The organism is Streptomonospora salina (genome assembly GCF_014204715.1).
In the GTDB taxonomy this organism is placed as follows: domain Bacteria; phylum Actinomycetota; class Actinomycetes; order Streptosporangiales; family Streptosporangiaceae; genus Streptomonospora; species Streptomonospora salina.
In genome coordinates, this window is sequence record NZ_JACHLY010000001.1 from 2,698,321 (window position 1) to 2,755,991 (window position 57,671).

The 57,671-nt window shown below is 68.7% G+C and carries 50 protein-coding genes (2 of these 50 only partly in view); 26 read left to right on the forward strand and 24 right to left on the reverse strand.

The window, feature by feature from the left end; all coding sequences use genetic code 11:
- Positions 1 to 1,057, forward strand: the end of a protein-coding gene (gene cas3g / locus HNR25_RS12330; protein WP_184635185.1) for a type I-G CRISPR-associated helicase/endonuclease Cas3g. 2,975 nt of this gene lie to the left of the window's left edge; the window shows 1,057 of its 4,032 coding nt (coding positions 2,976–4,032); its start codon lies beyond the left edge, outside the window; the stop codon is at positions 1,055 to 1,057.
- A gap of 1,188 nt (positions 1,058 to 2,245) precedes the next feature.
- On the opposite strand, the gene HNR25_RS12335 is transcribed toward cas3g, so the two are convergent.
- Positions 2,246 to 3,091: an NAD(P)-dependent oxidoreductase gene (locus tag HNR25_RS12335; protein ID WP_184635187.1), complete on the reverse strand. Its 846-nt coding sequence runs from the start codon at positions 3,089 to 3,091 to the stop codon at positions 2,246 to 2,248.
- Positions 3,092 to 3,565: 474 nt separating this feature from the next.
- On the opposite strand from HNR25_RS12335, the gene HNR25_RS12340 reads away from it, so the two are divergent.
- The gene (locus HNR25_RS12340; RefSeq protein ID WP_184635189.1) at positions 3,566 to 4,213 is read left to right on the forward strand and encodes an HAD family hydrolase; all 648 of its coding nucleotides are present in this window, start codon (positions 3,566 to 3,568) and stop codon (positions 4,211 to 4,213) included.
- Here the strand turns inward: HNR25_RS12340 and HNR25_RS12345 are convergent.
- Entirely contained in the window at positions 4,210 to 5,478 is a 1,269-nt protein-coding gene (locus tag HNR25_RS12345; RefSeq protein WP_184635191.1) for a hypothetical protein, read from the reverse strand. The genes HNR25_RS12340 and HNR25_RS12345 overlap by 4 nt on opposite strands.
- 287 nt (positions 5,479 to 5,765) lie before the next feature.
- On the opposite strand from HNR25_RS12345, the gene HNR25_RS12350 reads away from it, so the two are divergent.
- From HNR25_RS12350 to HNR25_RS12365, 4 genes are read left to right on the forward strand one after another with little or no spacing between them, the layout of a single operon-like run.
- Complete coding sequence (locus tag HNR25_RS12350; RefSeq protein WP_184635192.1) at positions 5,766 to 6,347, forward strand: hypothetical protein; 582 nt, start codon at positions 5,766 to 5,768, stop codon at positions 6,345 to 6,347.
- Between the two features lie 48 nt (positions 6,348 to 6,395).
- Positions 6,396 to 7,739, forward strand: a complete 1,344-nt coding sequence (locus HNR25_RS12355; protein WP_184635194.1) for a cytochrome P450 family protein — start codon at positions 6,396 to 6,398, stop codon at positions 7,737 to 7,739.
- On the forward strand, positions 7,631 to 8,842 hold the full coding sequence (locus HNR25_RS12360) for a cytochrome P450 (RefSeq protein WP_184635196.1): 1,212 nt from the start codon (positions 7,631 to 7,633) through the stop codon (positions 8,840 to 8,842). Before HNR25_RS12355 ends, HNR25_RS12360 begins: the two co-directional genes overlap by 109 nt.
- Before the next feature lie 52 nt (positions 8,843 to 8,894).
- The gene (locus tag HNR25_RS12365; protein WP_184635198.1) at positions 8,895 to 9,725 is read left to right on the forward strand and encodes an SAM-dependent methyltransferase; all 831 of its coding nucleotides are present in this window, start codon (positions 8,895 to 8,897) and stop codon (positions 9,723 to 9,725) included.
- Positions 9,726 to 10,302: 577 nt separating this feature from the next.
- Here HNR25_RS12365 and HNR25_RS12370 read toward each other — a convergent pair.
- The 10 genes from HNR25_RS12370 to HNR25_RS12415 form a co-directional block, all read right to left on the reverse strand.
- Entirely contained in the window at positions 10,303 to 11,187 is an 885-nt protein-coding gene (locus tag HNR25_RS12370; RefSeq protein ID WP_184635200.1) for a phosphotransferase family protein, read from the reverse strand.
- Positions 11,184 to 12,578, reverse strand: coding sequence for an NsdA family TPR-like regulatory protein (locus HNR25_RS12375; RefSeq protein WP_184635202.1), 1,395 nt, complete (start codon positions 12,576 to 12,578; stop codon positions 11,184 to 11,186). Before HNR25_RS12375 ends, HNR25_RS12370 begins: the two co-directional genes overlap by 4 nt.
- Positions 12,579 to 12,666: 88 nt before the next feature.
- Positions 12,667 to 13,908 carry a methyltransferase, FxLD system gene (fxlM, locus tag HNR25_RS12380; protein WP_184635204.1) on the reverse strand — a complete coding sequence of 414 codons (1,242 nt, stop codon included), beginning with the start codon at positions 13,906 to 13,908 and terminating at the stop codon, positions 12,667 to 12,669.
- Positions 13,877 to 15,022, reverse strand: coding sequence for a hypothetical protein (locus HNR25_RS12385; RefSeq protein WP_184635206.1), 1,146 nt, complete (start codon positions 15,020 to 15,022; stop codon positions 13,877 to 13,879). The genes fxlM (HNR25_RS12380) and HNR25_RS12385 overlap by 32 nt, the downstream gene beginning before the upstream one ends.
- Before the next feature lie 164 nt (positions 15,023 to 15,186).
- Entirely contained in the window at positions 15,187 to 16,398 is a 1,212-nt protein-coding gene (gene fxlM, locus HNR25_RS12390) for a methyltransferase, FxLD system (protein ID WP_184635208.1), read from the reverse strand.
- 5 nt (positions 16,399 to 16,403) lie between these two features.
- Positions 16,404 to 17,240, reverse strand: a complete 837-nt coding sequence (locus HNR25_RS25915; protein ID WP_184635210.1) for a thiopeptide-type bacteriocin biosynthesis protein — start codon at positions 17,238 to 17,240, stop codon at positions 16,404 to 16,406.
- On the reverse strand, positions 17,237 to 18,496 hold the full coding sequence (locus tag HNR25_RS12400) for a lanthionine synthetase C family protein (RefSeq protein WP_221457548.1): 1,260 nt from the start codon (positions 18,494 to 18,496) through the stop codon (positions 17,237 to 17,239). The genes HNR25_RS25915 and HNR25_RS12400 overlap by 4 nt, the downstream gene beginning before the upstream one ends.
- A gap of 29 nt (positions 18,497 to 18,525) precedes the next feature.
- Positions 18,526 to 21,549, reverse strand: coding sequence for a lantibiotic dehydratase (locus tag HNR25_RS12405; RefSeq protein ID WP_221457553.1), 3,024 nt, complete (start codon positions 21,547 to 21,549; stop codon positions 18,526 to 18,528).
- A 173-nt stretch (positions 21,550 to 21,722) separates the two neighbouring features.
- Positions 21,723 to 21,860: a hypothetical protein gene (locus HNR25_RS12410; protein ID WP_184635216.1), complete on the reverse strand. Its 138-nt coding sequence runs from the start codon at positions 21,858 to 21,860 to the stop codon at positions 21,723 to 21,725.
- A gap of 859 nt (positions 21,861 to 22,719) precedes the next feature.
- Positions 22,720 to 23,418 (reverse strand): DUF8453 domain-containing protein, encoded by a 699-nt coding sequence (locus HNR25_RS12415; protein ID WP_184635218.1) that lies wholly within the window; start codon positions 23,416 to 23,418, stop codon positions 22,720 to 22,722.
- A 521-nt stretch (positions 23,419 to 23,939) separates the two neighbouring features.
- On the opposite strand from HNR25_RS12415, the gene HNR25_RS12420 reads away from it, so the two are divergent.
- Complete coding sequence (locus HNR25_RS12420; RefSeq protein ID WP_184635220.1) at positions 23,940 to 24,554, forward strand: DUF2637 domain-containing protein; 615 nt, start codon at positions 23,940 to 23,942, stop codon at positions 24,552 to 24,554.
- Between the two features lie 137 nt (positions 24,555 to 24,691).
- On the opposite strand, the gene HNR25_RS12425 is transcribed toward HNR25_RS12420, so the two are convergent.
- The 12 genes from HNR25_RS12425 to HNR25_RS12480 form a co-directional block, all read right to left on the reverse strand.
- Positions 24,692 to 27,802, reverse strand: coding sequence for an AfsR/SARP family transcriptional regulator (locus HNR25_RS12425; RefSeq protein WP_184635222.1), 3,111 nt, complete (start codon positions 27,800 to 27,802; stop codon positions 24,692 to 24,694).
- Positions 27,799 to 28,215: a TadE/TadG family type IV pilus assembly protein gene (locus HNR25_RS12430; protein ID WP_184635224.1), complete on the reverse strand. Its 417-nt coding sequence runs from the start codon at positions 28,213 to 28,215 to the stop codon at positions 27,799 to 27,801. The genes HNR25_RS12425 and HNR25_RS12430 overlap by 4 nt, the downstream gene beginning before the upstream one ends.
- Before the next feature lie 2 nt (positions 28,216 to 28,217).
- On the reverse strand, positions 28,218 to 28,640 hold the full coding sequence (locus HNR25_RS12435) for a TadE/TadG family type IV pilus assembly protein (RefSeq protein ID WP_184635226.1): 423 nt from the start codon (positions 28,638 to 28,640) through the stop codon (positions 28,218 to 28,220).
- A complete protein-coding gene (locus HNR25_RS12440; RefSeq protein ID WP_312862506.1) occupies positions 28,637 to 29,038 on the reverse strand; it encodes a TadE family protein in 402 nt (133 codons plus the stop codon). The genes HNR25_RS12435 and HNR25_RS12440 overlap by 4 nt, the downstream gene beginning before the upstream one ends.
- Positions 29,035 to 29,235, reverse strand: a complete 201-nt coding sequence (locus tag HNR25_RS12445; protein WP_184635228.1) for a hypothetical protein — start codon at positions 29,233 to 29,235, stop codon at positions 29,035 to 29,037. The genes HNR25_RS12440 and HNR25_RS12445 overlap by 4 nt, the downstream gene beginning before the upstream one ends.
- 8 nt (positions 29,236 to 29,243) lie before the next feature.
- A complete protein-coding gene (locus tag HNR25_RS12450; protein ID WP_184635230.1) occupies positions 29,244 to 30,128 on the reverse strand; it encodes a type II secretion system F family protein in 885 nt (294 codons plus the stop codon).
- Positions 30,125 to 30,982 carry a type II secretion system F family protein gene (locus HNR25_RS12455; protein WP_184635232.1) on the reverse strand — a complete coding sequence of 286 codons (858 nt, stop codon included), beginning with the start codon at positions 30,980 to 30,982 and terminating at the stop codon, positions 30,125 to 30,127. Before HNR25_RS12455 ends, HNR25_RS12450 begins: the two co-directional genes overlap by 4 nt.
- Positions 30,982 to 32,337, reverse strand: coding sequence for a TadA family conjugal transfer-associated ATPase (locus HNR25_RS12460; protein ID WP_184635234.1), 1,356 nt, complete (start codon positions 32,335 to 32,337; stop codon positions 30,982 to 30,984). The genes HNR25_RS12455 and HNR25_RS12460 overlap by 1 nt, the downstream gene beginning before the upstream one ends.
- Entirely contained in the window at positions 32,334 to 33,125 is a 792-nt protein-coding gene (locus HNR25_RS12465; RefSeq protein WP_184635236.1) for a CpaE/TadZ family protein, read from the reverse strand. Before HNR25_RS12465 ends, HNR25_RS12460 begins: the two co-directional genes overlap by 4 nt.
- The gene (locus tag HNR25_RS12470) at positions 33,125 to 33,694 is read right to left on the reverse strand and encodes an SAF domain-containing protein (RefSeq protein WP_184635238.1); all 570 of its coding nucleotides are present in this window, start codon (positions 33,692 to 33,694) and stop codon (positions 33,125 to 33,127) included. The genes HNR25_RS12465 and HNR25_RS12470 overlap by 1 nt, the downstream gene beginning before the upstream one ends.
- A gap of 152 nt (positions 33,695 to 33,846) precedes the next feature.
- On the reverse strand, positions 33,847 to 34,584 hold the full coding sequence (locus HNR25_RS12475) for a PKD domain-containing protein (RefSeq protein WP_184635240.1): 738 nt from the start codon (positions 34,582 to 34,584) through the stop codon (positions 33,847 to 33,849).
- Positions 34,578 to 35,114: a hypothetical protein gene (locus HNR25_RS12480; protein ID WP_184635242.1), complete on the reverse strand. Its 537-nt coding sequence runs from the start codon at positions 35,112 to 35,114 to the stop codon at positions 34,578 to 34,580. The genes HNR25_RS12475 and HNR25_RS12480 overlap by 7 nt, the downstream gene beginning before the upstream one ends.
- A gap of 370 nt (positions 35,115 to 35,484) precedes the next feature.
- Between HNR25_RS12480 and HNR25_RS12485 the strand changes: the two genes are divergently transcribed.
- From HNR25_RS12485 to HNR25_RS12575, 19 genes are all read left to right on the forward strand, one after another.
- Positions 35,485 to 36,270, forward strand: coding sequence for a hypothetical protein (locus HNR25_RS12485; protein ID WP_184635244.1), 786 nt, complete (start codon positions 35,485 to 35,487; stop codon positions 36,268 to 36,270).
- A gap of 69 nt (positions 36,271 to 36,339) precedes the next feature.
- Entirely contained in the window at positions 36,340 to 36,627 is a 288-nt protein-coding gene (locus HNR25_RS12490; protein WP_184635246.1) for a hypothetical protein, read from the forward strand.
- Positions 36,628 to 36,989: 362 nt separating this feature from the next.
- Positions 36,990 to 37,565, forward strand: a complete 576-nt coding sequence (locus HNR25_RS12495) for a conjugal transfer protein (RefSeq protein ID WP_184635248.1) — start codon at positions 36,990 to 36,992, stop codon at positions 37,563 to 37,565.
- 26 nt (positions 37,566 to 37,591) lie between these two features.
- Positions 37,592 to 37,867 (forward strand): hypothetical protein, encoded by a 276-nt coding sequence (locus tag HNR25_RS12500; RefSeq protein ID WP_184635250.1) that lies wholly within the window; start codon positions 37,592 to 37,594, stop codon positions 37,865 to 37,867.
- Positions 37,864 to 38,391 carry a hypothetical protein gene (locus HNR25_RS12505; protein WP_184635252.1) on the forward strand — a complete coding sequence of 176 codons (528 nt, stop codon included), beginning with the start codon at positions 37,864 to 37,866 and terminating at the stop codon, positions 38,389 to 38,391. Before HNR25_RS12500 ends, HNR25_RS12505 begins: the two co-directional genes overlap by 4 nt.
- A 1-nt stretch (position 38,392) precedes the next feature.
- Positions 38,393 to 40,921, forward strand: coding sequence for an ATP-binding protein (locus HNR25_RS12510; RefSeq protein ID WP_184635254.1), 2,529 nt, complete (start codon positions 38,393 to 38,395; stop codon positions 40,919 to 40,921).
- A gap of 4 nt (positions 40,922 to 40,925) precedes the next feature.
- Positions 40,926 to 42,917: a hypothetical protein gene (locus HNR25_RS12515; protein ID WP_184635256.1), complete on the forward strand. Its 1,992-nt coding sequence runs from the start codon at positions 40,926 to 40,928 to the stop codon at positions 42,915 to 42,917.
- Between the two features lie 10 nt (positions 42,918 to 42,927).
- Positions 42,928 to 44,022, forward strand: a complete 1,095-nt coding sequence (locus HNR25_RS12520) for a C40 family peptidase (protein WP_184635258.1) — start codon at positions 42,928 to 42,930, stop codon at positions 44,020 to 44,022.
- A 413-nt stretch (positions 44,023 to 44,435) separates the two neighbouring features.
- A complete protein-coding gene (locus HNR25_RS12525; RefSeq protein ID WP_184635260.1) occupies positions 44,436 to 44,705 on the forward strand; it encodes a hypothetical protein in 270 nt (89 codons plus the stop codon).
- A 123-nt stretch (positions 44,706 to 44,828) separates the two neighbouring features.
- A complete protein-coding gene (locus HNR25_RS12530; protein WP_184635262.1) occupies positions 44,829 to 45,341 on the forward strand; it encodes a hypothetical protein in 513 nt (170 codons plus the stop codon).
- A 237-nt stretch (positions 45,342 to 45,578) separates the two neighbouring features.
- Entirely contained in the window at positions 45,579 to 45,896 is a 318-nt protein-coding gene (locus HNR25_RS12535) for a hypothetical protein (protein ID WP_184635264.1), read from the forward strand.
- Positions 45,897 to 46,084: 188 nt separating this feature from the next.
- Positions 46,085 to 47,209: a methyltransferase domain-containing protein gene (locus tag HNR25_RS12540; protein WP_184635267.1), complete on the forward strand. Its 1,125-nt coding sequence runs from the start codon at positions 46,085 to 46,087 to the stop codon at positions 47,207 to 47,209.
- A gap of 241 nt (positions 47,210 to 47,450) precedes the next feature.
- Positions 47,451 to 49,673, forward strand: a complete 2,223-nt coding sequence (locus HNR25_RS12545) for a type IV secretory system conjugative DNA transfer family protein (RefSeq protein WP_184635269.1) — start codon at positions 47,451 to 47,453, stop codon at positions 49,671 to 49,673.
- Positions 49,674 to 49,726: 53 nt separating this feature from the next.
- Positions 49,727 to 50,650, forward strand: coding sequence for a replication-relaxation family protein (locus tag HNR25_RS12550; protein WP_184635271.1), 924 nt, complete (start codon positions 49,727 to 49,729; stop codon positions 50,648 to 50,650).
- A gap of 252 nt (positions 50,651 to 50,902) precedes the next feature.
- A complete protein-coding gene (locus tag HNR25_RS12555) occupies positions 50,903 to 52,168 on the forward strand; it encodes a ParB N-terminal domain-containing protein (protein ID WP_184635273.1) in 1,266 nt (421 codons plus the stop codon).
- Between the two features lie 248 nt (positions 52,169 to 52,416).
- Entirely contained in the window at positions 52,417 to 53,289 is an 873-nt protein-coding gene (locus HNR25_RS12560) for a DUF4417 domain-containing protein (protein WP_246463634.1), read from the forward strand.
- On the forward strand, positions 53,279 to 53,629 hold the full coding sequence (locus tag HNR25_RS12565) for a hypothetical protein (protein ID WP_184635277.1): 351 nt from the start codon (positions 53,279 to 53,281) through the stop codon (positions 53,627 to 53,629). The genes HNR25_RS12560 and HNR25_RS12565 overlap by 11 nt, the downstream gene beginning before the upstream one ends.
- On the forward strand, positions 53,630 to 56,098 hold the full coding sequence (locus HNR25_RS12570) for a hypothetical protein (protein ID WP_184635279.1): 2,469 nt from the start codon (positions 53,630 to 53,632) through the stop codon (positions 56,096 to 56,098). It begins immediately after the preceding gene.
- On the forward strand, positions 56,098 to 57,671 hold the 5' portion of the coding sequence (locus HNR25_RS12575; RefSeq protein WP_184635281.1) for a hypothetical protein. Its footprint extends 523 nt past the window's final position; only the first 1,574 of its 2,097 coding nucleotides appear in the window; it begins with the start codon at positions 56,098 to 56,100; its stop codon lies off the right edge, out of view. The genes HNR25_RS12570 and HNR25_RS12575 overlap by 1 nt, the downstream gene beginning before the upstream one ends.

Sequence of the window (57,671 nt, forward strand, 5' to 3'; positions counted from 1 at the left end):
CGGACACACCCTCACCACCCAAACCGCCCCCACCATCCCCCGAAGCCGGCCCCCCGCGCCCGCCCGGCCGCAGCCGGAACACACCGTGACCCTGCCCGCCCTGGACGGACGCGACCCCCTCGGGTTCCTCGCTGCCCTGGGGCTGCTGCGCCTGCTCACCGACCACACCGACCAAACGGCCGCGCTCGCCTTCGACCCCGCCACCGCCACCGCGCACCTCACCAGCCCGCTGCCGAGCCTGGAGGCCATTGCCCAGCAACTGCACACCCTCGTCACCGAGCTCGGCGTGGACCGGCTGCTGCCCGACGCCCCGCCCCACTGGCCACCCCAGCAGGCTTCAGACAGTGCCGCCGACCCCCTGCGGGTGCCTCACGATCGTGTGCCAGCCTTCATCGAAGACGCACTGGCAATGGCTGACGCGACCGTCGAGCAGGCGGCAGTGCGGCGATGGCTGCCGACCATCCTCACCGAGCTAGCCTCCGACACCCACAGGCCGCCTCGCGCCGCCCTAACTCCCTACATGGCGCCTGCAGGAAAGCAGACCGTTGTCACGTTCTTCAAAGCACCGCTCCTCGAGGTTCGCAACCGTCCCCGTCTGCTTGAGGAAGCGCTGCGGGCGTGGCGGCGTGTGGAGGGCACCACGGGGGAGTACCTCGACCACCGCGCCATTCGCATGGCCGGCGATACGCCCCTCGGCAAGGCGGCCCATGCCTCGGTGCCCGGCGCAACCTGGCTGGCCACCCACGCTCTACCCCTGCTGCGTCTGACCGGCGACGCGCGCGGCGCCTCCGCCACCTTGTGGCACCGCATCCGCCGTCGGCGCATCATGGCGTGGCCGATCTGGGAGCCGTCGCTCGATGCCCATGCCGTCCAGGCACTACTGGCCCACCCCCATCTGCGCCCCGACCTCGACCTGACCGGCACCGAACCTGTAGTGACCGCCAATCGCCACCGCATCGCGCCACTGGAGGTCATCACGCTAGGTGCGGCACAGCGTCGTCCAATCGGCGTCAAGAATGCCGGTGTCCTGGCCCCGATTCCGGTGCAACTGCGATGATCCGCGCCGCCAGACGATTGCCAGCGGCCACCGCGGCCGCGAACCGCAAGTGCCCACCAAATCCCCGGGAGGTTCCTAAGCAAAAATCGCCACAAATCACCCATCGAGACGGGCTCTCATACTCGCTCGCAACACCCGAATCCGTATCGGTCCAGGTCGAGTGCTGTGTCCACGTCTCCAGAGGGGACGTCCACGTTGAAGGAGCGCCTGGACGTCGTTGTTGGTGGCGGCGATCATCGTGTCCGCGGCCCCACCGGCGTCGTTCACGTTGAAGGGAGCCCGACCGGATCGGCGAGTGATGGCGCGATGTAACGTCCACGGCCCCAGAGGGGGCGTCCACGTTGAAGGACCCCCGGCTCCCCTGCCAAACAGCTCACCGACCAAGTGTCCACGGCCGCAGAGCGCCGTCCGCCCACGTCGAAGGTCGTGTACCCCGTTTGGCTCCGCGGCTTCCTGGAGCCCCCACAGCTCCCGAAGGGCTGTCCACATTGAAGACGCCAGATGCTGGGCGGCCGCGACGGCGTGTCCACGGCCCGAGAGGGGGGTCCCCGTTGAAGGTATGGCGATGAGCACCGGGACCAGCTCGATAGCTTCGTGTCCACCTCCCCAGAGAGGCCGTCCACGTTGAAGGGAGCCCTGCAACTGTCCCCGCAGCGCCGCCAACGAGCATCCATGGCCCCAGAGGGGCTGTCCACGTTGAAGGCGCCGCGACGGGGCCACAATCTTCGTCAGGGAGACGTATCCACGGCCCCAAAGGGGGCCGTGGACGTTGAAGGTATCGCCAGGTGGGTGAGGGGTTGCGGCGATGTCGCCATTGGTATGAACGTGCAGGTGTACCTTCGACTCCGAAGGAGCCGTCCTCGTTGAAGGTGGGTCGGGGGCGATACTGGGCTCAAGCAGACGATGTCGCCACAGCTCCAGAGAGGCCGTCCACGTTGAAGGTGCGTGACCTGCCTGTCGAAATCGACGATGTCCAGGGTGTCTACGGCCTCAGAGGGGGCATCCACGTTGAAGGTACTGCGAGGTTTGCGATACCCGATACAGGCCGGAGCCGACGGCCCCAGAAGGGGCCGTCCACGTTGAAGGGGCTGCTGGTACGTGGGGCACCTGATCGCTGACTAGTGTCCACGGCCCCGGCGAGGCCGTCCACATTGACGACAGACTGCATCGGAAGCCGGGCAGCACGCTTCAGGCGTCGCCTTCGGGCGGAGGCGGGCCGGCGCTCAGGAGGCCGAGCACCGTGTCCAGGTCGGCAGTGGGATCGTCCTTGAGCGGCGTCCACAGGCGCAGGATGTCGGCGATGTCGTCCAGGGCTTCGCCTGGCAGGCCGGCGTCGGTGAGGGCCCGCGCGGTGTCGTCCAGTTCGGGGTGCCAGCGCCATGCGCGCGCCGCGACGCCGGGGAGCTGTTCCGGGTTCGCGGCCGGGTGCGGCGCGGCGGCGGCGAGCGACGTCAGATGGTCGTCCACACCGTGCTGGGTGGCCATGGCGTGCGCCAGTGCCCCCAGCGTGCGTGTCGCCTTCTGCGCGACGGTGTGCGACAGCTTCAGCGCCGACGCCCGTCCCGGCACATCGTCGAGCTCGGTGATCTCCACGGCGGTGCCGAGGAGCTCGGCCGCCCTGTGGCGGGAGTCCGGTGGACCGGAGAGGAACATGCGTGTGCGAGCGCCGTCGCGGGGCGGAGGGCCGACGATGCAGGCGTCGATCATGTCGGCACCGACCTTGCCCACGTCGTCGGCCAGGGTCTGTGCCCGGTCGGGGCGTATCGCATTGGCGTCGATGTAGAGCCCGTCCCGGAAACCCGCTGTCATAAGCGCGGCGGCGACGTCCTCGGCGGCGGCCGGGTCGACGACGGACAGGATGACGTCGCATTCGGCCAGATCAGTGATCGACGCCGAGTGCAACCCGGCCTGATCGGCGCGTTCGCGGGTGCCGGCGCTGCGCCCGTCGGGGCACCACAGCACCTCGGTGTCGAGGCGGGTGGCGATGGCCGCTCCCATCTGGCCGGGGTGGAGTAGTCCGACGCGGGAACGCATCACTGCTCCACCGCCGCTGCAGCCGCCGGAAAGGAGACCAGCGTCTCGTGAACCTGCTCGTGTACAGCGCGTACCGGTGGTTGAGTGCTCAATCGGGGGCGCTCCAATAGCGTTTCGAACAGTGGAGAGCTTCTTCCGTTTCCCGGGTGCGGCCCATCACGGCCAGACGGCGGGCTTTGATCTTGGCAGCACGGATGCGTCCTATGCTGCTTCCTGTTACGGGATACTCATCGCTGGCAGTCACGGCGCGAGCGCAGACGCCCGGCCAGGTTGGTGGCGCGGTTCCCCATCTCCGCGCCAGCGTCGGCTGGTGTCAGCGGCAAGTACGGTGAACGCCGAGGGGACTGATAGAACCCTTTCGGGGATATCCGAGGAGCTGTTCTCACGCTCTCCGCCCTAAGCGGGGGTGCTGGGCCAGTTGCCCGCCCGGTTGCCGCTTAGTCCGATCGTCCCTTATCCACTGCTGGAAGTCGCATGATTCGTTCCGTCGTCTTCGACGTGGGAGAGACCCTTCTCGACGACACCGCCGAGTGGGGGCGGTGGGCCGATTGGATCGGCGTACCCCGCCATACCTTCTCCTCCGTTCTGGGGGCGGTAACCGCGGCCGGCAGGAACAACGCGGAGACCTTCGAGTACTTCCGCCCCGACTTCGACCTGGCCCGCGAACGTGAACGCCGAGAGCAGGCCGGACTGGGTGAGCACATCACCGAGTCTGACCTGTACGACGACGTCCGTCCCGCGCTCAAGGCACTGCGCGGTTGCGGCCTGTGGGTGGGGATCGCCGGCAACCAGACGGCACACGCAGCAGAGCTGCTGCGAGCCCTGGAGCTTCCCGCCGATGCCATCGCCACGTCAGGGCAATGGGGCATCGCCAAGCCCGACCCCGGTTTCTTCGCCAAGGTCCAGGAGTTCGCGCCCGGGGCCGCACACGAGATCCTCTATGTCGGTGACCACCGCGACAACGACCTTCGTCCCGCTCGGGAAGCCGGGTTGCAGGCCGCGCTGATTCGACGCGGGCCCTGGGGATACCTCTGGGGCCGCGAGCCGGACGTCCAGGCGGAGGCGACCTGGGTGATCGACTCGCTGCAGGAGCTTCCCGGCCTCGCCTCGACTGCTGGCTAGCCGGCCGGATCGATCAGTGCCGCATCCGCGAAGTCCTGTGCGGCGACCGCGGCCGGCCCGCCCTCCCGGGCAATCGTTCTGACCACCTGCCGAACGTGAGGATGCACCCGGATGTGTTCAGGTGCGATCTTCAGCGCTGTCCCCAACGAGTCGACGGCCAACTCCGAGCGGCCGCACTGAAACTGCGCACGAGCGATGTCCACGTACAAGTGGGAACGACGCTCCGCAGGAAGATCGGGCGGAGGAGTCCACCCCGCTGCAGCGGCCAAGGCGTCGTCCGGCTCCTCCATGTCCAGTGCCAACGTGACCCGATGGATACGCAGAGAGGCAGGCCCGAATGCGGTGCCGTCATAGACGCCTTCATGGACCCGCTGCGCGTGGGTTCTCGCTTCGGCGAGGTGTTCCGAGGCGCGGTCGCGATGCTTGGCGCGGGCCGACATGACCGCTGCGCGCATGTGCAACGCGCCGAATGCCGCTGCCGCTCGGAGGGACGTCGACGGGTTCACCTGCGTCGCGGCCTTCTCCAGCATGCGTCGTCCCGCCTCGAAGTGCTGACGTTCATTGACCGCGAAGAAGGTCTCGGCTCGTACATAGTCGGCGGCAGCGGACGTCGCCTCGTCGTGGGATTGGTCGGCGGCCCAGCGCAAGACTTGGATGAGGCGCCCTGAGAGGTCGTACATGCCGTACTTCGCGGCGATCGCGTCAGCAGAGCGGTAGGTCTGCGCCAGCATCCGCGCCGCTTCAGTGCGCTGCCGGCCACTCGACATGAGGAGCGCCCGTGTGAGTTCGGGAATCAGGGCAGGAAGTTCATCGAGAAGACGGGCGTATTGCGAATCGAGCCGCCACGTCACAACAGCGGACGCCGCGCTGCGAAGCTCGGCCATCGGTCGCACAGGTCCGTCCTCCGGCGTGTCGTAGACATCGACGAGCTTGCGGACCGGCGCGATCACTGATGGCGACAGGTACGGCGTGGCCGGACGGTCTTCCGCGTGCGCTTTGATCCCGTCGAGGACGATTCGTTTTTTATCAGGCCTGGTCAGCTGGCGATACCCCGAGACGACTTGGGAGACCATCGGCTGGGAAAGGCCGGTGATGCGCCCGATCTCCTCCTGTCGGAGTTCGGTGTGGCGAGCAAGCAGGATGACCAGCGCGCGTGCATCTTCCAGGTGCAGTGCGCGTGTGACCTCGGGATGTGACCAGAAGTCCTGGGGGATGCAATGGCAGGCGCGCACTGACACGTCGCGACCACAGTTTGCGCAGGTCACAGGCGCATTCTCCTTGGCCGATGAGTATTACGGGATATTGCAGATCCTATTGCGCGGTGCAATGGCTCGTGCGCCCTCGACTCTCGAAACTAGTGGGCATGACCTTGAGTTACTCCTTCCCACTGAGTTCAGTGACCAGCACGGAGCGGCACGCCCAATCGGGGTGCCCGGATTGTCAGGTTCGGACGAAGCACGAAGCTCATCAGCTTCGCCCTGATTGATCAATCGCGCATCGAGACGTGCGCATTACAGGTTTGTGCTTCCCAACCGGCCTGAGAGATGCGGATATGAACGCCGACGTACCCGAAGCCCTAGTGCGCTTGCGCGCGCGGTATCCGCAGTGGGACATCCGCTATCACCCCGCCGCCTGCGTCCCCGAGGAAGGCGTGTTCGTCGCCTGCCGCGTGCCCGCCCCGGACACCGCCCTGGGCCTGCTGGCTGTGGCCGCCACCGACGAGCGCGACATGTGCCGCCGCCTGGCGATCCACGACCGGCTCGCGCGCCGAATGGCCGACGTGGCGCCCGCCAGGTATCGGGCGGAGTTCACCGATCCGGAGGATGCCGTCGTCCGGATCCGCCGCCAACATCCCCGGTGGCGGATCCGCTACGAGAGTGCCCCCGGCGGCGGCCGGTTCGTGGCCACCCGGTCCCTTCCCCCTTGGCAGGTGGCCCTGGGGCTGCTGGAGACCGTGACCGCCGACAACGCCACCGATCTGGCCCACCGCCTGGCCTACCAGGACGCCCTCGCCGCCGGCGCGGACGCGGTGATCCAGGGCATCGACATCGATCCCGACGCCCTGGACGAGGACGCCGCCGACCTGGTCGCCGGCTGCGAAGACCTGCTGCGCCAGGCCGCCGAGAACTCCTGACCCCGGTCGGACCCTCTCCCCCCGTTTCCTGCGTGAAAGCAACCCCCCATGCCGCTGCCCCCTGACCCCCCGCCGCCGCTGTTGCGGCTGGACGATCCCGCCCTGGACCTGCCCACCGCCCTCGACACCCTGCCTGAGGAGCACTTCCAGCGCGGACTCATCCCCGTCGAGCTGGAAAAAGGCGTGCCCGCCTGGCTCATGATCACCCTGGACTGCCTCCAGCGCGTCCTCAAAGACGAACAGCGCTACGCCCGCGACCCCCGCGCCTGGCACGACCTCTGGAACGGCACCATCCCCGCCACCAGCCCGCTGCAGGCGCTGTATCCGCCCCGCAAAAACGCCCTGTCGGTCGACGGCACCGAACACACCCGGCTACGCGAGGCCGTGACCGGAGCACTGGAGGACGTCGCGCTGTCCCGCGTCCCCCACCAGGTCAGCGAGACCGCCGATGTCGTCATCGACGGGTTCTGTACCCGCGGCGAGGCCGACGTGGTCTCCGAATACGCCTCCGTGCTGCCGCTGCTGGTGCTGTGCCGCCTGTTCGGCATGGACCAGTCCGCGGGGCTGCGGGTGGGCATGGCCATGCAGCGCCTCTGGGACGGCCAAGCCGACGCCGGCCACGCCCACCACCAGCTCCAGGACCTCCTGATCGGCCACGCCGCCCACCGCCGCGCCCACCCGGGCCGCGACATCACCACCGGCATGATCACCCGCGGCCTCGACGACGAAGAGATCCGCGACCAGCTCGCGCTGATCATGGCCGCCGCCCACGACCCCATCGCCCACACCGTCACCAACACCCTCGCCGACCTGCTCCAGACGTCGCGGCTGCACATGGTCGGCTCCACCTGGCTGATCAGCGAAACCCTCAACCACGGGATCTGGCACCACCCGCCCCTGGAGACCCTCGTCGGCCGGTTCCCCACCGTCGACGGCCTCGAACTGGGCGGCTACCGGCTGCGCCGGGGCGACTGCCTGGTCATGGGCTTCGGCGCCGCCCAGCGCCACCAGCTGCGCACCACACCGCCCGGACCCTCCAACCGGGCCTACCCGGTGTTCGGCATGGGCCCGCACGGCTGCCCCCGGCTGGGCCGCGACATCGCCCTGTCCACCGCCCAGACCGGGGTCGAGCGCCTCCAGCAGCGCCTGCCCGACCTGCGCCTGAGCCAAGAACCCGCACAACGGCGCGCCTCCACGGTCATCGCCGGACGCCGCGCCCTACCCGTCACCTTCACCCCCGCCCGCCCCCTCACCGCACCCGCCGCTACACACCAGGAGAACCCGTGGAATCCCTCCCCCGCCCCACGTCGCGCATCCGCCTCGAACTCGACGACCCCGCCACCAACACGCAGCGTCTTCGCGAAGCTGGCCCGGTGGCTGCGGTCGAGCTAGCCGGCCTGCACCTGTGGGCCGCCAGCGGCGACGAGGCCCTGCGCACCGTCCAAGGCGACACCAGCGGCACGTTCCTGCGCGGCGCCGAGAACTGGCCCGCCCTCCAGCGTGGCGAGGTGGATCCCGCGCACCCGCTGGTGGCCCTGGTAGGCGACCTGCGCAGCCTCCTCGCCCTCAACGGCACCGACCACGAACGGATCCGCCGACTCCTGCGCCCGGCCTTCACCCCGGCCGCCGTGAAACACCGCCGGGGCCGGATCGAGGCCGTCACCGACCGCCTCCTGGACGGGATGGCCCAGGCCGGGCCGCGGGTGGACCTGCTGGACTTCGCCTGGCAACTGACCGTGGAGGTGTTCCTCGACCTGTTCGGACTCGGCCCCGAGCACGCCGAACGCTTGAGCGACATCACCACCCGCGCCTTCGCCCTGAGCGACCCCGGCGTGCACGCGGAGGCCCGCGCCTACATCGCCGACCTGCTCGACCACACGCCGCCCGAGGCCGCCGGCGGCGACCTGCTCTCCCTGCTCGCCACGTCCCACCGGGCGGGCGACGTGTCCCGGGCCGACGCCGTCGACACCTGCTACCTGCTGATCGTCGCCGGCTTCGACACCACCCTGGGCGCCCTACTCAACGCCGCCCAGGCCCTGGCCACCCACCCCGACCAGCGCGACCTCGTCCTGACCGGGCAGGTGGGCTGGTCGCCGGCGATCGAGGAGTGCCTGCGCCGCTACAGCTCCGTGGCCACCCTCCCGATCGTCTTCACCACCCGCGAGGTCGAGCTGTGCGGCACCGCACTGCCCGCCGGGGCCGGGGTGCTGCTGGGCATCGCCGCCGCCGGACTCGACCCCCACCGGTGGCACGACCCCGAGGCCTTCGACGTGACCCGCAACCCCAAGGGGCATCTGGCCTTCGGGCACGGCATCCACTACTGCCTGGGCGCCCACCTCGCCCGCATCGAACTCGAAACGGCCCTGTCGGGCCTCTTCGCCCGCTTCCCCCACCTCGCAGTGGCCGGCGAGGTGCCGCCGCTGCCCAGCTTCATGATCCGCCGACCCGCCAGCCTGCCCATAAACCTGAACCCCGACGCCACCCGCGCCGCCTAAGGCCCCTCCTGATTCAGGCCCGGCCGCCTCCTCAGCCCCGAAGCGAGACGTCATGGACACCAACTCCGGCCCTCCTCACCAGGGGTTCGGCCCGCCTACCGTGGCCAGCCCCGCCCGTTTGTACGACTACTACCTCGGTGGCAAGAACAATTACGCCGTCGACCGCGACTTGGCCGCGCAGATCGAGGCCAAGGTGCCCGAGATCAAACCGATGGCGCAGACGAACCGGCGGTTCCTCGCCCGCGCGGTGGACCACATGGCCGCCCGGGGCATCGACCAGTTCCTCGACATCGGCTCCGGGCTTCCCGCCCAGAACCCGGTGCACGAGGTCGCCCGCCGCCACCACCCCGGCGCCCGGGTCCTCTACGTCGACCACGATCCCGTTGTCCGCCTGCACGCCCAAGCACTGCTGGCTGATGCCCCCGACATCACCGGGGTTGTCGAAGCCGACATGCGTGAGCCCGAGACCATCTTCGCCCACTCCGAGCTGGGCGACCGCCTGGATCTCTCCCGCCCTGTCGGGTTGCTCCTGGTGGCGATGTTGCACTTCCTGTGCGACGACGAGGCCCCCGCCGGGCTGCTGCACCGCTACCTTGCGCATTTGCCAGCCGGCTCCTACGTCGCCATTAGCCACGTCGAGTCCGACACCGCCCCAGATCGCGCGGCCGCTCTGGAGCGGTTCTACGAATCCTCCACTTCGGCCCTGCGCGCCCGCTCCTCCCCCGAGATCGCCCGCTTCCTCGACGGCTTGGAACTGGTCGACCCGCCGGGCCTTGCCCCCATCGGCCACTGGCGCAGTCCCCTCGCCCCCATGTCCGACGACGAGCCCCCGATCCCTCCCGAGGAGGCGTGGGGGCTGGGCGGTCTCGCCCGTCTGCCCTGAGATTGACCACCCCCGCGCACCTGTTGCGCGGCCTGCCAGGTGTCCGCGCCGCCGCACTGATGCCCTTGTGCTCGGGCTCCTCTGCGCTGGGCGGCGGTGACGATGCTGCCGATCGCCACCACCGCGGCATGGACGGGGAGGTGGCCACGGTCACCCTCCATCGAGCATTGCCTCAGTTCGCTGCCGGGGTGCGGGTCGAGGCCGCACCGGCGGATCAGCCGAGATAGGGATGAACCCCGGCGAGGTAGCCGGGCCCCACCGCCTGCGGCCGGGCGGTGGGGCCGACGCATGACGACGCATCGCCGCTGCGCTACTCAGCTGCTCTCGGCCCGCGTCGCCAGTCCTCCAAATCTTCCTCGAATCGGGGGACGACGTCTCCGGCTGCCAGAGTGGGGTAGTCGAGTTCACGCAGGAGTGGGAAGTACTTGAGTTGCAACTCCAGAGGAAGCCTCACCAGCCCCTGCGGAGCGGTCGGCCACGGCTGGAACTCCTCGTCTACGCGCCTCATATCGATTATCTACCCGCGAAACTGCAGGTCACAACGCCTGGAACACTGGCAGCCCTCGCCTGCTTGCCCTCAAGTGGCGGGAGTCCACGGCCATGGCCGTGGACCACTGCGACCGCGGAGGCAGTCGAGGCGGAGACGGGCCTCGGTGTGCATGTTCGGATCAGTGGGGGCGTGCTGGGCGAAGTACAGGCACATCCGGAGTTCGCGTATGTCGCGCATGGTCGCGAACCCGGACCAGGTGGTGACGTCATGCCCGTAGACCTCGACGAAGTGGCGGTAGTCCTCGGCCGAGACCCATCCGAAGGACGTGTGTTTGATCGCGGTGGAAACGAGGTCCCATTCGGGCCGTCCGATCGAGCAGCGCTCCAGGTCAATCAGCCGAGCCGCGCCGTCCTCCGTGCGGGCGATGTTGCCGACCCACGCATCGCCGTGCACGACGCACTCCGGTAGGCCCTCAGGGAGTGCCTTCCACGATGCGCGGAGGTCGTCGAGGTGGCGGCGTAGCCAGTCCCGGTCGTCCGCTGGCAAGCTGGTGGCTTGCTCGATGCGCTGGTCGAGCCGGACGAACGGATCCAGCCGGCCCAGTGGCAGGTGCTCCGACGGGGAAAGTGCATGGAGGGCGCGGATCAGATGCGCGACATCGGCGACGGTGCCCGGCCCATGCGGGGGCAGTTCTTCCCACCAGGTCACGGCGTGGTCCTCGACCAGAGAAGGTTGGTCGAGGTCGATCGGACGTACCGCGGCGATCCCTTGCTCGGTGAGCCAGCGGGATACCGCGACCTCCCGGGCCGCGGCGGCGTGTTGTCCAGGCCGCGTGATGCGGGCCACGACGCCGGGGCGGGCGCGCAGGACGGCGTTCTCTCCGAGGCGGATGACGCCGGGGTCCTCAGTGGTGATCTCGGCGCGGTGTGCGGCGGCGCTCAGGATCCGGGCGTAGGGGGCGGGAATACTCATGAGGTAGCCACCAGGGTCGTGATGCGTTCTCGGAGTTCGCCGACGTCCCGGACGGGAGCGACGTGCCCGGCGGTGTCGTGGAGTTCGCGCAGGTCGTCTTCGGCACGCCGCGAGCGCACCCGTCCGACGTCGTCCAAGGCCCGGTCTGCGGCACTGACTCCGTGCTCGACCTCGCGGACGTGCAGCAGCAGCGAGGCGAGTTTGACGCCGGAGATGGCGCGGGATCGGGCATAGACGTCGCCGTGTCCGTCAACCGCTGCGCTCAGGCGATCGACCGCCGGACGGGCGGGGTGGGCTCCAGCCACGGCGAGGTCCCATAGTGCATGGCCGGTATCGCCAGCGTGTTGGGCCGCGTCGTAGTAGCTCATCCATGCAGGAGCCGGGGTCGGCGCCTCCGATACGAAGGCATCGTCGGCATTGCCCACCGCGGTGAGGGCCGCTGGGCAACGGCCCATCTTGGCGTAGGCGCGCGCCCGGGCCGTGTGCAGCATCGCCTGTTCGAGTGCGGAGAGTCGTTCGGTGCGCACCAGGCCGAGTTCGGCGTAAGTCAGCCCTTCATCGGGTCGACCGCACCAGATGGACTGTCGGGCCCGATGGGAACAGATCTTGGCGCGCAGATGCCAGTCGCCGGCTTCCTCGGCGCACTCGGTAGCGAAGGCGAACGCCCGCCGAGCGTCGTCGTGGGCGTAGGCGTCGAAGGCCATGAAGCCACCGACCATGAACAGCTGCGCCACCGCAGCGAACGCCTGTTCGCGCAAACTGGGCGGGCACGGAGCTTCCAGGAGTCGGGCGGCCCAGTGCAACTGGCCGATGACGGCGCCGCGCGTCGCCGTCCCGCCGTAGTTGTGGTCCCAACCCGTGAAAACGTGTGCGGCCTCGCGGATCTGGTCGAGGTCGGAGGAGTGGATCTGCACGGGGCGGGAGAGGTCCGTCAGGGAGGCGCTCAAGGTGAACAGGGGAGACGCCGCCAGTCCTGTTCCGGCCGTCTTGAGAAAGCCCCGGCGATCCACGTCTTCCAGGATGCTGTGCGTCGGCGCGTCGCCGCTATGATCCGCTTCACTCTTGGGCGTATCGACGGGGTCGGTGGGTACCTTCCGGCGCCCTGGAACACGCCCTGTTCCCCGTCGGGTGGGGCGGAAGCCGAGGGCGGCGTCGTTGTCGACGCCGAGGACGGCGCGCAGCCCTGCGCGGTAGGGGGAGGTCGGCCAGAGGACCTTGCCGCGTTCGTAGCGGGCGATGGTGTGGGCATCCATCTGGTAGCGCTTGCCGGTGGTGCGCCATAGGTAGGCGGTGACCGTCTCGGCAAGTTCCGCCCGGCTCATCGCCTCCCCCGGAGCCGAGGGCGACGCGCACGCCTCCCGTGCCTGACGAAGCAGGTGATTGGGTTCCACTCGCACTCCCCGGCCCCGACTGCCCCTCAGCGTAACGGTCCGGCCCCGCTCCCTTACGGGGCGACGCCTGTGCTCCTATCTCGGACGGTCAGCCCTCGCCCAGCGCTGGCGACCGGTGGTCGTAGGTGAGCACGAACCGGCTGTGGGCCTTGTCGATAACGGGGCCGGTGAGTTCGCTGGCCGGGGTGCCGGCGGGATAGACGCGGAGTGTGGGGGTGTCCTGCTCTCGCCCGGGCGCCCAGGCTCGGACCTGTTGGCACAGGTACTCGGTCAGCTCCGGGGCGGCGGGACCGTGGCCGATCGCGCCCAGTTCTGCGTGCACCTCGCCGCCGGAGTCGACTCGGCGGACGGTGAGGTAGGCCAGCGTGTCGCTGTCGGCCAGCGCCAGACGCCACCACCCGGGAACCGGGTCACACACCTCGGGGGGAACGTCGGGTAGGACTTTGAGCCGGCACACCCGCGTATCCGTAGTGGTCAGGCGAAGCCAGATCCCGTCGTGGGACTCGTTGCGGGCAAGGGTGACTCCGGACCAGGCGGTGACGCGCGGCTGGTCCAGGAGGCCGCGCAGAGCGGCGATGTCGATGTCCTGGTCGCGGTCTGAGTGCAGCGTGACCCGCTCGTCGTCGGTGATGGGGCCGGCGAGTTCACCGTCGTCCTCGCCGAGGAGGTAGACGAAGCCGCACAGGTGCAGAGAGTCGGAGACCAGCACGCCGTCACGGTCGGTCAAGGCGGCGCTGCGGCCTTGGCCGCGCCACCGCAGCGGGGCGACCAGCCGCCCGCCGGGGGCGAGCTGCTTCCGCCACGCGGGTGGGATGTCCCAGGGAGAGACGGTGACGATGATGCGGTCGTAGGGCGCGTGGTCGGGGTAGCCGAGGGCGCCGTCGCCGGTGATCACGTGCACGCCGCCGTAACCGGTGGCGCTCAGCGCCTCTGCGGCGTGGCGCGTCACGTCGGTGTCGATGTCGACCGTGGTCACCAGGTCTGCCCGACCGGTCAATTGAGCGAGGAGGCATGCGTTGTAGCCGGTGCCCGCGCCGATCTCCAGGATGCGCTGTCCCGGGCGGACGTCGAGCTGGTCCAGCATGGCCGCGACCAGCCATGGAGCTGAGGCGCACGACAGCGACCGACCGTCCTCGAACCGGTGGGTGACCACCGCCTGGTACGGGTCGTAGGCGTCAGCCGGCCCGGCGTTGGGCACGAACGCGTGGCGCGGGGTGTCGAGCAGAACCTGCTCGACCTCGTCCCGGTAGGCGTGTCCGGTCGCACGGATGCGTGCCACCATCTCCGCGCGCAGCGCTTCAGGCGACGCCGTGGCGGTGTGGGTGCTCATTGATTCCTTCCGGTCGTTCCCTCGGTGCTTCGGTCCCGGTGTCCGGGGCCACGCCTTGGCCGGTGGATGCGTCGGTGCGGGAAGATGGATTGAGTGCGTTCTTCAGCGCCTTTTCGCTGGTCCGGACGGATTCCATGAGGTCACGACGGGCTTCGGCGGGCAGGGTGCCTTGTCCCAGCCCTGAGGCGTCAATGCGTTCCTGAAGCGTCGCCGCCGTTGAGGGGGCGAGCCGGGCTCGGCAGGTGCGGTGGGTGAGGACGTCGTGGGCGAGGGAAGCGTCCTCAGCCTCCAGGGCGTCGTGCACTACGGCCTCGGTGATGTGGTGGGTGCCGGGAAGCCCCATGGCGAGGTCGATGACGCACAGGCCCTGGCGGACCCGGAAGGCGGAGTGCTCGCGGACGGTTTTCTCGGCCTGGGGGTAGCGCTCCACTATTTCCTCGATGTCCGGCGGCCGATCTCGGCCGGCGCGGGATCGGCAGAGCACGCGCAGCGTGGCGGCGACGGTGTGCTCCCACGGGGACTCGGTGTGGGAACTGTCGAGGAGTTGGAGCGCGTAGTCAGGGTCGCCGCATGCGCTGTGGGCGAGTACGGCGGTCTGCCGTCCGTCGAGCAGGCGGCGACCGATCGCGTTGTGGCGCTGGATGTGCTGGAGTGCCTGAGACCAGCGACCTGTCTGCGTCAGCGCGCGGGTGCCGTCGCTGAGCAGGATCGACCAGAGCCACTGGACGATCGTGCGGTGGTCTTCTTGCGTGGCGGTGAGCTCGGAAAAGCTGATCGGGATGCCGGCGATCACGGTGTCGGTGCGCGATTTCGCCGCGGTGAACAGGCGCTCGAAGTGGTGGTGGCCGGATTCGTCGCCGTCGCGGATCAACAGTCGGCCGAGGTTGATGAGCGGCTGGAGTGCGAGCTTCGCGGTGGCGGCGTCGTCGCCTCCGGCCCGGAGGAGTATGGCGGCTTGGCCTGCGCACAGGTCGCGCGCGAGTTGTGCCATCCCGCAGTCGCTGGCAGTCAGTGCGGCGAGATTGTGGGCCTGCGCGGCGCTCAACAGCGGCTGGTCGCTGCCCTGGGTGGCGTTGCGGGCGCGGGTGCGGATCTGGTCCAGGCGCTTGTCCAAGGGCGGGCAGGGAGGCTTGCCGCGCGGTAGGAGCGGATGGCGCCGGGCGACCTGCTCGCACACGTCGGGTGCCGCAGCACCGGCCGTACTGTGGGAGTCCGAGCTGTCCATAGTCTGCCTCCGATCCACCTACCCGACTCCTCCAGCACCGGAGATTCCGAACCTCACCAGGCGATGGTCACCGTGGTATCCGGCCGGGCGATGCGTGCTGCTTCTCGGGGCTGATCCTGAGGCGTGCCCGTCGGGCGGGCGGTGACGGCTGGCTGGGTGGGGTGTTCTTTGCGCCAGCGGCGCAGCAGCTCGACCGTGCTCGCGGTGAAGGCGGCGCTGTCAGGCCCGTGGGCGACGAGACCGATTTCGTCGGTGGTTTCGGTGACCGGGCGAAGAGTCAGGTAGGCGAGCGTGCCCGCGCCGTCGTGCAGCGTGGCGCCGCCCCAGCGCAGCGTGGGTGTCACCGTGGCGCTCTGGCGTGCCTGGGGCCCGACGGCGAGGCGGGCGAAGTGAGCCGCGGTGGTGGCCAGCCAGAGGTCGAGGTGTTCGACCTGCTCGGTGTCGTCGATAGTGATGCCGGTCCACTCCGCCTGCGCCGGGTAGCTCAGCGCCTGACCCACGGCGTGCGGGTCGTGGCCGTCGCCGGGGGCGACGTTGAGGGTGACGTCCTCGGCCAGCGCGACGGAGCCTCCGGAGGATTCCGCGGTGCCGCGCAGGGGGACGAAGCCGCACACCATGGCCGAGGCACTGACCATGTGATCGGGTGCGGTGCGGTCGAAGGCGATGCAGCGGGTCAGGCCGCTGTCGTGCAGACACAGAGGCACGACCACGTGTCCGGTCGGGGTGAGCTGGTGCCACCAAGCAGCGGGTATGTCCCAGGCTCCGGCGGTGACGATGATCCGGTCATAGGGAGCGCTGTCGGAGTGGCCGGCGGCACCGTCGGCGCAGGTCACCTGGACGTCGGGATAGCCGGCCGCCTGCAGCGCGGCACGGGCGCCGTCGGCGAGGTCCTCATCGATCTCGACGCTGGTGACACGGCCCTCCTCGCCCACGAGTTCGCGCAGCAAGGCGGCGTTGATGCCCGTGGCCGTCCCGACCTCAAGCACGCGGTGCCCAGGGCGTACGTCGAGCTGTTCCAGCATGGCGGCGACCATGTTCGGGTGCGAGGCCGAGGACAGCGCGCTGCCGTCCTCGGCGTACTTGGTCACCACGACCTGGGGGGCATAGGCGGTTTCGGGGGCCACGTCGGGAAGGAACACATGCCGTGGCACTCGGGCGAAGGCGTCTTCCACAGCCGGTGTTTGGAAGGTTCCGCGGTTGCGGATGGCGGCGACCAGTTCGGAACGGAGCCGCTGGGTCGTAGTGGTGTCGTGGGAGGTGCTCACTGCGCTCACCTTAGCGGGGTCGTGTTGGCCTGACGTGCTGATTCGCGCGAACGCCGTTGCGGAGGTCTTCGATGGAAGACGGCATCGGCGCCAGCCTGGGCCATAAGTGCTTGGCGATCGGCGGGGATCCCGGCCCGGTTCCAGGCGAACAGGACGTGGTGGGTCAGGGTGGCGCGCAGGCCACGGATCAGATCGCCTTCGTGGGCCAGTGCGGCTAAGGCGGCGCCCGCTTCCTGAAAGGCGACGGTCCAGGTTGAGGTGCCTTCGAGAGCAGGGCGGGCGGTGGCAAGCTGGTGGACGCGGGAGATCTCGGTGTCGGTGGGAGCCCTGGAGGCCTGACGGTGGGCCGCCACACGGGCCCAAACATCGCCGCGTTCGTAGAAGTCCTGGTCTGCGCCGCGCAGCAGCGCGCCTGCCACCAGGAGGCTCAGCTCGGTGCGATGACGGTCTCCGTTGTGGGCCAGGTGGTCGAGAAGGTGGCGGCTGTCGGCATGGAACAGGGTGTGGGCCACCCTCATGCCGCTCGGCCCGCCGAAGGCGTGGGTCTCAGGCTCGTAGAGGGTCCAGGCCCAGCGGCCCATGGCGCCCCGAGCGGCCAGGTCACCGAACAGCTCATCGAGATGGCCACGGGCTGTACCGCACAGGGGGCGGTAGCGCAGGTGCCAGCAGAGGTCCTTGCGGGTGAACCACCATCCGGTGATCAACCCTTCGGCTTCGGCTTGTCCAAGCGCGGGGCCGATGTGGGCGATGGCCGTCTGTTCGGCGACGTCCCAGGAGTCGAACCACAGGTTCGCCTGATGCCAGTCGTGTCCCGCGGGGGACGGTGTCGTCGTGGTGGTCATGCGTGGCTCGGCCCTTCTCCGGCGATGAGCAGGCAGGTCTCCCAGCCTCCTGCTCCGGTGGTCAGGCAGTGCAAGGTTGCGGCTATGCCGGCTCTGCCTTCGATCAGTCCGGGCCCGAGGGGCGCGGCGCCGTGGGTGGCCTCGTGCAGGAGCGTGTCCTGTAGGCGCGGCAGATGGTCGGCGAGGGGGGCGAAGCGGGCGTCGGCAGCGGCGTGCCAGGTGGTGGCCAGCACTCCGGCCCAGCCGTGGCACACCGCCGGATCGACCAGTTGCGCTCTCTGGGCAGGGTCGCTCAGGCAGCGGTGGAAGGCGGTCTCAGCTTGTTCCTGACGGACTCGGTCGCCGAGGGCGAGTCCGGCGAGCTGAAGGGCGCGGGCGATGCCGGGCGTGCCATAGCACCATGAGGGCCGCCGGGGGCCGGCTTGGTCCACGACGTCGGTCTGCAGTTCCCCGAAGGTGAGGTGTTCGGGCCACCAGGGCCCGGCGGGTCCGGTCCGGCGCCAGCGCTCCAGCCAGGCGGCGATCGTGTCGATCGCCTCCGCCTGGCCGTGAACGGTGACTCCGGCGCGCATGGTGTGCGAGAGCAGCGCCAGCGGGCCGGTGACTCCGTGGGCCATGCCGAGGTCGGCGTGTCCGTCCTCAACGCCGTTCGCGCGGTGCCCGGAGAGGGATTCACGGATCCACCAACCAGGAAGGGCGACTTCCGCCGACTCGGGTGCGGGCAGCGGGGCGGTCAGACGGACCAGGTAGCGCAAAACCGCGCGGAGTTCCGGGCTCTGGGGAGCGCGATGCAGCAGATACGCGCCCACGCCGGTCGCGCCGCGAACCAGGTCGAATTCGCTCGACGACGGGGGAAGCCCCGAATGCAGGCGCGCACGCGCCCCTTCAAGTCGGCTGGCCAGGAGCTGTTCCACAGCACGGTGGAGCCGCGTCTGGTGACGCGGATAGCGCTCCGGGGCGGCGTGGCTGAGGCTGAAGGCCAGGGCCGGAGCGCCATACCAGAGCCCCGCTCCCCCTGCGGCGGCCACGGGTTCGCGGCTGGCGGCTACCAGCCAGTCATGCACCCGGTCGGCAGAGGTGAGCCCGGCCTGGGCGCGTAGGCCGTGCAGCACGGCGACCCCGGCGGCGCCTTTGGACAAGGACTGGGCGTGCCAGCGCGGGCTCGTCGGGCCGCGGTCGCCACCGGAATCCGCCGGCGGAGGGGTGTCCAGGGTCTCGGCCAGCTGGCGGGAGACCGCCGCGGCGCGGGACGGCACCGTAGGCACCCTTGCCGCTGTTCTCGGGGTCATGGCCGCTCCTCCCTTGGGGCTGTCCTACGGGCCCTCCAGGCCAGGGCGACGGCGCGGGCGATGTGCTCGGTCTCCCGCTCGGAGTCGGGATCGATTCCCAGCGTGCGGACGTGGTGGAGGTGCAGCAGCGACCCCAGCACCCCCGCCGGAGCCGGCGCGGTGGGGTCCTGCTGCAGTCGGCGGCAGTAGGCCATCGCGGCCCGGCGTCGCTTCTCCCAGCTGTCGGCGATGTCCTCGCCGCCCGGCAGGGCGCGCAGCGCCGCATACTCCTGCGACGGGTCGAACAGCTCGACGGCCTGACGCACCTCCTCGCGCAGCGAAGCACCCCGGGACGGGACCGGGCGGCGCTCCAGCAGCCAGTGCATCGCCTCGGCCCGTTCCCCGGCCATGGCCGTGGCGAGATCGACCATGCTGGCGGCGGTCACGACCCGGGGGTGGAGATGGCGGGCGCTGATCTGGGCGCGGGCGGCGGTGGAGTCGGCCGCGAAGACCGATTCGGCGGCCTCCAACGCCGCCCCGGTGCCGTACCGGATGGTCTCAGGACGGTACGTCGTCACTGCCAGCTCCCCCAGCAGTCCGCGGCTACGGAGATCGTGAGCCCAATCGCCGAGAGCTTGCACCGTCGCTCCGTAACCCTCCGGGGAGGGGTGGAGACGGAGGCGCAGATGGGGGCTCGGGTGGCGGTAGCGCAGGAACCACCACATCGGCTGCGCTCGCCGGCAGCCCAGTTCCTCCAGCAGCCGCGGCAGGTAGTGGATCAAGATCGTGTCCGCATGGCCGGGATGGCCGTAGAGCTCGGCAGACACCACACGTTGGCCGGGCAGGGCCCCGTGGTCGCGGCCGATGCGGTGCGAGGCGTCCAGACGCAGCGCCGGCGCAGAAGCGGGCGGGGTGGTCGTGGCGAGGGGAACGACGATCTCGTGAGCACGCTCGCCCGTCCAGCCGAGATCCGTCGGGGTGGGTGCTTCGGAGACCGTCGCGGTTTCGCCCCGCTCGGCGACCTGGTCCAGGTGGGTGCGCAGCAGCGTGCGATCCATGGGTTGGTCGAGATTCAGCCGCAGCAGTCGGTCGGATTCGCCGACGCTGATCCAGTCCGGCAGATCCAGTTGCTCCCGCAAAGTTGCCAGCGCATACTCCCAGGCCTCCTGGGATGCGTCTCGGCCGGGAAGCGCTCCCGACGGCAGGCGCCACCGGGCCGGGCAGAGGATACTGCGTCGGTAGCGCAGGCGCGGCAGGTAGGGCAGGCAGGAGGCCGCGCCCCAGGCGAACGGTGAGACCGCAGCGGTCGTTGAGCGGGCGATCTCGGTGAGCAGCCGTGCCAGTGAGGGCCAGGCGTGGCGCGCGAGCGCATTGGCCACCACCGGTTCCACCACGCCTCCGTGGGAGCGTGAGACCACATACAGCCGCTGAGCGTCGGCGGCGACCGCCAGGTCATCGGCGAGCAGCTGCCCACGCTCCGCCTCGGTGTGCTCGCCCAAGGGCAGAACGCGGGGAAGGACGCGTGGAGCATGGGAGACGTTGGCTGAGCGCGGGTGGCCCGGGGTGAAGGACAACTGCGCTGCCACAGCGCCGTCGACCGCGGTCGGCAATTCGCGGTAGCGCTCGACCAGGCGTTCGCGCTCGGCTAGGGGAAGCAGGTCGATGAACCGTCCGGACAGGGCAAGCCCGCTGCGGCTGGTGCCGCGCACGGCCAAGGTGAAGTCGCCGCCGGCCACGGCTGCAGAGCTGGGGGCGTGGACTTCGGCACACAGCTCCGCATGGGGAGCCGGCCGCAACGGGCCCTGGGCCTCGGCAGCGAGGCCATCCAAGAAGCCCTCGTCCAGCTCGACCTCGCGTGCCCCGTCCAGCGCCGCCTGCTGTGCCAGCGCCAGCAATCGTTCTCCGCGCGAATCGACGCGCGGATCCGGAGCCGGATACGGCTGATCCGCCCCATAGTGCGGCGGGAATCCCAGGCCCGTCGTGGGATCGGTCAGCTCATCGAGCCCCACCCACGCGCCCACCCCGTAATGGCCGATGAACCGGGCGTGGAACTCCTGCATCGCGGGATCACCCGCCGGATGCGGGGTGGCCCGCACCAGCGCACTCGCCGCCGCAGCAGCTTCCTCAGCGATCTGCACAGGCAACTCCGCTGTGACATCGAATCGGCAGTCGCCCGTGATGGGTTGTTCCACCACGGCGGCCATTGCTCGCATACGGCGGCGAAGACTCTGCACGTCCCAAACATCGATCACGCCCAACCCGGCGTGCAGCTCATGCAGTTCCGCGACCAGCGACGCCACGTCGTCAATGCTCTCGGCGTCGATATCCCGCAAACAGGCATACACATGCGCAAGCCCGTCACCGGTCGTGGAAGGCGGACGCAGCCTGGTGACCAGCAGCCCGCAGCGCACCAGCTCGGCCAGCAGGTTCTCCAACCCCGCGGTAGAAAGGTGGGGCATGTCGGCGGCGAGCTTGGCGACGAGGTCGCCGCCGGGGATCGGCGACCGCGCGGCCGCCAGCACCCCTGCCACCACCCGGCTATGCCGCAGCGACACCTGCCCCGGCGCGCCCGTGGGCGAACGCGGGGCGCCCGACACCACCACCCGTTCGCCACGGACAGCGGCCAAGTCGTTGACCATGACAGGCACTCTCCGAAGAACCTCGGTACTCGCCTCCAGACGGGCGATCACCGTCGATAGCCACGCCGCGTCCGCGCGGGTGCGCACCAGAGGCTCCCCTGCACCGGCGGCGGTGACCTCAGCACCGAACCGCAAAGGAGCGATCCCGGCGAAGAGCCCGAACGGGGTGGACCGGCGTTGCATCCGCACCACGTAGCGGGCCACGGACAGCACCATCCGCCGCACCTGCGCCGGACGCGGCCGATGGCCGCCGCAGAGCGCCTCCAGCCGTTGCGCCAGCACCGGGCTGGCCAAACGCACGGCTTCGGCGACCGGCGGCCGCGCCCACACCTCGGTAAGCCAGCCGCACCACTGCTCAACCTGCGCCTCATCGCTCAGATCGGGCCAGGAAGGCAGGGCCATACCGTCCGTAGGAACGCTCGCCCGCATCAGGCCCATATCGAGCGCGCGATAGAAACGCGCGCCGGCCAGTGTTCGCATGACCCGTCCCGTCGCTCCGCGGTCGGTCGTTTCGCCAGGATCGATGTCTGAGGTGCGGTCCCGGCCCCGAGCCGCGGCCGGGACGGCACCGGGCTTCAGCAGTCGCCGTTCTTGCGGGTGTCGCACCCGTTGTCGGTGCTGCACAGCAGTGCCTCTACCGCCTCGCCTTCTTCGACGAGGGTGATGTCCAGATTCAGCTCGTCTTCGGTCGTCGGGTCAGCGACAGCATCCATTTCGGGGCTCCTTCTCACCTGGGGGGTTGCGAACCGGAGTCGCGGGGGTCCCGGGAGGCAGTCCGGCCCATGCCTCGGGCGCCTTAAGGCACCTGAGGTTCCGTGGCCGAGCGGCACTCTCGCCGGCGACGTCCACGACCCGGTCGTTCGCAGACACACAAGCCACCGTCGCAGCGCCATCCAGGGGCACGGCAGGGCATGTTGCGGGGCATCGAAGGGCAATCTGGATCGGTGCTCCTGTGTGCCCCGCTCTGTTGTCGCAGGCCTCGCTTGACACCATCGCCGCCCAGTCGCCTGTTCGGACCTTGGCTCACGGCACGCTGGCAAGCTCGCCATCGAGGCCACCGACGTCCGCGTCCGTGGCGGCGACGAGAGGGCGGTCCACCCGCGCAAGGATCCAGAACCCGCGACCAGAGTTCGCTGCAGATTCGTGAGGAGCAGAAACCGACATGGCTCGTGACGCACAATTGATCCGAGATAGACCGGTTCGCTCGCCGGGGGCGACCTCGCACTTGCCAGCTTACGTGTCCCTGCTTTCCGCGCATCCGGGAGCCGTGCAACGGGGGACGCTTCGACGCCCCGGCTTGTGATCCTCCCAGAGCCGCTCCATATCCAACTCTGTCATCGTCGTCCGCATGCGCTTCAACGCGTTGTCCAAACAACGCAGGTGCTCCTGGGTGCCCAGCCGGAAGGTGTAGACGTAATCGGGATCTTCATCGATGCCGAGATGTCGCCGTAGGGTCACGCATTGGGGCGAGTGAGTCCGAGCTTCCTAGACAGTCTCGTTTTCGGTCCCCGTGATTGGGCTTTAAGATGCTCCGTGGGGAGTTTTCATGCATTTCTATTATGGTAGCGCTGGCTACTCTACCTGTCTTCTGAATTTCCTTATTTCCTCTACTACATCCTTCAGTGTTCCAAGGTCGCGAGCTGCACTATCAAGTAATGGGCTTATATCTATTTCATATTTCAGTTCGTCTAGAGCTCCGTGGGGACCTTCGCCGTTGACCTTTATGAGATATCTCCATGGGAGATCCGATCGTTCGTTCAGGGAGAAGCTGCGATCGAGATAGTGGATGATGCGCCCACCGGGCGGAAGGGCAGATATTGGCTCATTGAATAGCCTTTTCTCTCCAACTTTTTTAAACGTTGCGGACTGGGGAAGTGGGTCGAACTCGACGCGGACGTTCCTGGCGACTGTGCGCCCTGTGTTCTCGACTACGATAACGAGCAATACAGCATAGCGTTCATCTGGCCGGATGTCTGCATATACATATGGTTGGGAAGAGTCGTGCCAGATTCGCCGCTCAAGCTCGAGAGATTCCTGCGCAGCTTCGGCTTGACGTTCTGCTGCATCTGCGTCCCGTTTTGCCTCGATAGCTTGCAAGCGAGATGATTCGGCTTGATTTTTTGCAGCTTGCACCTGTTTACTGGCTTCTGTTGCGCTGCGCCGTGCCTGAGTAGTCTGACGCCACCCCACGATGCCAATCACAATCGCAGTGATAATTGCAATACACGCTGACCCGACTGCTATCCAGTCATCGGGTTGGAATGTATCCATTTAATTCCCATCTCACTGACATTTGTATAGCGGTTTTTCTCTGGAATTCGGTGATGGCCTTTACTTGGGCTGTCACAGTCTTTCAGTGGCCTCCCGGTTTGTGTCAATAAACCCGATACGGCTGTCGATTCCGAATTTGTGTTACGTAACGTTCCATACGTGGTCGGTGTCGGAGACGGTGTTGTCGACGAATGCCTTACTACGGTTTCCGGTCTTCTGCGGGGTGCTGTACTTGGGCATACGATCACGGCTCCGCCCCCGGTGTTGGCCTGTGAGTGAAGTTCCATGTGAGGCAACTGCGGCGATGTCGTCGGGAGCCTGCATCTGACGTCATCCGCGCTGAACCCTCCTATCGAACCTTGGTTCGAATGCTCAGAATAAACGCGGAAAACCCTCGACGTGGACAGCAGCCGGTACGGCTTTGCTCGCGACTGTCTTGGAGCGCGACTCCGGAGTTCTTGTTCTATTGCTCCGTCACGGCTTATCGGTCTCGGACCTTCCTTACCTCAGGAAGGGGGAGTATGGGTGCCAAGAGCCTGGACAAGAACGGCGGGCGGCTTCGCGCCGACCGGCTGATCAGGGAATCAACGAAGCTCGTTGTGTGCGGTGTGTCGGCCGTGGCCGCGGTCGTGTCCTACCGGCACGCTTACGCGGTCGTCACCCAGTACGGCGAGAGCGGCCTCACGGCGTGGATGATCCCGTTGACGATCGACGGTCTGGTCTATGCGAGTTCGATGGTCATCCTGGATGCCGCGCGGCACAATCTCAGGGCTCCGGTCCTGGCCTGGTGTCTGCTGTGGGTGGGAATCCTGGCCACCCTGGCGGCCAATGTCGCCCACGGCATCCAGAACGGCGTGGTCGGCGCGGTGGTGGCGGCCTGGCCGGCGATCGCGCTCGTGGGGTGCTACGAGATGATGATGTGGCTGGTCAGAGCCCGAAGTGAAGGCAGCCCGGAGGCTCAAGCCAGTCTCGACGTCGACGAGCGTGCCGCTGAGGTGTATCGCACCAGCCTCGCGGATGGGCAACGCCTGTCGGAGCGGCGGCTCGCCGAGATGTTCTCGACGCCGCAGACGCCTCGGTCGCGGCGCTGGGCGCGCAAGATCATCAAGGAGGTAGACGCCGAGGATGGGGAGTAGGGGCGGTCCGGCTTCCCTGCCGCGTGGGGTACCCGGCGAACGGCAGAGGCGCCGGAAGGCCCGTTGCCGGCAGTCCAATCCCGGTGCGGCCCGGTCCGCGTTGATCAGCGCAGTTGGCATGAAGCCGCCTGCTCCGGTCACTGAATGCCGTGCTGCCGCAGGAGCTTCGTGGTTTCCTCCGTCATCTCGGCGTCGATGCGTTCCAGGGCGATCAGCAGGCGCTGGGTCCCACGGGTGATCGCCTCCGGGTTGTCGGCTGCGTGCTCTACGCGAACCAGGTCGCGGAAGAGCAGTTCGGCGGTGGGTTCGAACTCGAGGGCGTGGGTGAGCGCTTCGCGGGCGCGGTCGAGGTCGCCGTAGGGCTGGTCGAGGTGGCGCATCGCGATGGTGTGGGAGGTGTCGATAATCGCAGCGAGCATGGTGGGGCGCAGCGGTTCGGCCCAGGCGTAGCGGTCCAGCGGCGTTCCGCTCAGTGGTTCGCCGCGGACCAGGTCCAGAGCGGCATGCAGCGTGGCTGTGGCTTCCGCCGTCTCGGCGGCCAAGCCGCGGCGGGCGAAGTCCTGGAAGAGCTGCCAGTCGCTGCCCACACTCGGGTGCAGCTGGTACCGGCCCTGGCTGAGCGTCGGAAGGTGCAGTGCTCCGGAGGAGGAGCGGCCCAGCCAGGTGCGCAGCTTCGACAGGTTCGTCGAGCGGGTCTTGGAACTCCATGGTCCGCGCGGTCCACCCATGCTCCGTGCGAGGTCTTCCGGGGTCTGGGTGGGGCGCAGATGCAGGAGACAGGCCAGCTCCGTGAGGAGGTTCCGCTTGCCGGACTCCAGTGTTGCCGCGTCGGGCCCGATGATCTCCACCGTGCCGAGTAGGCGCAGGTAGACCTCGTGATCCTCCAGCCGCGGCAGGGAAGCGGTGGTCTGCTCGACGACGCTGGAGAAGTCCGTGGCCAGCGTGGGCAGCTCTTCGGTTCCGCCGCGCTGCGCCGCTGCAGGGGTTGATGCGCGGGTGCGCGGGCGGACCGGTTCGGGGGGCACTTGCTCCCATCCCGGCGCCGGCACGCTCACCGTGGCCTCCGAGGTGCGCAGCAGGCGGGCCCACTGGGCATAGTCCTCGGCGCTGATGCGCTGCAGACGTACGTGTTCCCCCAGTAGCGGAAGCTCTTGTTCGACGCCGTCGGCAGCATCCAGCTGCCAGGGACCGGGCAGGGGTTGGTCTTCTTCGGCGGCGGCGATGACGGCGATAGGGGGAGCCGCGGCGTGGCCGCTGATGGTGCGCAGCCGGCCCAGGTGCTCAGTGGTCAGCGGGTCCGCTGAGATCAGGATTTCGGGCGGGATGTCCTCGGGCGCCGTTTCCCCTGAGGCGTATTCCAGGGTCAGTAGCTCGAGCTCCCGCAGGCATTCGTGAGCGGTGCTGATCGACCGGACGTGGCCGGTCTTGGCGAGGTCGGCCAGGTCGGAGGCGATGCCCAGCCCGATGGCACTCACATTGACATGGGAGTTGAGCGCGCCGGTCGCCACCTCGGTGGCCATGGCCGACAGCACCTCGTCGCGCTCCCCCGGTCGGCCGGCGACTCCGACCATGCCGACCGACGGAAGGTCCAGCAGAACCTGGCTGTCCTTTTCGATACCGATGGTGGCCAGCCCCGGGTAGGGCGCGGCGATCTCGGCCGCCTGCTCGGACGACAGCAGTGCCGGCGAGTCGGCGTTCAGCACCCACCGACCGCCTTCGTCGGCACGGAACGGCGAGATGGCGACCTTGGCCCGCTTGCCCAGAATGAGCTCGCACGATTCGGGGGTGACCCGGGCACCCAGCAGTGCGGGCAGCGGGGTCTCGGACAACGCGGCCTTGGCGGCCATCGAGCGCAGCCCGCGATCCAGCAATTCCACGTCCACGGCGGCCGCCGTATGGTGCCCCCGTTCTTCGGCGGCGAGATCGCGTTCGTCCGTGGGCTGCACGATCTGATGCCCCGGCCGTCGACGGCGTAGTTGCGCCCTTCGGCGCGCCTTGAGTATCCCCAGCAGTCCCAGCGCGGCCGCCGCACCGTACCCCGCCAATGCCGCCGGGGATGATTCCTCCGCATCGTCCTTATCGCCGGCCAGCTCGACGTCGTCCAATTCGGGAGTGTCCTCTGCCGGCTGGGCGATGCCCAGGTCGTCCGCACCTGTCATGGGCGAATCGCTGGGCGTCCCGTCGTCGGCCGATGGCTCAGGAGAGGGAGCTGCCTCGTCGGTGTCGTCGGCTTGGGCGGTGGGTGACGGCGATGCGTCGGCGGAATCGGAACCCTCTTCTGCGGGTGCATCGGGCGCCGTCTCACCAGGCTGATCGGCCTGATCGGAGCCGTCCGATTCCGCATCAGGGATGACGATTCGCCAGCCCACATCGATGGCGTCGGGGTCGGCCGCAAGTCGCGGATTGGCTTTCACAATCTGTGGATAGTCGGCGGCTTCCCCCAGATGGTCCGCGGCGATGGTTGAGAGCGTCTCCCCGCGGGCGACGGTGTGGACCTCTCCCTCATCGGCCCCCGCGGAATCCTGCGCATCCTCATCTGTCGGTAGATGGAGTTCCCACCCGGTGGAGAGGAACTCGTCTCCGGACAGCACCGTGCCGTCGGGCATCTCGCGACCGATGTTGAGGGCGACGATCTCGGTGAAGCGCTCCGGATCGCCCAGGCGTTCGTCGGCGATGCTCCAGTAGGAATCGCCGGGTCGAACCGTGTAGGAGGTCGGGGCCTCGGAACCGGATCCGTTGTCACCCTGTTGCGCAGGCACGCTTTCGGTGCCCGGGGCGGCTTCGTCGGCGACTTGCTCGCCGTGCTCGCCATGGTCGGTGGCGTCGGCTCCGGGGACCTGGTAAGCGACGACGGAGACCTCTGCTTCGGCGGATGTCATCGACAGTCCCAGGAACGTGGTGGAGACCAGGCCGGCGGCGGCGACCTGGGCCCACGCCGTGCCGGGAATGCGCACCGGCGGCATGTCTCGCAGCTGTGCAACGACCTCAAGGGCGACGAGGGCGGTGAACAGCAGCCATGCCGCCCATGCGACCCAGGTGAGCGCTCCGAGGAACAGTCGCCCGTCGTCCGGGCGCGTCAACGCCGCCACGACCGCTGACCAGGAGATTTCGTCGGGGAGCGGGAATCCGGCGAAGGCGAGAAGCACGACCGGGATGCCGATGACGATGGCCAGCAGCAGGGCCGCGGCGGCCAGGGAACGGCCGAGTGCGAACCTCGGCGGGCCAGAGGGCTGGAGCTGGTGAGTCATTGTGGTTCCTCGGTGGCAAGGCGTGCGGTCGCGCTTCCTGTCGCGGACAGGGAGTCGATACCGATCAGGGAGAGCAGGACGGTGTCCACGTGTTCGTGCACCTCGACGGTGACGGTGTTCGCCGACGCGGCGCGTGCGTTGCCGTCGGCACCGGCCGCGTCCAGGTAGGCGTTCGCAGCGGAGACGGCGTCGGCGGTGTCCATGTGCACTTCGCCGGTCTGCAGGAGCTGGGCGATGTCGACCGCTTGGTTGCCTGCGCGGGCGGCTTCCTCGGCGGCGGAGGTGGCGCGCTGGGCTGCGCGCAGCTGGGCGCCGCCGTCGATGATCAGACCGCCCATCAGGAGCAGGGCGATCACAGCGACGGCGACGAAGACCGTGGTCTGCCCGTCGTCCTGAGGAAGGCGGCGGATCATCCTCACTCCCGGTATGTGTCGACAGGGCTGGTGAACGTGCGTTCGACGAGGCGCTGCCCGGGGATGCCGGGCAGCGCAGTCTGGGAAAGCGACAAGGAGCAGCGCACAGTCGCCGTAAGGTGGGCCGTCTCGCCCGGGGCTTTCGCCAGTGCGGAGGTATCCACAGCGACGTCCATACCGTCGCACTGCAAGCTCTGAGCGCTGAGTGTCTGCACCGCCGCCCCATGGGCCTGCTGTTGGGCCGCTTCGGCGGTGCGAGCGATGGAGGCCTGGCGAGCTGCGGACCGGGCGGCGTCCTCGACCGCGTGGCTGGCGATCTGGAATCGCCCAAGTGCTACCACCACGCTGACGACCGTGAGCAGACCGAGACTCAGCACGGCCAGCTCCAGCGTCGCGCTCCCGCCGTCCGACGGCCGTGGCCTCATCGGGCGCCGCCGGGGCCGGTCACACGCTCGACGGCACCCGAAGAGGTCTGCGAAACCCGGATCGGGAGTCCGGGGACGAGCGAGAGGACACGGCCGCTCACCGTCACCCGGACCTGATCGGCGCCCGACCCTGCTGTGGAGACCTCCGGATCGCGCAGGTGGCCACGGCTCTGGGCTGCGGCGAAGGCGTCGGCCGCCCGGACCGCGGCTTCCAACGACGCCCCTTCGGCACGGCCCGCGCGCACCCCTTCCTGCGCGGCACTCAACGCGACCGACCGGGCGTGATACCACAGCCCACCCTGGACGACTCCGACGATGATCAGCAGCAGGGCGGGAAAGAGAACCGTCATCTCCAACCCCGCGCTGCCCCGATCGTTGCGCCTGCGGACTGGGGTCACTGGATGCCTTCGAGCCGGCTCTCGACAGCCGCCGTGATCGCAGCGACCACCGCAGTGGCCGCCAGCAGCAGCCCCAGCGCGATGACGGCGATCTCCAGGGTCGACATGCCCGCGTCGTCACCGCGGTTCTCGCGCAGACGCTGCCGCACCACGTCGACGCGTGCCTTGACGTAGTTCCGGACAGCCGAGATGAGCATCAGTCCTCCTAAACAGTGGTGGTGAGTCGCATGACGACCGGGAAAAGCAGCAGTGCCACGAAGCACAGGCCGAGTACCGCGACGGGGACGACGAGGCGTTCGCTGACCTCGTTGGCCGCGCGCCGCTGGGCGTTGAGGGTCTCCACACGGAGAGACTTCGCTCGGGCGAGCAGGTTGTCGGCCACAGCGGTGCCTTCGGCGCTGGTGGCGATGATGTCGGCGCAGTCGGCGAGCTCCGGGACTCCCACATCTCGGGAGAGGTCGCGTAGGCCTTCCCAGGTCGGACGGCGCTGCAGCATGGCGTGGTCCAGCGCGTTCCGGATCCGTCGCCAGACCCAGGAGTCGGCGACTTCGGCGGCCTCCATGAGCGCTTGGTGCGGGCCGGCGCCTGCTCGACGCTCCAGCGCCACAAGCGTGAGGTAGGCGATCATCCCCTGGGTGAACTCGTCCTGGGCGCGCTGGGCGCGCGTGCGCACCGACGCATCGGGGAGGAGGAACCCGACGCCGGCCGCGACCAGCGACAAGCCGGCGGGCAACGCCAGTGGCAGCGGGGCGCCGACTACGGCTGCTGTGCCGGTCACCAGGATGGGCGCACAGGCGCCCGCGGCCGCCCCGAGCAGCTTGTGCGCGGTGAATCGCTCTCGGCTGAGCTCCAGCATTCGCAACGACTGCCCGGGGATTCGGACCAGGGACGACTCCGACAAGCTCCGCAGCGTGTTCCTGGCCCACACATGCCGGCGTCCGAAACGCTCCGACGTGAGGTCGTCGGCGTCGTCGTTGGCGAGGGTGAAGGCGGCACGCAAGGAAGGCGTTGTGGCCATGGTGCCGGCGATGATGAAGGTGAATCCTAGTCCGGCGGCGGCTCCGACCAGGATGTAGACGGCGATACTCATCGGCTCGCCTCCGTCGTCGACGGTCCCGTGAGGAATCGCGGTCCCGGCCGTGTGGCGGTCATGCGACGCATCCACAGCACGGCACCGGCGAATACGGTCCCCAGGAGTGCGAGGAACGCTTGGCCGGCCGGGCTGGCATAGGGCTCCATGAAGTCCCCGGACAGAGTCAAGCCCGCGGCCGCAACCACAGCGATGATCGTGACCAGGCGCGCGGTAAGGCGCGGTCGGGCGCGTTCGGCGTCGACCTGGCGGTGCATCGCCACTTCTTCGGCGACGAGCTCCGCCAGCAGCGTCAATGATTGCGAGACACCGGACCCGCGGCGGGTTGCAGCCAGGGTCAGTTCAGAGGTGACCAGGTCCCCCACGGGAGAGTCCAAGTCCTCGGCAAGCCCGTTCAGGGCGGTGGCGGTGCGCCATCCTTGTTGAAGGCGCGAGCCGAGCCGGGCCACATCCTGTCGGATGGCTGTCGGCGCCGTCTGCGCGCTTGAGACCAGGGCTTGCTCGACTACGATCCCGGCGCTCAGCCGTGAGGCGAGCTGCCTCACCCATTCCTCGACGGCCTCCAGCCGCTCGATCGCCCGAGCTGCTTCCTTCTCGCCGCCGACCAGGTGTGGCAGCCCCAGGACGGCCAGGGGAGCGAGAACGATGGCGACCACCCAGCCCGTGATCAGCCACAGCAGGGCGCCGGTGAGAAGTGCTGCGGCAAGCCGGATTCCCTGGCGTCGCGAGAGCGACTTCAACCTGCGGCGTCCCGGTTTCGGCGCCTCGGGCCCGACCGGGGCGAACCCGAGGACGGCGAAGAGGCAGCCGGCAGCGACGCCGGCACCGGCGATAGCGGCGATGACGTCGTACATCAGGCCCACGCCCTTTCGGCCCGGGCGAGCTCATGGTGGGGCGCTGCGACTGCGCTGTGCAGCCACCGGGGATCGAACCCTACGCGCTGCAGGTCAGGCATGCAGGTGGGCGGAACACCGCTCGGTTGGGCTCTGCCATCGGCGCCGGGGCGGTACACGTCGGTGATCGCCGGCCGACCGTTCTCCCCTACACCGGCGACTTCCACGACCCCGCCGACAATGCGCCCACGTGTACCTCCCCGCCAGGTGTCGTCCACGAGGTCGACATGTACGACCAGGTCCACCGCTCCGGCGATGACGCGGTATGCGATATCGGGATTGATGCCGTAGCGCCCGCACAGCACCACCAGGCGCTCCACGGCGTCGGTCGCCGATCGCGCGTGCAGGGTGCACAGCGAACCGCCGTCCCCGGTGGTCATCGCATCGAGCATCGGTACGACCTCCGGGCCGCGGACCTCCCCGACGACGATGCGCGAGAGGTTCATCCGGAGCGCGTCGCGGACGATGTCGACCAGCGCCACTTCACCGGCCGGGCGTCCGTCCGGGCCGTACTCCGAGCCGCCTTCGCGAGCCTGCATCGCCACGATGTGGGGATGGCGGTCGAGTCGGTCCAGGTGGAGCTCGTACTCCTGCTCCGCCGTCGCGAAACGCTCCGTTGCCGGGATTTCCGCCGCCAGCGCCCGGACCAGCGTCGTCTTCCCGGCGTTCTGCGCACCCGTGACGATGATGTTCCGGCGCGCGCGCACCGCACACACCAGGAAGGCGTGCAATGAGTCGGACAAGGTTCCGGACCGGGCGAGCTCGGACAGCGTGATGTCCTGTACGAGGTGTCGGCGGATCACCGCATGGGGGCGGCGGGTCGTCTCGATCACCGCCGCCAAGCGCGAACCGTCGGGCAGTTCCATGTGCAGGCGGGGGTGCGCGGTAGAAAGGCTGCGTCCCGCCTGGGAGGCGATGTAGCGCAACTCCTCGACGAGTTCCTGATCGGAGTCGGCGACCGGCTCGCCCCGAAGCAGATCACCGCCACGCGTGCGTAGCCAGACCTGGTCCGCACCGTTGATTTCGATGTTCTCCACCTCGGGCTGTTCCAGCAGCTGTTGGAGCCGGCCCATGCCGAAGACGGCGTCGAAGACGCGCTTCTGCAGGCGTCCTTCGAGCTCGGCATCGGGCGGGTGGCCGGCGAGCACTCGTTTGTGTGCCCAGGCGCGGACTTCCTCCTGGATCAGAGCCCGACCGCGCTCGCGGCGGTGCTCAGGGCGGACACCCGAGGAAAGCCGCTCGACGACGATGTCGCGGAGCACGCGCACGTCCGCCCAGCCGCCGGGATCGTCGGCGGGGACGGGTTCATAGCTCACGAGGTCCCCCCATCGGCGGAGTGAGGCCGCTGCATCCCACGGACGCGGCGGATTTCGGATGCCCCGTTCCGGGCGGCACGCAGAAGGGCAGAGCGGGCGACGCGTCGCGGCCTCTGCCCGCTGTTCAGACCGGACACGGCGGTCGCGTCGAAGGGCAGGCGCAGGGCGATGCGCGCCTCAAGCAGATCGCCCACTTCGGCTGCGGAATACGGTCCATTCTCGACAAGCGCTACCGCGATCTCAGACCCTTGTCCGTGAGGTGCGAGGGCTTGGCGGAGATGCGGAAGGCGCGCGGCGGCGGCCATGATCGAAGGCAATGTCGAGCGCACCGTGAGCAGGACCAGGTCGGCGGCCCGCATGAGCGGCCATGGCGCGTGTGGGTGGTCCAAGCGGCCGCAATCGGCGATCACGTCGACGTGGCCGTGCGGTCCGATCCGCGCGTCGCCGGCGACGGACGCGAGCGGTTCCCAGAGTCCGCCGAGCGCCGCGGCGGTCATGGGGTCGGCCAGGCCGGGTAGCGCGAACCGGGCGTGGTCGGTGCCGGGCTCATGCAGGGCATAGAGCTGTCCGGAAACGTCTTCGGCGCTGATGGCGCCGTTGCGTTGAGCCATCGCGAGGTTGGCGATGGTCCGACCTTGCCCGATCCCCGTCAGAAGTCCTGTGCGCAGATCCCCGCCGGCGGGGTCGCACTCGGCCAGAAGGGAATCCGCCGGCCACGCGGTCGCCAGAGCCAGCGCAGTGACCGAAGCGCCGGGTGCGCCCTTCGCGTTCGCAAGGCAGACGAGCATCAGTCGCCTCCTGGCGTGTTCACGACGACGGCGATGCGGCCCGTCGCCACGCGGGCAGCCAAGGTGGGGGCGTCGGTGGATTCGACCTCGACATCGACCACGGTGAGTCCGTCGGCGTCGGGCTTTCCGACCCGAACTACTTCCGTGGCGATACTCGGCGGGACCTCGCCGGTGGCTTCGCCGTTTTGACCGGGAGTGGAAACGACCTGGATGAGATCGCCCCGATGCAGACCACTGGTCGGCACCTGGCTCGGCTTGAGCGGGATTGCGGTCAGCGCCTTGCCCGTACCGGGGGTCCGGTCCGACGCCAGGGCGGAGGGTGAGAGAACGTCGCCGGCGGTCAGATCTCGGCCGGCGATCTGGCCGATCGCCTGACCGCGTTCGGCCGCCGGCACCGTTTCTACCGCAGGGTCGGGATTGAGCCGGGCTGTGGTCAGGTCTTCCGCAGCGATCCGCTGCCCGTACGACACGTCCTGAGCCACGGCCAGTACCTCGTCCCGGTCTTCGGCAGCCGAGAGCAAGCCCGCCCCGGCGACACCGCTGGAAGCCACCAGGGCGATCCCCAGCACGACCAGCCAAGGTCGTCGGCGCCCGCGCGGAGATCGCAAGGTGGGAGCGGGAATCGGGCGGTCGCTGGACTCGCGTGGGCCCACGGAGGGCGCGCTTGTAGAGGGCATGGGAAAGGATCCCTTTCCAAGGGCACGGTGGAGGTGAATCCGGACTACTGGACGAGCGCTTGGCCTTCGCCGATCCGCAAGGTGTCGGAGCTCGTGCGTGTCAGGGAATCGGTTCCCGACGCCCCGCCGCCTTGCCATTCGATCGACCAATGGACCGTGGCCGTGATCTCGTATTCCCCAGGGGCGGAGTAGCTGTGGCCGCAGTCGGGAGATGCCGAAGCGTCGGCGTCGCGCGTGTAGGGAGTTCCCGGGCCTGAGCAGGCGACGCTTGCTCCGTCGCCCATGTGCCAGGTCACCGACGTCGGCGTGGCGGTCGCCGTCACCGATACCGAGCCCGCCGTCGCGGTTCTGCTCACCGGAGACCAGCCGTCGTCCTCGACCCACATCCACACCGGTGCACCGACGAGGCCCGTACCGGTCGGGGGAGCGAGCCCGACTTGGGGTAACGGCAGGTCCAGCTCCTCTATCGCTTGCCGAGCCACTTCGTCGGGAGACGGCTGGTCGCCCCCCGTGCTTGGCAGCCCGTCCGTAAAGAGGCAGTCCTCCGCCGGCGCTCCAGCGGTCTCCCGCTCGCATTCCGAGACAACCTCGGTGGTCCCGGATTCGTCGGCGGCCTGCTCAGAGTTCGGTGAATCGCCGGACTCCCCCGGATCGTCTGCAAGGATCCGGCACTCCCCCGTGATCTGCGAGCAGACGACTTCGGCGCTGGCGGGCGACGATGCCAGTGCAAGGACGAGTGTCGCCGTCGCACTCGTTGCCAGGACAGATCGCACCGTCAGCATGTGCGGTCCTCCTGGGGCCGCCACTCCACGAGTATCCACTCCGACTGCTCGCGTTCCGCCCGGATCTTGACCACGCGACGCGGGGACTTGTCAGCTCGGGGGACTTCTTCACCTGTTCCAGCGTCGACGAGCGTCCATCCCGTGTCGTCCCAGCAGTCCTCGATCACTGCAGACGGAGGGGTCGCCTCCTCGGAAAGTGCGACGACGGTCGGATCGCTCCCCGGCTCGCCGTGGTAGACGAGACCGTCGAACGCATCCAGGTCAGCCAGCAGAGCCTCTTGCGCCTGACCGGCTGTCAGACGCTTGATCTCGGGCCGCACGTCCTCCGGATCGCGTTCACCGGTCATCGCATCGACCCAGAGGGTTCTGACTTCTCCGTAGAGCTCTTCGATCTCGGTGGCCTTAACCGGGTCGATCTGCTCACGTGCGGCTTCGCCTGATTCGTCGCCCTGTTCGCCACTCATGCAGCCGCTGAGAAGCAACGCCGGGACGATCACAAGCCCAGCCGTGCGGGTGAAGCCGCGCAGCACAGGACCTCCACGGTGTCGGGGCGGCCGGAGGGGCAGCCCATCGTGATGCGTTAGGGGCAGGCAGTGAGCATTCTAGAGATCGGACCTCAGGATCAAAACTGCCCAATCAGGTGAATAAGCCCACGAAAGCACTGTTATGCCAGGTGATCCGCTCATCCTGGGCTTGGATTCCATCTTTTGTAACGTTTCGGTCTCCGTGGCGATGGTGCGGTACTGACCAGCGAAAACGTTGCTGAATGATCTTCGGTCGGGATGCAGGCACCGACGGCGGAAGGCTCGGTTTCGTGATCTAAGCGTGATGCCCGGCAGGCGAGTAGGGCTGTACCGCCTTCCGACGGTGGCTCGTGTCGCCGTTCCGGAAGGAGCCCCAATGGGTGCCGCCCCGATGTCTTCCACCGTTTTCACGCAGATCAACACCGAGTGGAGCCGCATGGTCGCTGATCCACGGATCGAGCGGACGGTCAGCGCTTGGGCCGATGCCGATGCGCGACTCCAACAGGCGCACGGCCTCAGCCAGATCGAAGAGTTCAGCCGCCGCACGATCGACGAGCGCACCGACGCTCTCTTTCGGGCCATTCTCGACATCGCCAACGGCGGGAGCGACGACGGCGAACTTGCCGGCCGCATCATCCTGCAACTGATGCTCGGCAGGGTGGTGGTCAACGCGACAGCACTACGCGGATGGGTCGGCGATCCCGACGAGCAGGCGCAGGCCGCCGTGGCTGCCATGTGGCAGACCATTCGCGAAACCCCTGCCGACCGGGACCGCTACATCACCCCCTACCTCGCCTGGACCTCGCACAAGAAGGGCAAGGAGCTCGCGCAGAGCGGGGCGCGAGAGATTCCGGTCGCCGACGTCGGAGATCACGAAAGCCTTTCCGGGCAGCAACCCCCGCTGAACCCTTCCGAGGAGTTGCTCAAGCTCGTGAGCTGGTCGGTAGCCGAGAAGATCCTCAGCGCCCCCGAGGCGGAACTCCTCTTGGAACGGTACGGAGCGCCGTCGCCTGGCCGCGCTACCTGGGTGAGCGTCGGCGACCCGGAGCCCATCGCCCAGCGACGAGGGATTTCGCCTGAGGCCATGCGCCAGCGCTGCAGCCGAACCGCCCGCAAGCTCAGCCAGGCTGCGGCCCGCTATATCGCGACGAACACCTTTTGAGGTGTCACAGATCCGCTCGTGATCGTCCATCCCTTCGGTGCCCATCAACGACGCCTGAGGAGCGTGTTCATGTATGACGACCGCAAACCCGAACCACAATGCGGTGCCCCCGAGCTCACGCCCGATGAACGCATCGTCGGAGCCGCCTACGCCCGCATGATTCCGCTGATCGAGGGTCTGCAACGAAATCCGATCAGCCGACACCTCTACGCGGAGGTGGCGAACTACCTCGACTGCGAAGCGTGGGAGGCCGCTGACGCCTTCGAGCGCCTGCTCGACCTCGGCCCGCACCACCTCGCTGCCCGTCTGGACCAACTCGGACCGGACTTGCTGACCGGCGAGGAGGACATGCCGTGAAGGCCCGGGACGCGAAGCCGTCGGCCGAGGCGAACTCCCCGTCGCCGGTCCAAGGATGGACCACGGTGAGCCACAGGGCTGTAGCGGCCAAGGCGGCACATGCGCTGTTGCTCGCAGCTTTGGCGTGCGGGCCTGCAGCCCTGCTGACGATGCTGTTCACCCCGGACCACGCGGACCAACCGTCGAAGACGGCGCCTCACACGGTCGGTGCAGCGGCTCTGGGACCCGCTGGATGGGCGGAGCGGGCGGTTGCGGCCTATATCGACGGTGACGTCGAAGCCGTGCGCGCAGCGTTTCCCACGGTGGCCGACGCGGAACTCCCCGCGCCGGCGGACGAAGCCGTCCCAATGCGGGTCAGCACCGTGGCGACAGACCCAAGCGCCGGAGATTACTGGGCCGTGACCGTGGCGGTCAGCGGACCGAGGGAAGGGCCGCAGACTCCGGCGACCCGCTACTACTCCCTGGGAGTCGCCGCCAGCGGAGCCGGATGGGTGGCGACGGATTTCCCCAGTGAAGTGGCCGCTCCCGCAACTGGGCGGCCTCCGGAGCTGCCCTACGCCAGCCGCCCTCTGGCCGACGGCCATCCGGTGGCGCAGACCGTCCAGCAGTGGGCCGGCGCCTACTTGGCCGCTGACGGGGAACTGGCCCGCTATCTCGCGCCGGGCTTCGATCAGACACCTGTTTCCCCCACGCCGTACAGCGCCGTGGACGAGGTGAAGGTCTTTCCCCTCGATGACGCAGGCGGACCCGACGGCGTGGGAAACGGAGGTGCGGCTGAAGTCCTCGCCCGTGTCCAGGCGGCCGGCAAGGACGACGGGCGCACGCACTCCGTCGTCTATGCCCTCGAGATCACCGAACGCGGCGACCGATGGGAGGTGAGCGCTCTGCACCCGGCTCCCCGGGTGGACCCCGGTTCCGACTCGACCACCGATTCGTGAAACCCGATGTGAGCGAAGGAGGACCCATGCTCGGAGCGAGCGTGCTGGGCTGGTACGACCAGAAGCTGAGCCAGGTCACCGACCTGGTCACGCCCACACTGTGGCTGGTCGGCGCCTTTGTGGTGCTGATGGCCTACATCGCTTACCGGTCCTGGAAGAAGGCCGCGATCGCCGCGCTGGGGATGGCGATCGTGATCGCCATCGTCGACAACGTCACGTCGCTGTCGTCGATGGTCGAAGGCGAGATCGCCGCTTCCACCGGGGCGGTTTCCTCTGAAAGCGCGGACGGTCGGCCCGCGTGAGCGAACAGCACCCGTCCGACCGCCCTGCGGGGGCGGTCGGACGGTCCTACACCCGGGCTCGCCGCCATCCGTGGGTGATCGGCAAGATCCAAGGCTGGTCGATCCCGCTCGGACCGTTCACAGCAACCCAGCTCGGTGTCCTGGTCGTGGGGCTTTACACCCTGGCCCACACCTTTCCGCTGTGGAGCAGGCTGGGCCCGCTTTCCGTAGTCGTGGTGGCGGCGCCGTTCGCCGCCACCTGGGCAGTGCGCCACGCCACCGTCGAAGGACGTGCCCCGCTGCGTGCCCTGGGCGGGTATATAGCCGCGCTCAGCGCTCCCCGACGCGGCTGGATGCACGGTCGACCGGTCTCCGAGCCGCGCCCCGAGCGGTTGCGAGGGGCGATCACCATCGCTCCGCCGTCGGCCAGGCCCAACCCGCGTCGACACCCCCGCGCGGTCGCCCATGCTCCGCGCTCCCACGCACTCCACAACCTGCTTTCCGATCTCGAACTCCCCTCTCCCGGATCCGAACCGAAGGAGTGACGTGCAGGTCCCGATCCGCCACCTCACCGGCCACCTGGCCTGGACCGTCCACGGACACGTCTGGGCTATCTGGCGGGTGCACCCGGTCTCGTACCTCCACTCCAGCCCTCAGGCCAAGAGCGAACTGCACTCCGCGACGACCACGCTGCTCAAGCAGCTCAGCGGCGAGCCGATGCTGCTGAGCCTGTGTGCGAGCAGCGGCGCCGCCGACATCGTCGAGGCGATGATCGACGGCGTCGACCTCGATACACACCCGGAATGGGCGGAAGTAGCCGAGGCCTGCCTGGACTGGCTGTGCGAACTGGACCTGACCGAGCGCACCCACTGGCTGCTGATGCCCCTGCCCGCTGAGAAACCGACTTTGGAACTCAAAGCCATCGCCGCCGCGGCGGCCGCGTCGCTGAGCAGGCTGCTCGGCTTCACTCCTCCAGTCCCCCATGAGCACGAAGTGCAGGGCTACCAGGCCAAGGCCGACCGCGTGGAGTCCCAGATGACGGGAGGTCCGGCCGTGCGGCCTGCCACGCCCGCGGAAGTGCTGTGGATGCTCGGCCACAGCGTCCATCGAGGTGTCGCCGGCCCGTTGCTGGCCGATGCGGAACAGGCGGATCCCGCGGTGGGCGCCTCCCGGGTGCGCGGCGGCCGGCTGCGCGGTCCAGCGCTGACCGGGCTCGGCCAGGTCCGGATCGTCGAGGGCGGCCTGCCCGACGGCAACAACGAGCAGTCGGGACGGAGTTCGCCGCTGCGTCGGCGGTGGTTGCAGGTGGAGTCCCCTGACGGGGTTTCCTACCAGGCGTTCCTCGCTCTGGCGGAGATGCCGTCCGTCTTCGCGTTCCCCGGGTCGGAGTGGTTGGCCGCCGTGGACGCGCTGCCGGTTCCGGTGGACTGGTGCAGTCGGCTGAGGATCGTCTCCAACACCGCGGCCGAGGCCGCCAGCCGCCGCAAGGCACGCGAGCTCAGCGCGCAGGTCGACGAGTACGACGGTGAGACGGCCGGCGTCCCCCAGGCACTGGTCGATGCCGCAGCCGATCTCGACGACGAACGCGGGCGTCTGCAGGCCAGTCGCACAGAGGTAGAGGTGCAGTCCAGCACTGTGCTCTGCGTGTGGGGCGAGGATCCGCAGGAAGTCGAGCAGCGTGCTGAGGTCGTGCGTACCTCCATCGCAGCCGCCGAATACCAGGTGGTCCGCCCAACTGGAGGACAGCGCCAGCTGTTCGAGGCGATGCTGCCCGGATCGCCGCTCCCCCACCTGCTGAAGGAGTTCACGCAATATCAACTGGCCGCCGACTACGCGATGGCGATGCCCTGGGCCTCCACCGCGCTGGGGGATGCGAACGGGGCTCTGCTGGGGATGAACCTGGACGGCGGCACCGCCCGACCGGTGCTGCTCGATCTGGCCGGCGCTCCCCGCCAGGACGCGAGCGCCTCTATCGGAGCCGTGGGCGAACTCGGTGCAGGAAAGAGCGTCCTGCTGAAGGCGATCATCATCTCCCTGATCGACCGCGGCGGGCGCGTCATCGCCGTCGACCGCACGGCCATGGGCGAGTGGGGCCGCTTCGCCGCGGCCGCCGCGCCCGATCGGCACCAGCTCATCCGCGCCGACGGTGGAGGCGACGACCTGTGCCTGGATCCGCTCCGGGTCTTCGCGCCCGAAATCGGGGCACGCTATGCCAAGTCGTATCTGACGCTGCAGCTCGGTGTACCGGCCATGTCCCCCGAAGGCCTGGCCATCGCCCAAGCCGTCGATCGCACCGCCGCCGCGGATCGGCCCCACATGAGCCGGGTGATCGACGAACTCAAGCTGATCGCCGCCGAATACGCCGGAGACCGGGCCGATCAGATCAGCGAGACCGCCGACCTGCTCCGGGCGGTCGAGGCCGACGAGCTCGGCCGCATGGTCTTCGGCGACGGCCCGCCGCTGAACCTGGGCAGCGACTTCGCCGTATTCCAGACGGCCGGGCTGTCGCTGCCCAAAGCGGAGATCTTCGATTCGGCTTATCACATGGCCCGCCAGCCGCTGGAGACCCTCATCGGGCGTGCTGTGCTCTACCTTGTGGCCGCCGTCGCTCGTGAAGTCGCATTCTCCGATCCCGGTCAGTTCACCGCGGTCGCCCTGGACGAATGCCACTGGCTCACGAGCTCTACCGAGGGGCAGGACCTGGCCCTCGAACTGGTGCGCGACGGTCGCAAGCACGGTGCCGGCGCCCTGTTGGGCTCCCACGACCCCGCCGACTTCGGCAGCGACGTCATCCGCGGCCTCCTGGCCAATCGCTTCCTGCTGCGCCATCGCGACGCATCGCTCGCTGCGCACGGGCTGGAGTTCCTCGGCTTGGACCCCGCCGACCGCGGGCTCCTCGACCTGGTGACTACCGACCTCTCCCCGGTCAGCGACCAGGCCCGCAAGGGTGAGGCGATCATGCTCGACACCCGCCGGCGCATCGGCCGCCTGAGCGTCACCGTTCCGCCGGTTCCGCGTATCACCGAGTCGATCTTCACCACCCCTGGACACCCGGCCACCCCTCCGCAGGAGTAGATCCATGCCGCGCTGGAGACGCGGTCTGATCATGGCGGCACTGGCCGCCGTGCTGATCGCACTCGTTCCGGGTGTTGCCCATGCCGAGCCGGCGGCTGGGGAGGAACCGGATGGGCTCCTCGCCCCATTCACCCCGGACGACACCGACGGTGTACCTCTGGACCACTACGACATCACCGGCGACAGCGGCGGGATGACCGACTGGGACAGCAAGCTGCTGCTCTTCTTGTCCGACGCGGCGTTCGCCGCCACCCGCCTGGTGGTGGGCGCCTGCACATGGCTGCTCGAATGGGCTTTCGAGTTCGGCCCCGCCCAAGCGTTGGTCGAGCCCGCTCGCAAGCTCGCGGGCACCTATCAGAACGACATCATCGACCGTCTGGGCCTGCCCTTCGTCACTATGACGTTGGGAGCGACCTGGTGCGGCCTCCTGATCATGCGCGGACGCGTCTCCCAAGGAGCAGGAGAACTCGCAGTCACCCTGCTGATCTCGGCGCTGGCGGTGACCGTGCTCGCCCGCCCCGCTGACCTGCTACTAGGCGAAGACGGGTTGCTGCTGCACACGCGCGACACCGCCATGGTGCTGACCTCGCTCGCAGTCTCCCAGGGCGAGTCGGCTTCGCCCGAGCCCGAGCAGGCGGCGGCCCCGCTAAGCGACGCATTGGTCGACACCTTCGTGGTCCAGCCCCACCAAGCCCTCAACTACGGCAAAGTCGTCGAACAGGGGGACCCCTGCCGACCCGTCTACGAGGAACTCGTGGCCGAGGGCCCCTGGGGCGACGAGGACGAGCCGCGTGAACGGCTCACCGACGCCGGATGTCAGGCCATGGCCCAGTACAACGAGACCCCGACCGTCGACCGGCTCATGGGGGCCTACCTCCTGTTCGGCGCCGCGTTCATCGTCGCTCTCCTGGTGATGCTGCTGGTCTGTACCCTGCTCAGTTGCGTCATGGCCATGGCCGTCTACGTCGTCCTGTGCCCGTTCGCGCTGGTGGCAGCACTCTTGCCCGGCGGAGGACGCCAAGTGCTGTGGCGCTGGCTGGGCGCCGTGGTCAAAGTACTGCTCTCCATCATCGCCGTATGCGTCTTCATCGCGATCTTCACCGTCGGAATCCGCGCGATGCTCACCGCCAGCGGCGAGCTTCCGCTCGTCGGGCGATTCACTCTGGTCGACATTGCCGCATTGGGCGGCCTGGTGTTCCACCGCAAGCTGATCAAGATCAGCGAAACCGCCGGCCGGGGGCTGTCGCGGAAACTGGAGAGAGCCCGCTGGGGCGGCACCCGAGGCCGGGGATGGATGGGCTTCGGAAGCGCACCCACGGTCGGCTCGATGGCCGGTGACGCGCGCCGGGAGGTACGCCGCGTGACGACGCCGGTCCGCAAAGCCGGGCGTACCGCGGGCAAGGCATGGGCCGGATCGCCGCAAGCAAGAGCGAAGGCCGGAAGGAAACTCGGCCCCGATGCCGGACGTCTGCAGCGGCGACTCTCGCAGTCGCGCGGTGGGCGGGTCACTATGGGCACCGCGAAAGTGGCCGGTACGGCGGCCAAGGTCGCCTTCGGCGCGACCGTGGGCGCACCGGTCGCGCTGCCCAAGGCGGCGGTCACAGCCAAGACCGCGGCCAAGGCCCGCTCGGCTATGACCAAGGCCAAGCTCGCCACGCACACCGCTAGTGCCGTGAGCAGCGGAAAGACCCTCGTGGACGCGTGGGCCTCGGCTCCGCCGGCAAGGACGATCCGCAGCGCCCGCGCCGCCGATTCCGACGCGACGCGTACCCGCGACATCCTCTCCCAACGCCGCCCCGCACCGCGGATCAGCACCGCGACCCCCGCAGCCGAAACCGTCGATGCGCCTTCGGGAGCGGAGACGGATACGTCGGCACACGCTTCGGATGCGGGTGGCCAGGAGTCCGGTGCACAAGAGCAGGCAGCTGTCTCGGCCGAGCGCCTGCGCGACCACATACGCAAGCGCCAGCGGTCCCGGCGGCCCGGTGGAAGGTAGGTGAGCGGCGTTGGGCAAGTGGTGGATCGCGGCTCTGATCTGCCTGCTCGTACCGGTCTCCTGCGGGGCGCCGGCCTTGATCCTCATCGCCCAGACCACCGGGGCCGACGTCGCATCAGGCGAGGATGCTCCGGCCCGGGTGGACGGTATCCCCGAACGTGTCCTCGATGCCTACCGCAATGCGGCGCAGCAGGCACCCGAGGCGTATCCGCGCTGTACAGGGGTCACCTGGGCGGTGTTGGCGGGGATCGGTCGGGTCGAGTCCGACCACCTCGCCTCCGAGGACTACGGCATCGACGCCAACGGCGACGTGCGTCCTTCCTTCCTCGGGCCTCGGTTGGACGGCTCGGGCGTCGGTGGGAACACCGACCCTGTCTACGACACCGACGGCGGGCGGCTGGACGGTGACGAGAAGTACGACCGTGCGGTCGGCCTGATGCAGTTCATCCCGAGCTCCTGGGAGGCCTACAAGGCCGACGGCAACGGTGACGGGCGGACGGATCCCGACAACGTCGACGATGCGGCGCTCGCGGCGGCCGGACACCTGTGCGGGCAAGGGGAGCGCGACCTCTCCGATCCGGATCAGTTGCGCGATGCCCTATGGAGCTACAACCACTCCGCTGACTACGGCCGCAAGGTCGCCGACCACATCGAGACCTACTCCGGCATGGGCGACCCGTCCGTCGACCGCGCGAACACCGGAAGTGACGCGATCGTGCGGGCCGGCGAAAAGTGGCTCGGCACCCCGTACCTCTACGGCGGCCAGTGCAACACCCTGGGCGAGGACCGGTGCGACTGCTCCAGCCTCGCCCGCTACGCCTACCGCCACGGCGCCGGCGTCGAGCTTCCCCGCACCACATACGACCAGGTCATGCTCCCCGATACCGACGAACGCTTCGTGCGTGTCCCGCCGGACCGCATCGACGATCTGCGGCCGGGCGACATGCTCTTCTTCGGCACCCATGCCCCTGGAGGGATCGGACACGTCGGCATCTACATCGACGACCAGACCATGCTCGAAGCTCCCCGAACCGGCCTCGACGTGCGGCTATATGACGGTTGGCAGAGGCGGCCCCACTACTACGGAGCGGTCGGGATTCGGTGACCGCGGACGGCCACGAAAAAACGGACGTCGCTGGAGTCCGCTGCAGCCTTTCGTGGTTCCATCGCTGATTCTTTCGATCATGCGATCAGCGGTTCCATCAGCGGTACGAAGGGCGGTACCAGCAACAGTTCCCGGGGGACAGCGGAGTCGCAACCGGCAGACAGGCGATGAGCAGGGGCTGCGTCAGCCGATGGAATCGCCGACAACTCTCTCACACGAGTAGAGACATGCTGTCTGCGACCAACGGATAGGTGTGCAACCTGTGTGGATAACAGGTGCGCTGAAAGCGCTCGATTTTATAAGGGAGCAAACAGGTGTTTCTTGTGATCGCGGTAGGAACTGGCGCGGCGGTAGTGGCGATCGCGGTCGTGGCATGCAGGCGGATACTCATTACGAAGGACCTGTCTTCCCGCGTGTACTACGACCTGATCCCGTCCATGGGATTCGAGCCGAAGTTTGAGGACATCCATCGGTTCGCCCTCCAGCTCACCCGGACGCGTCCGGCGGGCTCCGGGCTGCGCCCCCGGCGCTCGGCAAGCGTGCGGGTCAGGATCGGAACCGACGAAGCCGGCGTCCTGGCCTACGGCATCTCCGGTCCGCGTCGCGCAGGGTCGATTCTCCGGCATCCGACATACGGGCGCGTGGAGATTCGGGAGCTTTCGGATGAGCGGGTTGCTGAATAGCGGAAACCTGTAGGCGCCGCTTGCACCGGTCTTGTAGTGCAAGCGACACCTATTAATGTTATACTATTAGTAAGCCCCAGGGGGAGAGTTCCCCTGGGGGAGTAACAACCATGAGGAGTGCACATGATCGTTTGGACTATGGATGGACCCACCGTCTGTGTAGAGGCGGTAATTACCGGAAGCACTTCCCAGGGCTGGACTGGACGGCTCTTCGGCGTCGAGCCGCCCGAAGCATTCGGAAACGACGTCCAGGCCGTGCGAACGGCCCTGGCTGCACAGGTATGGGCAATGGTCCAGGACGGAGTTGTCTCCGTCCCGAGCGCCACCGTCGATTCAGTGCGGATCTTCGCGACTACGGTCTACGAATACTCGCGCACCGGAGAGCACTCCGGCGCGGCCGTTTCCGTGCCCTGCGTGGCCGACCGCTTCCCGAAAGGGTGGAAAGCCGCCGCCGCGACGCCCCACGAGGGTTTGCAGCTCACTGCCGTCGGCCCCACGTTCGGGGAGGCGCGGGACGCCCTTGCGACGCAACTGCTCATGGCCCTTGAAGTGGGAGTAGAGACCGTGCCGTCGGACTGGGGCGGTTTGTCCCTCATGATGCGGACGCGTAAGACCTACCAGGCGACCGCCCTGTGACCCTGCCCGGCGCCGCGCGACGAACCCGACAATGGGACACGGGGGGCGCGGGGATCATCCGCCCCCTCGATGCGGTGACGAAGCAGGGCCGGTATGGGCCGTCGGCGATACCCACCGGTGCGGCCGGCGCTTGGAGGCCCGTACCGGCCCTGGCCGACTACCCTGTCAGAGCTGACCCCGGGGGAGAACCGCCCCTCAAGTCACCGAATCTCATTGCTCTGCAGGAGGAAACCCGCCGTGGCCAAGACGCCGCTCTCCATCCCACTCGATGACGGGGACGCACTCCTCAACGCGTCGGCGGCCGCCGAACACCTGGGGATCTCGGAGGGCACGCTGTCCGCGCATCTGAGCCAGCGGGAGACCGCAGCCCGCCCGTTGCCCGAGCCCGTCGCGGACCCGGTCGGGATTCTCGTCGCCGACGAAGAAGCCGCCGAGCGCGTCCGAACCCTGATGTCCATGACGGGCAACCGCCGCGCCGGAGGCATCCCGCAGGTGTGGCTCCGAAGCGGCCTCGATCGATGGGATCGCGAGCGCCTGCGCCGCCGCTCGGAGTAGGAGGACGCTCGGCAGCGTCGCAGCGAAGCCCAACGGCGCGCCACGTCACGCTCGGCGTCACTCATATCCCGTTGGGACAGGAACAGCGGACACGTCCCAGGCGCCTTCGGCCGGAACCACGGCGCGCCTGGTGGCCGCGATCGGCCAGGATCGGTGACATACCGTTGCCACCGCTTTACCGTTGCCGTATGGCTACCGGCCCCGACGACTTGGCCCACCTCGTTCATGACTGGAGCGAGGAGTCGCGGGCCGCCCTCCGCGAGCACTTCATCCCGGAGGCTGCCTGGGCCAGCCCTCTGGACTCCGATCCCGGCTACTGGATCGATCGCACTGCCGACCCCGACCGGTGGCGGAGCGCGGTCTACTCCGACACGACGATCCTGACGCAGGTCGACGACGGTGGCACCGCTCTCACCGAGGAGACGGCTACTGCCGGTTCGACCCCGTCGTCCTCAAGCACCGCTCCGAGTCTCGTGGCCGCGTTCTTGCGGATGCTCGACCCGTACCCGGGGGATCGGGTGCTGGAGGTCGGCACCGGCACCGGATGGACGGCGGCGCTGCTGTCGGCCCGGCTCGGTGTCGACGGCGTGGTGTCGGTGGAGGTCGACGATCAGGTGGCAAAGCATGCCGCGGTGAACCTGGAGCGGGCCGGGTTCGCTCCGCACCTGGTGGTGGGCGACGGCGCCGACGGGTGGCCCGAAAGGGCACCGTATGACCGGGTGCATGTCACCTGCGGTGTCGCGACCGTCCCCTACGCGTGGGTGGCCCAGACCCGGCCCGGCGGGGTACTCGCCGTGCCGTGGGCGCCCAACCACGTCTCCGGTCACCGGTTGGCCTTGACCTCGACCGGGAACGCCGCGGTCGGCCGGATTCGCGGCGACACGTCCTTCATGATGCTGCGGTCCCAGCGATTGGCGTACCCGCCGCCGGCCGACGGGCGCCGCGAATCCGCCGCGCGGGTTGATCCACGGCGGATCGGTCGGGCGGGGCGCGGGATGGAGGTCGCGTTGGCGGGGTTTTTGCCGGGTGTGCTCCTCAACGCCGGCCTGGACGGGGCGGATCAGGTCGGGGTGCGCGATCCCGGTACCCGCTCGTATGCGATCGCCACCGGATCCGACGGCGGCTGGGAGGTCGTGCAGATCGGGCCGAGGAGTCTGTGGGAAGAGCTGGAGACCGCCTACCTCGCCTGGGTCGAGTGGGGTTGCCCGGACCGGGGCCGATTCGGAGTGACGGTAGACGCGGCCGGTCAGCACGTGTGGCTGGATCGACCGGACAACCGGCTAGCGCCGCTGGAGGTCAGGGCTGATGGGTAAACACGGGAAAGAAGTGAACTGCCCCGGGTGCGGCGGCAGGAAGGAAGTGCAGGAGTCCCAGGACGGCAAGATCGTGCGGGTGCCGTGCAAGCTGTGCAACGGGACCGGTAAGCAACCGCAGTGATGCGGGGCCACTGCGGTGGGCGACGTGACGTGTACGTTCGCCGATCCCCTGGTTCTGGTCACGACCTCAGGCGCGCGACGGCTTCTTCCTCCCGAGAAGCGTGCCGAGGAGGTCCTGATGGAGACGACCGAGCCCCGAGTGCACGTCGCGCGCGCCGAGCTCGTACTGGCCGCCGGCGACAGTGCCTACCTACGAAGCCTGCCACTGAGCCCTGATCCTCTGCACCAGCTGGCCGCGGCGGTCATCGATGTCCGCCCCGAGCTGGGCGAGCGGGCGGACGTCTGCTTCGATCTCGTGCCGCTCACTCCGGCACGCAACGCGCATCTTCGCCGGAAGGCCATGCGGGCGGCCCAGGAGGAAGGGGAGGGCCTGTTCGCGGAGCTCGGGCGAGAGCTCGTCGGCTTCGGGCGTGAGCTGGTCGGCGAGCTCGTACCTGGCGGAGGCAGGGGCGATACCGCCCAGCCCGCAGCCCGGGATCGCGGCGCCGACCGGCCGACGCAGACGAAGTTCGACACGGCCGAACCCGCCTTCGAGGTCCAACTGCTCCTACGCGCCGAATCCGAGATCCCCGGGCGCGCTGAAGCGCACCTGCACCAGCTGCAGGCGGCCTTCGACGCCTGGCGGGGCGACAACTACTGGCGTGCAGCCGGACTCAACCTCGGCTTCGCGCACATCGGAGCGGACTACTGGCCGTGGCGGCGCCGGTTCGAGCGTCGATGGACGACCGGGCTGTTCCGTCCGCGCAAACGCAACATCGTGACCGCCTCCGAGGTCAGTGGACTGCTCAAGCCCCCCACCAAGCACTGCGAATCGCTCAACGTACGCCGATCCGGGGGCGTCGTGCCCCGGCTGCCACGGGAGCTGCCGGTCTACAACGGACAGCGCGACGTGCTGCCGATCGGCTACGCCACCGGTCCCGACGCTGTCGAACGGCTCTACGGGATGCCCTTGGACGATCTGTTCTTCAGCTTCCGGATCGGCAAGAGCCGCTACGGAAAAACCGAGACGGCACTGGTCCAAGCGGTCAGCCTGGCCCTGGCGGGGCATGGAGTGTGGTTCCTCGACCCGCACGCCGACGGCTGGAAGCGCGCGGCTCCGCTACTCACCGACCCTGAGGTCCTGGCGCGGTTGTGGGAGATCGATCTGACCGTGCGCGGCGACGACGCGATGATCGCCGGATACAATCCCTTGTCGATGGCCGGTCTGACCACCGAGCACATCGAGGACAAGGTCGACTCCGTCGTCACCGCGGTCGCCTCCGCTCTGTCCTGGCCCGACCAGGCATCCCGCGCCCGCACGATCCTCACCAAGGCCGCCGAGACACTGTGCCATCTCGCGCTGAAACTGCCCCCCGAAGTGGCACCCACGCTCTTCCAGATCCCCACACTGCTGCACGACGAGGAGTGGCGACAGGCGGTCATCCAGCTCCTGCCGGCCCATGTCCGGAGTTATTGGTCCGAGGTCTACACCAAGTACCCGGCGGAGGCCGCGCCCGCAGTCAGCAACATCATCGACCGCCTGCGGTCGAGCCGCACCATGTCGGCCTTCCTCGGATCCAGCGCCACGACGTATGACGTGCGCACAGCCATGGACCTGGGAAAGGTGGTCTTCTTGTGCACGCCCGGCGGAGATATCGGCCGCCTGGCATCCTGCTTCCTCACCTACGACCTGTTCCGCGCCGGCCGCTCGCGCATCGACGTGGCGCCGGAGGGGAGAACTCGCTTCGACGCCTTCGTCGACGAGGTAACCGCGGTCGACAGCGCCTCCAAAGGCCATCTTGCAGCGATTCTGGAGCAACTCGGCAAGTACGGCGTCCGCCTGCACGCCATGACGCAGATGGCCCAGCGGCTGTCGACGTCCACCCGCGACGCCCTGCTGCAGAACCAGAGCCTGCTGTCGTCCACCGCCGGAGAGGTCGACGCGGTACGCGTCGTCACCCGGCAGTGGCAGCGCCACGTGCACCCCGACACCGTGGTCGACCTCCCCCGTTACCACCACATCGTCTCCGCCACGGTCGCCGGCGAGACGACCACCCCCTTCCGGGTGCGCGGAGCGACCGTCGACCTCTTCGCCGGGCAGCACCAGCCCGACCGGCTGCACCTGCAGCGCAAGGCGATCGACGCCAACCTCGGGCGTCAGCGGATCGGCGACGCGCTCACACAGCTCGAAAGCCTCGACGCCCGAATCCTCGCCGCCGTCACCTCCGAGCGTCGCTCGGCCGGACCGGCCCCGGGTCTCGGTTCGGAACCGGACGAGCCTGTCGCGGATGGTGGCCGCGGGAGCGGGCGGATCACGGAGATGCACGAGGGCGCCGATGCGGACCGCTCCAGCACCGGTTGACTCCGTCGACCCGATCGCCACTCGTCCGCTCCTGGAACAGGGAAGGAACGTCCGTGCTGAGCCCCTCCGCAGCCCACATCCTGCACCTCCTGCACCACCATCGCCTGCTGACTACCGCGCAGGTCCACACGATGGCGACTCCCAACGCGACGACCTCGCGCTTCGCCCTGCGCATGCTGCACACCCTGCGCGAGGAAGCACTGGTGGAATCTGTCGGTCGCCGCGGCACACGTACGCCGGCCTTGTGGTTCGCTACCCCCGACGGGGCCTACGTCGTCGAGGCGGGCCTTACCGTTCCAGGTCGGCCCTATCGGATGGACGCACGGAAGGCCACCGGACCGCTCATGCCGCACACCCTCGCCGTCGTCGACACCGGCCTGGCCTTCCTGCGCCATGCGCGGCAGCGCGGCGACGAGTTCGATGTGTGCGACTGGTCGCCCGAGATCGCCCACCGCTACCGCAGCGGAGGCGGATTCGACGACAGCCACGTCATCGCCGACGCCCTGCTCAACTACCTGCTGGTGGAGGGCCGGCGCCGGGCGCAGATGCAGTTCTTCATCGAAGTGGACCGGGCGACGATGTCGTTGCCCCGACTTGCGGCCAAGCTGGTCAACTACGCCCGCTACTACGACTACGTGCCGGAGTCGCCTCCCGCTCCGGGCGGACGCCGCATCGGACGGCGACAGCCCGCCTGGAAGTCCCGCTACAACCGGTTCCCCCGATTGCTGGTCGTGTTCACGGGAGCCAACCCGACACGGTTGGAGAACCGGATGCTGGATCTGGCCGCCCGCCTGCAAGAAGCGCCCTACCTGGCCGCTGAGCGTGCCCAGTTCCAAGTGGGAGGGGTGCTGTTGGATCAACTGGTCGAGCACGGCCCTACCGCGCCGATCTTCCGGTCGCTGCTCGCCCCGCAGGAAGGACTGGCCGACTTCACGCTGCGGACCGTCGCCACCGCGAATCAGTCTGGGACGATATAGCTACTAAACGTCACTACTGCGGCTCGCGTACCCGGCATGAATACACCCTTCTGCAGTGCGACCACTGGTCGCGGGGACCGTTCTTCTCAGCCCGGGAACTAGACGCGCCGCACTCGTCTCATCGGGCCCCTGACCCTCGTTGGTTCAGGGGCTCTCGTCCGTACACGGGCCCTGTCAGAGTGGTGCGGTCCAGACGGCACGACGCGCCCCACCCTCGTCACAGCACGCCCCGAGCCGCGGCTTTCTTCGGGTATGACGCAATCAGAAGACGAGGGGCTGGCCGCGCTATTGCAGTCTCCCCGCCTGCGGCAGCGGCGGTTCGACACCATCCCGCTGCGTGGGCCCGGGGCCGCCTCCACCGACGTCCAAGGCCGTCAGCCCGGCGACTCCACCACTCCCACCGAGCTGTCGGACCTCATCAGCTCGATCGGCACCGTCGGTGTGCTGCAACCTGTCCTCGCCGAGGAGATCCAGCAGAACGACAGTGCCCCTCCTCGGTTGCTGCTGGTCACTGGTGAGCGGCGCTTGCGCGCGTGCCGGTGGGGAGCTTCCCACCTGCCCGACAATCCGCATTTCGCGTCGCTGCCCGCCATCGTCTGTCCCGGGCCGCTCAGCACCGAAGAGCGGCGCACGTGGCAGATCGTGGAGAACCTCGCCCGCGAGCCCCTGCGTCCGGGGGAACAGGCAGCCGCGCTCCTGCTGCACCGCTGCGCCATCCTGACCGGCAAGCTCCTCCGATCCGGAAAGCCCATCCCTCCAGACGCCGCAGCGATCGAGGATCCTGTCGAGCGCTGGGAAGCACTGGAGCGCATCCGCGCCGGCGACCCGGCGTGTGCGGCACCGTGGCCGGAGGTGCTGCGCCGACTCGGCCTGCAACTGTCCGAGCGCAAGGCCCGCCAGCTCGTCTCGGCATTCCGCGCCCTGCCGCGCCACGTCTCCGAAGAGATGGATGAGGCGCAGGTCCGCCTGCACACCCGCATCCGGATGGGGCGGCTCATGGCAGGCCGGGCGGAGGCCGCCGAGGGCATCTGGGCCGCGGTGGCCGCACGCGGGCAGACGCGGCTCCTGCCGGCGGCGGTGCAGGCCGCCATCGACGATCCCGACTCCTCCGCCGATGAGGCGTTGCAGCACGCCGAGCAGCAGCGGGACGAGGCCGACGCCGCCCGTGCCGAGGCCTTGTCCAAGGACGATTCCGGGCTCGCCCCCGAAGTAGCCGATGCGCTGCACTCTCCACAACCGGAGCCCCCGACCGATGAAAAAGAGCGTGGCTCCGAAGAGGCGAGCGACGACCACGGCGACGACGCTCCTCACTCCCCCGCCGCTAGAGAAAGCGACGAGGACGATCCTCCACAGGCCGAACGCCAGGAGGACTCGGCCGCGGCGCGCTGCCTGGCCGGGCTGCGGCACCTGGTGTCCGACCTCCGTGTCGGGCGGCGGCCCGACCGTTACACAGCCGGCTCCCTGCGCCTGCTCATCGACGAGATCCGCCCCCTGCTCGACACCGAGGGAACCGAATGAGCCCCACTGACCTGCCGATTCCCACTGTCGGAGTTCCCCGGCCGGGACGCGCATGCGACTGCACGAGGTGCGCCTTCTGGAGCGGCCCGGACGGCACCGGGGGTCCCGCCACCGTCGAACCGCTGTGCTCCGGGTCGAACTCGGACTGCTCCTACTGCGGGTGCGCTCGCTCGGAAGCCGGCGCCCCGTCGGGGGCGTGCGGCACCTGCCCGGTGCGCTGCGGCTCTCGCGACAACATCGGCGACTGGATGGCCGACGTCGGCGGCACGCTGGCCTTCGACGACGTCGACATCGCCTGCGAACTCCCCCGCGGGCTGCCCAGCTACATTCCCCAGACCGACGGCACCGGCATCCCCGATCTGGACGACCACCTGGACTGGCCCGCCTACGCCGTCGGACTACGCCGCGTCTTCTCCCCGCGCACGTTCGAACTCTTTCCCCGCTGGCGCGACGCGTCGGCCCACGACCTCCTCGGCCTCAAGCCGGGCCAGCTCGCGGTGCTCAGCGGCTACGGCGAAGACCCGCTGGTGGAAGCGTTCTGGACCCGCCGGCGCCGTGACGCCCTAGTTGAACGCATCGCCGCCCAAGGCTGGGACCTGGTGTTGGCCTGCAACTACTCCGTCTACGGCAACTGGCCGCGGGCCGAGCACCTGATCAACATGCGCCGCTCACTCCTGCTGGCCCAGGAGTTCGCCGAAGCCGGAATCGCCGTCGTCCCCAACCTCTACTGGTTTCGCCTAGAGGACCTTCTGCGGTGGGGCGAGTGGATCGAGCAAGCCGAACCGCCGGCGATCGCGATCAACGCTCAGACCATGCGCACCGCCGCCGACTGGGACAGCTGGCTGCTTCCCGGACTGCACTGGCTCGCCGCCACCATTCCCACGGACCTTCCGGTGTTCATGACCGGTTTGTCGCGGCCGGATCGCATCGGCGTCGCCACGGATCTGTTCGGCCCGCGCCTGGTCCTGCTCAACACCACTGCCCAGTCCTACGCCCTGCACGGCGAGGTCATGGGGGCGCAGGGGCGGCGCCGGGTCCACGCCAAGACCGCTGACGCTTTCCGCTCCACCGTCGGCTACTACGCCTCCCTGCTCGTCTCCGGGAGTCTTCATGACCGCTGATCCTCTGTCCTGCCGCCGCCTGTTCGTCATGCTCACCTGGTCACCGGAGGCGGGATCAGCAGTAGACCCGGTCGGCGTGCTCGCTGTCGACCAGGGCGGTCCGGAAATGCTTCGCGCGGTGTCCTGGGTGCCGCTGACCTACGGCGCAGCCGCGGCCTGGCGCCGCCGCGTCCGCGACGCGCGGCTCACGGAAGAGGTGCTCCAAGCCTGGCTGGAAGCCGGCGGTGCCGAACAGCTCGCCGAGGTGCTTCAGTTCCCCTTCCCCGATGCATCGCTGACCGACTTCACAGAGGCGGCGATGGATCGCCTGCTGACGGGACAGATCTGGGAGGAGGAGTAGTTGGGCTCGGGCGGCAAGACGACACACGCCACCTACGACACCGCCCCCACTGCGGGAGAGCTCGACGACTCTCTCGACCCGCTGACGGAACCGTCGGAAGCGGTGGACTACCCGCCCGAACTCCAGCAGCAGTTGGGTGCCCTCCAGTCGCTGTCCGAAGCGGGGATGTCCCCGGTGGGTGACACGACCACCACCTCGCCGCAGGACTGGCACGCCGACTTGGAGGCCGCAGCCGCGCAAGCGTCGGAGGGCGTGCAGGAATTGCCCGCCGCGCAGCAGCCGGCCGCCGCGGCCGAGGTCGACACGGCGGTCCACGCGGCCTTGGCGGCTCTAACACCGGAGCAACTCAAGGAACTGGCAAAGGAGCAGGGGTTCTCCCATCCCGAGCTCGTGGGCGCTTCCGGCGGCCAGCCGCACCCGCTTGCCGTATGGCTCTCTCCGACGACGCCGGAGATGACCAAGCTCCGTATCCAGACTAAGGCCGACGAGCGCTTCGCCGCGCTGTGCGCGGGCGAATCCGTGGCCGGGCTGACCTACGCCGATATCGAACCTCCCACACCGGCCGACGGCACGTGGACGGCAACCCCCGAGCAACTCAGCGAACTCGCCGCTCAGGTGCACAGCCACGTAGGCCAGGCCACGGCGTCCACCGGCCCCGCCGCGGCCGACGCGCTGGCCGCGGCAGTGGCCGCCGAGCAGCAGCTGGCTACGGCTTACTGCCCTGCTGCCGATGCGGCGCAGGTCCATGCGGCCCAAGCACCGGCGACCGCCGCCATCGACGAACTCGCCGAGAGCATGCCGTCGACGTCGCAGAGCTTCGGTCCCGTGCTGGAGCAGGCCAAGGCCGAAGGCCACCTCACGCCGGAGCAGTGGTCGGTCCTGTCGCAGCCCGAGAGCCTTCGACTGGCTCGGGCCGCGACCCCGGAGGCGGAGAAGACCGCGCTGAGGGCCACCGCCGAGCAACGCCACGAACAGCTGGTTGCCCTCGAAAAGAGCGCTGACTGGCTCGCCGACCACGCCACCTCGGCGGACGGCGGCTGGCAGCTGCATGTTCCCGAGTCATTGTCCACGTCGCCTGATCCGGCGGCTTCGCCCGTGGTGGATCTCGCCAAGAGCGCGGAGCAGTACTTCGACGCCTACAACCAGGTGCAACCGTGGGTGAGCAACGCGCCGGCGCAGTGGACTGAGGAAGGGGAACTGTCTGCGGAGGTGCCGGCCCCGAAGCCGGCGCCGCCTCCCTGGGGGATGACCACCGCTTTCAACGAGTGGATCGCCCACCCCGGTGTGGACAATGCCGCGGTGAAGCAGGCGGCGGTCAGCCTCGGCATGCCGGAGCACGGCAGCAACGTCTACGACGCCAAGAAGTGGATCGCCTCCCACTGGGATCCCATGCTCGACCAGGGGGCGATCGCGCAGCACATCGAGAAGAAAGCCGCAAAGCAGGCAGCGAAGAGCAGCAAATCGGCGGTTGATCCGCCGAAGGCAGAGGCTGCGGCGGCTGCGTCGCCGGGGTGGGCGACCCAGCACGGTCAGCTCGTGGCCGCGCTCAAACAGCACGGGGGCGCGTGGGCCGACGTCCCCAAGCCTGTCGAACCGGCCGTTGTGGCGGGCCACGACTTCGGCGCAGGCGCCTCCGGCGGTGGGCTCGGCGGGGTGCATACGAAGTCGGTCCACACCGGCCCGGACGGCGGCAAGTGGATGTTCAAGCCGGACAAGTCCACCGGCGGTGCCCGTGCCGAAGCCGAAGCGGTGGTATCCCGGATCGCGGAGGCCGCCGGCGTTCCTTCGGTGCCCGCTTACAAGGCCGAGGTCTCCGGCAAGTCGGGAGTAGTCCAGCCGCTCGTGCCTTCCGCCACGCCGCTGTCGTCCGAACCCTCATCGTGGACCCAGAGCGATGTGGACTCCCTGGTCCGCTCGCACGTCCTGGCGTGGACGGTCGGCGACCACGACGCCAACCCCTCGAACGTCCTGCGGACGGCCTCAGGCGGACTGGTCGGCATCGATCGCGGCCAGGCGTTCAAGCACTACGGCGAGGACAAGCTGTCGCTCGACTACCATCCCAACGCCGCATTCGGGACACCCCAAGCAGCCCACCACCAGGCGTACAAGGCGTTCAAGGGTGGCGATCTTGCTACAGGCGTGCAGGTCAACCCTGCGGCCGCTCACCCCGTGATCGCGAAGCTGGAAAGCATCCCGGACAGCCAGTGGCGCGCAACACTGCACACCACCGCACATGAAGGGGCCAAGCATTCGGAGACCATCGCGTGGGGACCGACCATGCGCAAACGGGCTGCGGCCACGCACGGCATCAGCGAAAGCTCAGTGAGCCCCCAGCACATCGCCGAAGCCTTCCTCGATTACGCGTGTGAGCGCAAGAACTCCTTGCGCTCCGACTTCGCCGCCTTCTTCTCCAGTGAACTCGGACTCAACGGCCAGGCTCTCAAGCACGCCGGCGGGGAGGCCGGCTGATGGGAAGCGGAGGGTCCAAGAACCACGAGACCTACAACACGGCACCGACAGCGGCCCCCGCTCACGATCAGTCGGATCCCTCCCAGGAGGAGTCTCCGCCCGTCAGCGACGAGGCGCTTCCTCTCCTGGACCAAGAGTCGGCGGCCGACGACCCGGGTGGCGCAGCGGGGGAAGAAGCCGGGGCTGAGGAGGAGCATCCGGCTCCAGAAGAGAACCCGCAGGAAGAGAATTCTCAGGAGACTCCGTCGGACGAACCACTCGCGGAGTCGGCCAGTGACGCGCTGACTCCGATCCCCGACGCACCGGCGGAAGGAGCGCCAGCCGGGACCCCCGTGCTGGCCGGCGGCGCCGATCTGGTGGACAGCACGGCCACGCTCATCTCCTATTCCGACCCTGAAGGCGGGCCACCGCGCGAGGTGCTGCTGGCCTCCGTCGACGAGCAGGCCGAAGCCAAGCTCATGGAGGCCCTGGAGCTGCAGAAAACAGAACCGATCCACGTGGAGGAGGAAGTCTCCGGGCGCCTTCCGCTGGACGAGGAGAAGCAGCTCTATGAACTCACCGCGAAGGCCGCCAAGAGCGTCAACCACAAGCTGAAGACCGGCACCGCAGTCCCCGAACACACGAAGGAGTACCTCGCCCAGGCCCAGGCCGCGGTACAGGAGGTACTCGACTCGCCCTTTGCCACGGCCGACGAACTGGAGATGGCCGGTTACTACAAGAACTGGCTCGGCAAGGTCGAGCACACCATCGACACAGCTGGAGCGGGAAGCAAGCCCTATGCCGACGTCAAGATCCCGACGGTGCAGGCGTACGAGCAGCAGGGAACGGCGACAGTAACCGCGATGGTGCCTGCAGAACCCGAGGGGACCGGCCTGCCGACGGAGTCCCGGACCGCCGGCCGAATCCAGGCCGCCGTCGACGCCGAAAGCGGCACCACGTCGTGGAACGGGTCCGACCGCGTCTCGGCCGAGGGCACCGAGTACGCCGTCGACCTCGGCGACGGCTGGAGCGCGGTGTATCGCCCTTACCAGGCCAACGACCCCGCGAAGACGGAGTACTCCCTGCGCGGGCAACTGGAGGTGCATGCTCCCCAGGGCGCCGGCCACGGAAAGAAGCTGGTCAGCCGCCTCGGCGACCTGAACCTCGTCAACCGCGCGCTCACCGCCAAAGAAGGCGAATGGACCTACCTGATGAACAACCTCACCGCCCAGGGCCTGCAGTCCGAACCGCAGGTGAAGACCGCGCTGGGTCAGGCGGAGGAATTGGAGGAGATGCAGCTCCAAGAGATCTTCCACAGCCAAGCCCACAAGGCGGCCGGCCTCGACGAGCACGGGCTGGCGAAGCTCGCCAAGAGCTGGCAGGTGGAGGCGGCCGCGTCCTGCCTACCGAGGAAGGTCGCCCTGGTACGTGACGCCGCCGCGAAGGCGGCCGGCTTCGCCGACGGAGGCGAACTCGCCGCGAGCCCCGGCTATGACCCCGTCCCGCGCTCCTCAGGCGGCTGGCTCACGTGGTCGCGCTGGGACGTCGGAAACAGCGCCGCGATGGAAACGGCATGGAGCGGGAAAAGCCTCAC

Bases quoted from the DNA above. Each gene is read 5' to 3' on its own strand.
- HNR25_RS12335 (WP_184635187.1), bottom strand. From the start codon at position 3,091: ATGCGTTCCCGCGTCGGACTACTCCACCCCGGCCAGATGGGAGCGGCC.
- HNR25_RS12340 (WP_184635189.1), top strand. From the start codon at position 3,566: ATGATTCGTTCCGTCGTCTTCGACGTGGGAGAGACCCTTCTCGACGAC.
- HNR25_RS12350 (WP_184635192.1), top strand. From the start codon at position 5,766: ATGAACGCCGACGTACCCGAAGCCCTAGTGCGCTTGCGCGCGCGGTAT.
- HNR25_RS12355 (WP_184635194.1), top strand. From the start codon at position 6,396: ATGCCGCTGCCCCCTGACCCCCCGCCGCCGCTGTTGCGGCTGGACGAT.
- HNR25_RS12365 (WP_184635198.1), top strand. From the start codon at position 8,895: ATGGACACCAACTCCGGCCCTCCTCACCAGGGGTTCGGCCCGCCTACC.
- HNR25_RS12370 (WP_184635200.1), bottom strand. From the start codon at position 11,187: ATGAGTATTCCCGCCCCCTACGCCCGGATCCTGAGCGCCGCCGCACAC.
- fxlM (WP_184635204.1), bottom strand. From the start codon at position 13,908: ATGAGCACCCACACCGCCACGGCGTCGCCTGAAGCGCTGCGCGCGGAG.
- HNR25_RS25915 (WP_184635210.1), bottom strand. From the start codon at position 17,240: ATGACCACCACGACGACACCGTCCCCCGCGGGACACGACTGGCATCAG.
- HNR25_RS12405 (WP_221457553.1), bottom strand. From the start codon at position 21,549: ATGGCCCTGCCTTCCTGGCCCGATCTGAGCGATGAGGCGCAGGTTGAG.
- HNR25_RS12410 (WP_184635216.1), bottom strand. From the start codon at position 21,860: ATGGATGCTGTCGCTGACCCGACGACCGAAGACGAGCTGAATCTGGAC.
- HNR25_RS12415 (WP_184635218.1), bottom strand. From the start codon at position 23,418: ATGGATACATTCCAACCCGATGACTGGATAGCAGTCGGGTCAGCGTGT.
- HNR25_RS12420 (WP_184635220.1), top strand. From the start codon at position 23,940: ATGGGTGCCAAGAGCCTGGACAAGAACGGCGGGCGGCTTCGCGCCGAC.
- HNR25_RS12425 (WP_184635222.1), bottom strand. From the start codon at position 27,802: ATGACTCACCAGCTCCAGCCCTCTGGCCCGCCGAGGTTCGCACTCGGC.
- HNR25_RS12430 (WP_184635224.1), bottom strand. From the start codon at position 28,215: ATGATCCGCCGCCTTCCTCAGGACGACGGGCAGACCACGGTCTTCGTC.
- HNR25_RS12435 (WP_184635226.1), bottom strand. From the start codon at position 28,640: ATGAGGCCACGGCCGTCGGACGGCGGGAGCGCGACGCTGGAGCTGGCC.
- HNR25_RS12445 (WP_184635228.1), bottom strand. From the start codon at position 29,235: ATGCTCATCTCGGCTGTCCGGAACTACGTCAAGGCACGCGTCGACGTG.
- HNR25_RS12450 (WP_184635230.1), bottom strand. From the start codon at position 30,128: ATGAGTATCGCCGTCTACATCCTGGTCGGAGCCGCCGCCGGACTAGGA.
- HNR25_RS12455 (WP_184635232.1), bottom strand. From the start codon at position 30,982: ATGTACGACGTCATCGCCGCTATCGCCGGTGCCGGCGTCGCTGCCGGC.
- HNR25_RS12465 (WP_184635236.1), bottom strand. From the start codon at position 33,125: ATGCTCGTCTGCCTTGCGAACGCGAAGGGCGCACCCGGCGCTTCGGTC.
- HNR25_RS12475 (WP_184635240.1), bottom strand. From the start codon at position 34,584: ATGCTGACGGTGCGATCTGTCCTGGCAACGAGTGCGACGGCGACACTC.
- HNR25_RS12485 (WP_184635244.1), top strand. From the start codon at position 35,485: ATGGGTGCCGCCCCGATGTCTTCCACCGTTTTCACGCAGATCAACACC.
- HNR25_RS12490 (WP_184635246.1), top strand. From the start codon at position 36,340: ATGTATGACGACCGCAAACCCGAACCACAATGCGGTGCCCCCGAGCTC.
- HNR25_RS12500 (WP_184635250.1), top strand. From the start codon at position 37,592: ATGCTCGGAGCGAGCGTGCTGGGCTGGTACGACCAGAAGCTGAGCCAG.
- HNR25_RS12515 (WP_184635256.1), top strand. From the start codon at position 40,926: ATGCCGCGCTGGAGACGCGGTCTGATCATGGCGGCACTGGCCGCCGTG.
- HNR25_RS12530 (WP_184635262.1), top strand. From the start codon at position 44,829: ATGATCGTTTGGACTATGGATGGACCCACCGTCTGTGTAGAGGCGGTA.
- HNR25_RS12540 (WP_184635267.1), top strand. From the start codon at position 46,085: ATGGCTACCGGCCCCGACGACTTGGCCCACCTCGTTCATGACTGGAGC.
- HNR25_RS12545 (WP_184635269.1), top strand. From the start codon at position 47,451: ATGGAGACGACCGAGCCCCGAGTGCACGTCGCGCGCGCCGAGCTCGTA.
- HNR25_RS12555 (WP_184635273.1), top strand. From the start codon at position 50,903: ATGACGCAATCAGAAGACGAGGGGCTGGCCGCGCTATTGCAGTCTCCC.
- HNR25_RS12560 (WP_246463634.1), top strand. From the start codon at position 52,417: ATGGCCGACGTCGGCGGCACGCTGGCCTTCGACGACGTCGACATCGCC.
- HNR25_RS12565 (WP_184635277.1), top strand. From the start codon at position 53,279: ATGACCGCTGATCCTCTGTCCTGCCGCCGCCTGTTCGTCATGCTCACC.